This is a genomic window from Secundilactobacillus collinoides DSM 20515 = JCM 1123 (genome assembly GCF_001435975.1).
GTDB classification, from domain to species: Bacteria; Bacillota; Bacilli; order Lactobacillales; family Lactobacillaceae; genus Secundilactobacillus; species Secundilactobacillus collinoides.
Genome location: NZ_AYYR01000067.1, coordinates 57,672 through 103,704, shown reverse-complemented (window position 1 = coordinate 103,704; position 46,033 = coordinate 57,672). Strand labels below are relative to the sequence as shown.

The following is a 46,033-nucleotide window of genomic DNA, read 5'->3' as shown; positions in this document are numbered from 1 at the left end:
AAAATATGCCCTGTGATACCAAGGGATCAGTCTGTCTTCATACTTTCAAGTTTCAGTTATTATTCGGTGCCATAATCTGTTTCAACGACCGAAACATCATCCGGTCCAATGCCTTATAAGGCAGTTTTCGAGCGGCAAACACCAGCAATTTCGCCGTGAAATCAGGCAAATAACGTGTTCTTGGTTTTCTAGCAGTGATTGCTTTTAAAATGAGGTCAGCAATGGTGTCCGGCGTGGTCGAAAAGTTCGAAAAGCCGGAATTTTTGACATAACGGTCAACAATATCGCGGTATGCGGAGTCCGTTGGGGTCTGATCCAATAATTTCTGCGTGGCGATGCCGCCCCATTCTGTTTTTGTGCCACTTGGCTCAACGATGATGACATCAATACCAAAGCGTTTCACTTCCATGCGCAAGGTATCGCTCAAAGCTTCCAACGCGTGTTTGGAGGCGTAGTACCAACCGCCAAGCGGGGAGTAGATCTGACCGCCGATTGAGGAAATATTGATTACTTTGCCAGCGCGTTGGTGCCGCATTGTCGGCAGAACAAGCTGCGTTAAATTCATCAGCCCGAAGACATTCACGTCGAATTGTCGTTTTGCTTCCTCGGGTGACACGTCTTCAAGCGCCCCCTGTGCGCTGTAACCCGCAGAATTCACGATGACATCGATGGTGCTGCTCTGTGCTAAGACGTCAGTAACAAAGACTTGGTTAGAGTTCTGATCAGTGACGTCAAGGGCGTGCACGTGCACACCAATAGCGGCTAAATCCTGCATTTTTTCAACACGGCGAGCCCCGGCAAACACCTCGTAACCTTGTTGATGTAAGCGTTTGGCTGTTGCTTTACCAATTCCAGCGGATGCACCAGTAACAATAGCAGTTTTCATTTATTTTTTCTCCTTTAAATAGTGAACGTTCAGTTATAAAACGGTAAAAACGAAAAGCCTAACTCATTAGGCTTTCATGACTTTCCAACAGAGGGCAACTGCCGTGGTAATTTGGTCCTCGTCCGGTTCAACGTGGTGGCTGTAGGCCACTTTCATCCATGAATTGATTGAATCAAAGGTGAAGGCTACGAGCAGCGGAAATGGTACTTTGGCTAAGGTGCCGGCTTTTTGGCCGGCAGTAACCAACGCTTGAATATCATCGTTGCGGTGCATCATTTCCTGATAAACATTTCGCTCGATAAGTTCCGGGGTATTATTCACAGCATCCATGTATAATGCCTGTTCAGGGTGCGCGAGCAGGGTTTTAACATAGTTCGTAAACAGTTGTTTGAGTTTGGTTTCAATGTCAGTCGCAGGATCGAGATCGACCTTCGTTTGGCTATCAAGGATGTCCTTGGCTTCAACATATATCGAGGTCAGCATATCTTCCTTACTTTCATAAGTGAGATAAATGGTGGCTTGAGACACACCCGCTTTCTTGGCAATTTTAGACATGCTTAGATTCTGATACCCTTCGTTGATGGTGATATCGTACACGGCCTGTTTGACGGCTGCGACTTTGTCCATATCTTTTTTTCGCATGACGTTAATATAACTGAACGTTCAGTTATTGTCAATGAAATAGTCTTAAAATAGTTGTTGAGAAACTGAGTGGGACAAAAAAGGCCGTTTTGCGCCTGCACATAAACGCTCCTAGCTGAAAATCCGTTCGAGATTGTCAGCTAGGAGCGCTTATATGGCCGTGAAAAAGCCGTTTGTCGTATATTTATGTTAGGAATCAAGACGGGCAAAAATGCCAATGATAACGCAAGTCGGATTTTTGCTCCCAGCCTCGGGACGAATCTGAGTTACCGCTTTTCCCGCTTTCCCAAGAACGGTGACACATACATGACGATCAACGCAACAATACCAACCGACCCCAAAACAGTCAGGTCTGTACCAGTCGTTGTTGCGTTCGGCATGTACAGCGTATTAGTGATCATATCCAAAGCAAAGCGAATTGGTGTCCAGCTGTAGACCCAGTTTCTAAAGAAGCTGCTAAGCATTTCAGGCGCGTAGGACAGCACGCCGGTTGACAGTATCCAAACGAGGATGAGCAACGGCCACCCCGCAAAACCGAAGAGGTCGAGCACGCCCGTTTGAAGCAGGTAGAAAATATAGGTGCTAAAGAAGACAATCAGCATGAATTGGCCGGCATCGGGGACGGGAACGCCGTAGCAACCGTGGGCAAGCACGTAAATCGTGCCAGTGATAACGGCGCTGGCAATCAAACCAGTCAGTACTTCACTGTTAATGCTGGCAAGAGACAAACGATTCTTGCCCAGATTCTTGTTTTGGTCCGTTTTTTTGTGTTCCCGCCACAGCAGCAAACTGGAAATCAGGGCGCCAAGCCAAGCGAAGACGGTCATGAGAAATGGCGCCATCCCGCTGACACTCTTATTGGGAATTTTGTTCACAGTTGTAGTGGTGGTCTTTACCGGATTACTGAGGGATTTCCAATTTGCGCTGGAGAGGGCAATACCAGATTTTTGAACGGCACCGGTTAATTTCGCGCCGAGTTTGGTATTGAGTTGAGCCCCCATTTTTGTGAATGCGGTGGTCAGCAAGGTTGCTGCAGAAGTGTTCATCCCCTGGTTAATTTGAAACGATATCCCGGCCTGCTGTGCCGGTTGCTGAAGGGCGGCAGCGAAAGCCTTTTCCTGCGTCTTAACCTTGGTTGTTTTGGCCGCGGCTGGGGTTTTCTTGATAAGCGCTGCGAGTTTCTGCTGCCCAATGAGTGCCTGCAGACGTTTTGTATAGGCAGTGATATTGGCTGAGAAGTTCTTTTTGATGATGACGGCGCCGTAGTATTTCTTGTCGTTATAGCCTTGACGCAGCTGCTTTCGGCTATGAACGACGATCCATTTGATCTTGGTGTTTTTGTCTTTCGGCTGGTACGTTAGATTGTTCTTGATCTGCTGACTAGCTTTGCCGTTGGACTCATCTAGAACCGCAACCGGCAAATTATGGACCTTGATGGTGTTTCTAGCACCGAATTGCGCAACGGAAAATAGCGTCAATACTAAAATAACGGCGCATAAATACAACCAGAACGTTTTTTGCTTGATAATTGCGAACATGATTTCTCCTCCTACTGATACGATTTAATAGGTATTAGTTTAGGTGGAGGCAGCGGACAAAACAATGAACAAAATGCTGACAAACGGCACTTAAGATGACAATAATCGAACACTTGTCGTTTAACCACTCAGTTGTTATAATAATGGTGATTGGAGGGGTTCGATGACTGATTTAAGAGTAAGACGAACCGATCGAGCCATTCAGGATGCTTTTGTGAAACTGGTACTGGCACGAGGATTTGATAGCGTGACGGTCAGCAAGATTGCCAGTGAGGCGATGATCAACCGTCAGACGTTCTACAAACACTATACCGATAAGTATGATTTGGCTGAAAAAATGAGTCAGCAGGTGACTAACGCCTATGAGACTATGTTGAAAGAGCGCGTTGCGTTAGCCAAGAAAAACGTCTCGTTTATCTCGGCATTTAACACACTGTTACCAGATATTCGCCAATTGGTTGCGACCTATCGCAATCAAATTTTAGTATTGCGGGCCATTCATTTAGACCGTTTTGATTTTAACCAAAGTCTCCGCGACCACATGTCGTGGGCTGTGAGCCAAATATTGAATCAGCATCCTAGTGAATTTGAACAGGCAATTCTCGATTCACTATCAATTGGCATGATGAATTACGTCTTAAAAGTTGGAAAATTACCCTCAACAGATGAAATTGAGCGGAGTATTAGTCACGTCCTTAAATTATTTGCTTAAACAAATAACGGCTTCGATTTTCTAAAATCGAAGCCGTTTTTGTGTGACTATGATGCATACAAACAGGTATCGCGGACACAAGTCAATCACTTGTGCAGCAAGCGATGAACTAAGCTAATGCAAAGAATAATGAAGGCCGCAAAAATCAGCAGGTAACCCACGGGCAACAGGAAGAAAAACGGCTCGTGTAAGATGCCGTTGGCGCCGATCCAGGTTGGTGCGAGAAACGCTTCAAACAGGAAACTACCCACACCAAGTAAGAAGACGATGGCAGCCGCTAAATTTAAGCGGGCGCGGTGGGTCTGATTACCATCTTTAAACAATTTTGTTTGCATCGTTTGATCTCCTAAAATTAAAGCATCTAGCGTGACATGAAAAACCTGGGCTATCATCACAACGGTTTCCAGGTCGGGCAGGTTTCGGCCAGTTTCCCAGCTGGAAATCGTTTGCCGGGACACGTGTAGTTTGGCAGCCAGTTCTGCCTGGGTGAGCTGGTGTTGCGTGCGAATCGTTTTGATTTGACGTTTGAAATCCATGAGCGTCCCTCCTACGCTATTCAGTATACGCAAGGTCTGGTTAAAAAGCCCGCTTGCCTGACTGTCATTTGAGCGATTGCGACTGTCTTCGGTATTTCCTGGGAAATAAGGAGATTCTTCCCGGGTAATCATTCTAGTTGGTTTCAGTCATGAACGGTATAAGGATCAAGCTTGTTTTGAAGCAGATAGCTGGTAATGGTTACAATCACTAAAACGCGGTAGAATAGGGGCAACCTATCAGCAAAGGAGCGCTTCGAATGATCCAAACCCTCAGCAAAGTTACCGAACACCAACTAGACACGCTTATGGACATCTGGTTGACCAGCAATCTGCAAGCACATAGTTTTGTTCCCAGTCAGTATTGGCGCTCGCATGAAGCAGAAGTACGGGCAGCGTTGCCGCAAGCAGAACTGACCGTTGCCATGACTGACACTGGCCGCATTGTTGGTTTCGTAGGGGTGCAGAACGGTTACATCGCAGGGGTGTTTGTGGCTGACGAAATGCGCAATCAGCACATTGGCCATCGCCTGCTCATGCACCTGAAACAGCGATATGCCAAACTGACGCTGAGTGTCTTTGAAGCTAACGCTGGGGCAGTCAGGTTTTATGAACGTGAACGATTTGTGATCTCCGCAACCCGCATGGCAGAAGACGTCAAACAAGTTGCGTATGAAATGACTTGGAAGCGAGGCTGACGAAATGACCAAACGCAAACCAACGAAAATACCGATCGATGCGCGATTGCGGACGGCCTATTTGAAGCTATTAGCATCACAACGTTTTGACCAAATCAAGGTTAAGACGCTGATTGCTGAAGCCGGCGTCAGTCACGGCAGTTTTTACCTCTACTATGATTCGGTGTTGGATGTTTTAGAGGACATTGAAGACCAGTTTCTGGAATCGCTGGCGGTGACAAAATACGCTCCACAAACGGTGTATGATGCCAGTCATCCCACTGATGAATTGCTCAACAAACTGACATCGATCACGGCACAAATGCCGACTTTTAAGCGTCTTTTGGGTCCTAATGGCGATCCTTATTTTGAACGTAAAATGAACCAGTTCTTCGATGAAAAATTAACGGAATATTTCAAAAACGCCCCGCAACAACCGCCATTGGAGCAACAGCTGATTCAGCAAGCGGTAGACGGTGCGAGATGGTCACTGTTGAAGTGGTGGTCTCAGCACGACGATGAGTTGTCCACGGCTCAGCTGGCGCAATTTTTGAACCAGTATATGAAAATGATTGTGACATTGACGACCAAGTAGCGTGTTGCGCGGGCTGTCTCTCGGCGTCCGTTTCAGCGATCAAGACGCAGTGCACAAAATGCATGTGCGGTTTTAGTCGTCAAAAATTGGCGTCAGCCTTTTGTGCACCAGAATATAAACGACCCCTCTGAAAATCCAAACTGGCATTCAGAGGGGTCGCTTATATAGATTAAGAGCCGTTTGTCACAAGTTTATGCGCGACAAACGAGTCGTGTTAAGACAGTCATTTTAATGCTATTGATCGTTGATAATGGTTTCATCGGGTATGCTTAGGATTGTTGCTGTGCAGCGATTTGCAAGGCCCCGCCAAGTTCTAATGCAAAGTGGATAGTGTGGCCATCCGCAATGGCCTTAGGCGCATCTTTCGGGCAGAAATAGGATGAAACGATATCCAGTCCGTCTGGTAGCGGTTGAATTTGGTGGATAGCGCCGACATGAATGTTGAAATCATCGTGCTTCAAAAATGTTTCGCCTGCTAAAATACTGGGGTGGTCAGCTAACCGGTCAACATGGACATAGCTTGGAATTTCTTTGCCGCCGGTACCGTACGTCAATGTGGGTTCGCCCAGCATGCCAAAGGTTTCCATGATAGTTTGCGGCTCCTTGGTAATATCACCGGCAAAGTAGTAATGTTCGGGCATGATTTGAAACGGAATATCACCATTTTGAAGGCCACCCATGGCCATTCCAAAACTTGCTGGGTCAATGCCGTGGGCGGTGAGGTGTGTGGTGCCGATCCAGACGCCCTGTTCTTCAATTGGCCGTTGGTTGAACGCATGCCAACGATTGTCTGAATCTATCAAAATGTCCTTAAAAAGGTCTAGCGTTCCTGCTGAACCCATTGCGGTGTGGGTAGCGACTGCTAATGCCAGAACGTCGGCTGGTGTCATCCAATTAAGCTCGATTGGGGTTACCGATTGGCCATCAGATGTTTTTGGCGTGAAACCAAGGTCGATGACCTCATGCAGAAAGTGGAGCGCGCGCTCGTACTTGTAACGATTCAATTGTGTTTCAGTGTAAGTCTCATTGTTGATTTCGATATCTAGTTTGAAGTTTGTCATGTATAAAACCTCTTTTCTTTTTGATAAGTTCATCATAGCGAGTCTGAACCGGGCGTGCTGGAAAGAATTGGACGATGCGTCCATTTTTATGGATGTTTCGAAAAAAAGTGCTAAAAGATAGGGGCTTGCACCCGAGGCATGAAATGTTATAGTTAAATTGTGAATTTTTTTAAGAAGAGAGGGAAACCACATGGCTAAATACACTGTTGAATTAAGCGAAGAAGATTTAAACATGATCAAGGATTGCCACTCAAAGAACCCTTCAATCATGAAAGCAATGAACGAAGCAAAGAAGTCTGAGAAGTAATTTTTGGACGCAAAACACCCACCGAGGCTATCATCTTCGGTGGGTGTTTTTTCTTGTACTGGTAAATCAAGGTTTCACATGAAACATCAACGTTTAAGCCAGCGCAAATATTTGTTCTACGTCAATCACAACCACGGCAGCGTGGTCGAGTTTGCTGCCTTCTAGTGCCTTCTTCGCGAAGTCGTCATCTTCATGTAAGTGCGCGGTACCGTTCACCCGAAAAGCTAAGTGATTCTTCACATCCCAAGCTGCGGCGGCCACGTGGTCGTTCGCCTTTACGTTTGCGTAGGCGTGGTCAAATGTGTACTCAAAGTAGATCAGGTGATTGGCGTCCAGCACGTGAAGTGACCCCTTAGGACCCAGTTGGGGGTGGCCGGTTGTGTCAGATGTTGATAAAAAGACCATTGAATCATTGAAAAATTGTTGTTGTTCGTCAGTTAAGGTGGTGCCGTCTAGTAATTTAGCCATGTTTGGTTGGATCCTTTCTTAGTCAAAACGTGTTTATTTGCTCGTCTATAGTTGTCATTAGAATAACTATACATTCAATTTAGCAAGAAAAATGGCAACAATCAATTTAATGGTACACAATTTATTCGAAATATAAGTATTAATTGGCTAAAAGAGAAGCTCGCTTGCAATAACTTCTTGGTGTTGACGCAAAACAATGGCCAATATTTCGTCAACGGTTTGTTGTTTGCCACTATGCAGCCAGCCATTTAATATGCCTGTTAAAAAACCAACACGAGTTGATACAAAGTAGGTGTAGTCATCATTCGGATGGTACAACCCGATTTGCTCGTAACATTCAAGCACGATATGGGCATTTTGAATAAATACGTTATAGATGATGTCAAGTCGTTCAATTTCAAGTAGCGTTTCCCACGCCTTTACGTTTTTGGGGGATAAGATACTCGTCAATACATATCGCAGTAAACTGCTAGTTTCGTCGTTTGGTTTAAAAGCAGCGACATAATTGGTGAGTGCATCCCGCATGTGTTTAGTGCACTGCCAGGTTAAAATATCGATGGTGTCATCGAAATGTCGGTAGAAGATTGTCCGGCCAACAGTAGATTCCCGGGAAAGGTCAGATACTGTTATTTGATTGAAATGTTTCGTGTCTAAAAGCGTCATCAGACCATTATAAAGCAGCTGTGCTGACCGTTGTGCACGAATGTCGTCTTTAATGTGAAACATAAGTCCTCCTTTTGTCATACAAGTCTCAGAACTATTGTGCGGCAACCAAGCATATGGTAAAAATAGTTTATGGAACAAATGAACCATAAGTAACATGTGTATCATATCAGGTGACGACAACAACTGTCAATAATAGGAGGATATAACAATGTCAAACAAAGACACGCATTTAAAAGAGACTTACGTTCAAGACTGGGATCGGTTAAGGGCACAACATTTGATTGCTCGCAATGCATTAGAAAATGCTGGGAAATTAGAATTTAAGCGATACAGTTCAGCTAAATGGGCCGATTTTGTTGTAAGTGACCGAGGTGTTATGACAGCGAAGGTTCAACATGATGATGTGAAGGGCGTTACACCGGAAATGATTCAGTGGTTCTTCGAGCATTTAGGATGTGTGACCACGTGGAATGGGATTGATTTTTCTGGTCCAGCTGTGTCAATTTACCACCTTTGGCATCACCGAGATCATGTCGCTGTTACACCGCTAACAGACGTAAATGGGCAGCGTAACCTTGGCTTCCTCGAGGGTGGAAAATCAAAGATTCACGAGTTGACTAACGAAGTGAATGATGTGATTTACTATGAAATGGAAACGATAGAACTCAACACACATACCTTCACATTTAATGTAATGAAAAATGGTAAAGCAACCGGTCATGTGAAGCACGTTTATGCACCAGCAGATGATGGCTGTACGTTCTACGCAGAAACGGCTGTTGGAACTGAAACTGGGAATGAGATTTTCAATAAGACGATTGTGCCCAAACTATATTCAAAAGAGGCTGGTATGCAGTGGATTGCTCACAACATTCAAGAAACCGGACGGATGCAAGATATCTTACCGGTTCTATATGCTCATCAGGACAAAGTCTATTATGATGCAGACCTCATCAAGTTTGATTAGTAATTAAGAATACACATTGTCTGTGAAAACACTATGATCTTTGATATACTATGAGAAATCGTATCAGCAAATAAGGAGCGTGATCATGATGCAAAACGGACAAGCAAAATTTCTAGCTTTCATTGACGCCGCGGTGGATGATGCTAATCAGGGTAAGGCACATGCGTTACTTCAGGAGAGCTTCAAAGCCCAGCAAGCTGGGACCTTTGACTATCAGGCATATCTTGACATGAAAGATGACCTGCTGGCACTTGTTAAGCCAGACCAAAAAGATCAGGTCGAGGCAGCAATGAATCAGTTCGGTGACCAATTAAAAAAGGGGTAAACAAAAACGACTAGCCGAGACGGCTGGTCGTTTTTAGTTGCGGGAAATTAAGGTTTCACATGAAACATTTTGTTAAAACAACAGGTAATACAGACCGCTTAACCCAATGAATCCGTAAATCAGCGGTTTTATCGTGGTTAAATTCCACCGCATTGACAACCGATTTGCAATCATCGTTCCAAAGGTGGCTGCAACCATTCCAGCGAGGATATACGGGATATCGGTAACGCCCAGAATACCGTTTGCCACTCGAACGCCTGCGATGTAGAACGCATCGATGAGGAAAAAGCCCTGGATATTGGCGATATATTCCGGCATTGTTTTTGATAGTGACAGAAAGTAGAGTGCCATCAGCGGACCGCCAATGCCAAACAGGCCGTTGAAGAAACCGGAAATGATCATAAAACAGATACCAATCAGCAGCGGGTATTTGTGTTCACCAGCACTTTTCGACAGGGTGAAGTACAGGCAAAGCGCCACCAGCAAGCCACCCAGCATCAGCCGTAAAACGTGGGTATCAAGCACGCTGCCTAAATGGACTGACCAGGTTGCCACCGCGGCGTAGATGATAAACGGGCCGATTACTCGCTTAAGGTCGAAATAATGGCGGTAACGGATGGTTTGAACCAGAACACTTGCCAGCATAATAACGCCGCCGATTCCCGCAGCCTGTTGCATGGGCAGGACCGACGGGAAAAAGATCATCATGATAATGACCGCGCCAAATCCCGTCAATCCCTGCACTAGGCCAGCGAGCAACGCCGGCAAAATAATGAATAGCCAGATCATGGTGACTGGCCTCCTTTATGTAATAGTCGTTATCTATCTAGTTTGGCGGATTAACGGGAGCGTGTCAATGTAGAATTGCAAAATTACAGCCGCTGTTAGTGATAGTTATTTGTAATCATCAAAAAGCCGGTATTAGGCTAATTGGCCTAAACCGGTTTTTTTGTTGTCGTGAGTTGTTTACGGTAAATTTGCAACGTTGTTCCGGTCCATTTTTTAAACGCTCGTGAAAACGAGCTGGGTTCCACGTATCCGACCAAGTAAGCGATGTCGGTCGTGGTTAGCGTTGCATCGTGCAGATAATTAATGGCCAGTAATTTTTGTACGGTCTGTACCTGTTGCTTGAAGGTGGTATTTTCCGCGCTTAGATTACGTTGCAGTGTTCGCTGACTGACGCCGAGTGTCTGTGCCACATCCTGAGTGGTGAACTGGCCGCTGGGAATGGCTTTGAACAGTGTCTTTTTTACTTCGTTGGTGAACTGCTGCTGGCTGTTCATCTCGCCTAACTGTCGGTTGAATTCCGGTTCCAAATACTGCCACATCACGTTATTTTGCGTTTGAAATGGCGCACTTAAATCGGCGGCATTGAATGCGAGTTGATTGCCGTGTGTCACTTGATCGCCATGCAGACCGAACTGGTTCTCGACTAGCCGACCATAGGCATAGGGACCCGTGAGCAACGTTGGGGTTATCCGTTTGCCGCTGCCGGTTCGCAAGACGCTGAGAATGAGTAATTGTTCGTTAAGAATCGAGAACCGTGGTAGTTCCTGTTGCGGATAAACGAAGGAAATTTCGATCTGCACTTGGTTGCCCAATTCTTGAACATTGAACTTGATTGGCCCCGCCAGTTTTTTGTAGGTGGCCAGTCGTTTCAGGGCAGCCAGTCCGTCCGGTGCACACAGTGCCGCAAAGAACGGCGGCATGAAGGCGTTAATACGGTTCACGTCGCTAAGCGCAACGAGCTGCTCATCCGTCAGTGCATCCGACAAGGCTGACAAGAGCTGGTAATACTGCTGGTCGGACACGTCCAGTTCCTCACGCCAGAGTTGGTTGGCGATACCCGCTTGTTGGAGAATGGCAGGGAAGTCAATGCTGCTGGATTGCAGGAAGGATTGGAATTGTTTTGGAACGGCTACTTTCATGGATGGGGACTCCTTTCTTAGGTCGGTGTTGGTTTGGGTATATTTTAGTCTTTATTTTGGGATTGTTGGTGGCGAGTGCTTGGGCTTGGGGTTTTTATATTGCGGAGACATGTTTGTAAGGCAAGGTTGCAGTGGGCGATGCTTTTGGTGCTGATTTTGGAATTTAGATTTCTTTCTTTTGTTTTTGAGATGTTCTTGCGACCTGGGTCTCTTTTAGATAGTCGAAATGTGTTCCGTCCCTTAAACGCCTTACGCCACACTCACTAGGATGCCCGCATCATCATCCAATCAAACACTCTGGTTGGCAACACCGTGTGCAGGAAGACCAGTGGTTTTGCGCCCATTCCGATTAGGTACCGGGTTCTTGGGCGACGGGCGTTCACTGCCTTACTCATTGTGTTGGCGATGATCTTTGGGTTGGACATCAGATTTGAACCGTATTGCTTGCGCATGCCGGCAGCCGTTTTCTCAGCGTATTGTTCGTAGGCACCGCCCTTGGCTGATGCAGCGAGGTGGTCCGCTGCGATGAAGCCCCAGTCCGTTTTGATGCCACCAGGTTCGATGATGCTGACGTCGATACCGAAGTTGCTGACTTCCATCCGCAGGGCGTCACTGAAGGCTTCCAGCGCGTATTTTGTGGCGTGGTACCAAGCGCCGAAATAAGTGGTGATTCGACCGCCCATTGATGATGTGTTGATAATGCGGCCGCTGTGTTGTTTGCGCATGTAAGGCAGGACGGCCTGCGTTAACCGCGCCACGCCTAATAGATTGACGTCGAGCTGCTTTTGAGCTTCTTCAATGGTCACGTCTTCGACCGCGCCGTATGACCCGTAGCCGGCATTGTTGATTAAAACGTCGATGCGACCCTGTTCTGCAATGATTTGTGAAACGGCTGTCTGCACTGATGCTTCGTCGGTGACGTCAAGTTTCAATGGCTTAACGCCCTCATTTGCGAGTGCCTGGATCTTATCAACACGGCGGGCTGCACCGTAAACCGTGTGGCCTTGTTCTGCAAGTTGTGCTGCTGCTTGATACCCGATACCGCTGCTGGCGCCTGTAATTAAAATAACTGTCATGTGAATGGCCTCCTAATGGCTTGTTGTTTGATTGAATGACATTAGTATAGCCAGAATCCGGGTTTGGTTGAATGTTCAAACGCGCCAATCATTTGTCAGTTCGCGCCACATGAAACTAAACGATATCGCCGAGGTGGATCGCAATGCGTTCCGCAACATCGCCCATTTCTTCAGGCGTGGTGGCAGCATTATCCATCAGCCACTGGTTTAACAGGTTCCAGATGCCACCGGCTGCAAAGGCGAAAGTGTATGTGTCGTTTTTTGGTAACAGCACGGCTAGCAAACTCTTTTGGACGCCAGTTGTCAGCTGGGTGAGCAGGTGTGGCATTAAGTTGTTTGATTGTAAGTTGAGCAGAAACTCACGTTGCGGCACGCAGGCCGTAAAGAAAATAAGAACGACTTCGCGAAAACGGTGTGGACGTGCATTGCTAATCGTTGTGATCATCTCATTGACCTGCGCTTCAATGGCGTGGTCGAGAAGGGCATCGATCGTGTCGAAGTGTCGGTAAAATGTGCGTCGCGATAATCCAGACCGGTTGGCGATGGCACTAATGCTGATGTTCTTATATGGTCTTTGCTGCATAAGCTGTAACAGTGCTTCAGTCAACCAGGCCACGCTTTGGTCGACCTGCTGAACGCGCTTGATGGGTTTATCTGTCACAATTTGACCTCCTTTGTGGCACTTAGCTTGATATGACTGGTGTTTGATGACAGCCTCAGTATAATGAAATCTGTTAAGTGTTACAAGTGTGACAGAAAAGTTCAACGAAATGCAAGGGTGGGGTGACACATCAGCGAGTGGTGGTCTGGATTTCGTCGCCAATCAACGCACGATTTGACCCGCAATACCCGTTAAAAATCGGCGAATAAAGCAAGGGAGTGTGACACAAATGAAATTAGTGATTAATTACTGGTATCGTTTCGGCGCAGCGGCTCTGGTCTGTCTTGGGATCGTCCTCGCTGTTCGCCGGCCGGCTTTCTCGGAAATTCAGTGGCTGTTGGTTTTTAACTTAATGGCGCTATTGGCGCATCAGGTTGAAGAGTATCAGTTTCCCGGCGGCGCCCCGCTCATTATTAACCGGGTCGTTTATGATGAACGGGAACTAACGGATCGTTATCCGGGAAATAGTCTCTCGATTTGTTTGGTCAATACCAGCGCTTGGATCATCTATGGCACCAGTATCTTCTTACCGCATATTTACTGGTTTGGCTTAGGTGTAATGATGTTTAGTTTGTTTCAGATTTTAGGGCACTTAGTTGAAATGAATCTCAAGTTGAAAGTGTGGTATAACCCGGGACTGGTCACGACATTATTTCTGTTCCTGCCAATCGGATGGCGTTACATTGCACTCGTCAGCACGCGTCATCTACTTTCAGGGTGGGACTGGGTCTTTGGTGTTTTAACGCTTGTTGCCTGCATTGGCATTACGATCGTTGCACCCGTACAGAGCCTCAAAAACAAACATACACCCTACATCATCAGCTCTTGGCAAGTTCGCCGATTCCACCAAGTGACGGCATTTGCCAGCCTGAGTAAGAAGAAAAAAGGAGGGCACTAACATGATGAAGTCGATTATTCGTCACTGGTATGAACTCGCTGTTTTCGTTGCCGGTATTGTGGGTGTCGTTCTCGCTATTGGGCAGTGGAATTTACTGCAGACAACTATTTTGGCAAGCTTATTGATCATCCACCTGCACTTTTTTGAAGAAATGGGCTTCCCAGGCGGTTTTCCGTGGCTCGGCATCAACGTTGAACTGCATATAGATGAACGTGATGCAACAAAATGGGATTTGAACCAACTATCAACACTGTGGGGAAATGAATGGTTTGCCGTACTAGTTTGCCTAGTACCGCTCTTCTTGCCGCAGTGGCACTGGCTGTCGTTGGCAGCGGTGATTTTTGCCTTCGCAGAACTCGCGATGCATTTAATTTACTTTCCGCTGTCCTTAAAATTACTGTACAACCCCGGGTTCTTTACTGCGGTCTTTGGCCTGACACCGATCATCATCAACTACATCGTCCGTGCACCAATGACACGGCTGTATCACTGGTCGGATTTGGTGTTGGCAATCGTCTGGATCATCTTCAACTATTGGATGGCCTTTCGAGGACCAGTTTATAAAAAATTGGGGGCGATGAAGCAGTACTCATTCACGGCAGAGGAAGTCAACAAGGCCCAGCGATACATGGATCAAGTTAAGAAAAATGATGCACGCAAGGTATAAGTATTAGAATTCAGTGTTTCATATGAAACATCACAAAAACCACGGTGCGTACAACACGCACCGTGGTTTTTAATTACCCTAAATTAGCTTCCAACCGTTTCAAAAACACTTGTGCCACAGGCGACAACGGTTGTTCTTTCGACCAAACTACAGTAATTGGCTCAGCTAATTCTGGTTTCAGGGGGCGAAAAGTCAGTGGTGACTCCGTGTCGGTATTTACCAGATTAGCAAACCCTAGCACGTAACTGCCGCCATTGGTCACCATCAGGGTTGCGTTGAAAATGAGATTATAGGTACCGGTAATCGTGATTTGGTTGGCGACGTTACGCCACCAATCTTGAAAAAAATCGCGTTGCAACGCTTGTTCAGAGACCATCAGCGGCAGTCCCACTAGGTCGTTAGGCGCAATGAATTTTTGTTGTGCAAGTGGTGCTGCTTTCGGCATGATAATGCCCCACCTGTCAACTTCAGGCAGTTTTAACGCCCCATATTGTTTGAGTTGGCGACGCCCCATAATGACCCCAAAGTCCAAACGACCGTCCGCTAACTGGGCCTCAATGGCGGCAGCGTCTCCGCTATGCAGATGGACCGTCACGGCAGGATAATCCTGTTGTAACTGGGCAACTAGATCCATTATACGTTGCATACCGCGGCTTTCACCGGCACCGATGTCCAGTGAACCGGAAATGACAGTTTGATCAGTCTGAAGATTTTGCTCGGTTTTGTCGACCAGCGCAATAATCGCGTTAGCTCGTTTGAGCAGGTAGCGGCCCTTATCCGTTAACGTGATCTCACGTGACCCGCGGATGAAGAGCCGGCTTCCCGTTTCAGTTTCTAAGTCGCTGATTTGTCGCGACAAGGTGGGCTGGGACAGATGGAGTCGTTTAGCGGCCCCCGAAATCGTTTTGACTTCGGCAACTGCCACGAAATACCGTAAGACACGAATTTCCAAGTTAATCATCTCCATAGTTTTTAAGCATACTATACCATGTAACATAAGTATTTTACATAATAGAGACTCGCCCGTATACTTCTTACCAATGAGAAAGCAGGTGACAAACATGCAGGAAATGACACGAGTGGATATGCAGCAGCTACGTGACTTGCAGCCGGTGATCGATCAGAATCAACGATTGCTGCAGCACTTGAATACAATGCCGCATAAACCGTGCGAGAGCCGTCAGCTGATTAGTGAAATCATTGGTCAGCCGGTCAGTGCAGACACCGAGATCCGGTTACCGTTTTACAGTGATTTTGGCCATCATATTCAAATTGGGACCGGGGTATTTATCAATGCTAACGTGACTATGGTTGATCTCGGTGGCATTACGATTGAAGATTCGGCACTGATTGGTCCGGGGACATCACTGATTACCGTTAATCACCAAATAGATCCGAAACATCGGCGTGAATTAAACATTAGTCCGATTCATGTGAAACGTAATGCGTGGGTTGGCGCAAATGTGACAGTTCTGCCTGGTGTGACCATTGGCGAAAACGCCGTGGTTGGTGCTGGTGCTGTCGTGACGCGGGATGTTCCTGCTCACGCTGTTGTGGTGGGTGTGCCCGCCAAGGTTGTTGACCATATTTGAAAGGATGTTTTGAAATGAGTATTAAAATAAAGTTGTTGTTATTGCGGGTGCCTCAAGTGGCATCGGCGCCGCTACCGCTAAACTATTAGCAAGCAAGGGTGCCAAAGTTGTTTTAGGGGCGCGGCGTGAAGACCGTTTAAAGGCACTTGCTGAGGAAATTGGCACCAACGCCAGTTACCACGTGACGGACGTTACTGACCGAAATCAGGTGCACGATCTGATTCAGTTAGCCGTTGATCAATTTGGTCGGGTGGATGTTTTGTATAACAATGCCGGGACAATGCCCCAGGGCAATCTCAGCGACCGGGAATATGATAAGTGGCAGATGATGCTCAATGTGAATATCATGGGTGTTCTCAATGGCATCGGCGAAGTGTTGCCAGTGATGCAAAAACAACATGATGGGTTGATCATCAGCACTGATTCAGTTGCCGGCCACGTGGTCTACCCCGCTTCGGCTGTGTACAATGGCACGAAATACGCTGTTCGGGCCATCATGGAAGGGTTACGGCAAGAAGAAAAGGGCCACGGTATTCGGTCGACAATTGTATCGCCTGGGGCTGTCCGGACTGAACTGGTGAATACCATCGGCAATCCCGAGATCACTAAGGGAATCAGTGCCTTGATGAGCGCGGATGACAGCCAAGCGCTGGCGTTGAATCCTGAAGACATTGCTAACGCAGTGTTATACGCCATCGACCAACCCAAACACGTCGCAATTTCAGAGGTCATCGTTCGGCCTGCCGAACAGGAAGTCTAATCAGAACGCGATAAGGACGCCTTAGCACTTTCTTTCGCAGAAGCTTTTATCAGGCTGCGCTTCAAAATACGCGGCAACCAATCCTGGGAATTCGGTGTTTCATATGAAACATTTTCTTTAGCTGGTGGGCGCCGACTGTGCAAAAATTAACCACTGATTTTAAGGTTGGTTACAACAATAAGCGGTACAATCGGTACAAAGAGTAAAGTTGGTCACATGTGTCGATACTGGCCAACTTTTAACTAGGAGGGTTCACATGGCAAGAAAAGAGGTAGCGGTCGTTCTGGGTGGCGGCGGCGTCACGGGCATCGCGTGGGAAAGTGGTATTATTGCGAGTTTAAAGGCCATGGGAATCTATTTGTGGCAAGCGGACATGATTCTTGGCACCTCCGCTGGGTCGTTTGTCGGTGCCGCGCTTGCGAGTGGTTATGATATGCAGCGGTACTATGATCATCAGCGCGTGGTCAACACGGATGAGAAAACGGGTGTCGCGTCGAAGGAGATCATCCTGTCGTGGCGCGACGCGTTTATCGAAGGCGGGACGGATGCCGAAGCAATCGAACGGGCGATGGGTAATATTTAAAAAACCAGGCAGCCGCAAATTACATTGGCTGAACGCAAGGCCGTGGCTGAATCACGACTGGAAACGCTGGATTTTCCCGACCATTACGGCGCTGTCTCTGTCGATCGTGATACAGGTCAGACCCACGTCCTAACGAAGGACAGCGGGGTTTCTCTCGTTGAAGCAACCTGCGCCAGTGGTGCCGTCCCCGGTGTCTGGCCCAGCATCTCCTTTAACGGTATTGACTGGATCGATGGTGGGATGGTGTCCTCTGCCAATCCAATGCTGGCAAAGGACTATCGCAAGGTGCTGGTCATTGCACCGTTACCAAAGGGGTACGGGCAAATGCCAAGCACTCAAGAAGAAGTGGCTGAATTGTCGAAAACATCCAGGACCTTCCTTTTTGTTCCGGATGACCATACTAAAGCAGTTGTCGGTAAAGGCATCTATGACGCTGACCGAGCACCCGCAAGCGGTCAAACCGGCTGGGATCAGGCATTAACGGTTAAAAATGACGTTTTAGACTTTTGGAATGCTTAGACAATGTTTCATATGAAACACCTATTGGCCAGCGTTGTCCCTTAAAACAAGGATATAAATCAAATGAGGCTGGGTTTAACCGGTCCGATTACTGATAGACTGGCCTAAACTTATTGTTTTAGTGCTTCTGGGTTATATCTGACCCAAAACGTGCAACTCACGGCCATATAAAAAGACCCCAACGACACGCCCATTTGGGCTTTTAGTTGGGGTCTTTTTATGGTCTGATAATTAGCCGTCCTGCGACCCGTTTTACATAAATTAAACCGTTTTACGCATAAATGATACACTTTATACAATAAAAATTACTGAATATGCATATATACTCTTTACATATACATTATTTCTTGATAGGTTAGACTGTAAGGCCAATTCACTAGATGAATAAGAACTAATTCAGAGAAGTAATGGGAGCGAACAGGATGTCAGGATTATTGAAAGCAGAGAAGGGGCTGTTCTACGGTCTCGCAGTTATTTTATTGGTAGTTGGATTAGGGGCGGCAGTGATGCTGCACCTGCACGTTTGGGCCTACATTGTCATGTTAATTGTGTTTGCGGGCATTCTTTGGTTGGAACAACGCTTTGAACTCAGCGGGGTGATTCCGGTCTTCCTGCTCATGAGTTTCGTGGTGCTGAGCATGCTGAGTCTCAACCTTGGCCGCTCAGACCAGCAAATATCGTTTGCCAATGCTTTGAGTACCGAGGTCGTTCATGCCTCTAAGTAGGTACAAAAAAGGCGCACACCCTTACAGGCGGCGCCTTTTTTTGAATAGCACACTAAATCCAAGGTACAGCACTGTGCACCACAGCAGACTGACAAACATGGTGCGGTACGAACTGGCATCGACGATTAATCCCAATAGATAGGCTCCCAGACCCATCCCCAGGTCGTAGCAGTTCAGCAGCACGCCGGTGATCGACTCGCGTTTTTCATTACCGGCATCCTTCAGCGTCCACGCTTGCAGTGTTGGGAAAATGGTCCCGTCACCCGCACCGTAGAACACGCCGGCCAACACGAGTTGCCAAGTGCTGTGCATGGTGACCAGCAACCACAGGCTGATGATGAGCGCCACGATACTTGGAATGACCACGAAGAATGCGCCCCGCTGGTCAAACAGATTACCGATCATCGGCCGCATCAAGACACCAACAATAGCGGCTGCAAAGAAAAACCAAGCAACACCGCTGACGTGCAGCACCTTCGCAAACAGGGTGGTATAAGCACTGACGCCACCCATGACCAAACCGAGAAAGAAGATCATCGTAAATTGCGGGACAAATGTGCGGTCAAAGCCGGCAAACAACGGTTGTGATTTCCGAACCGGATGCGTCTGCTGGTGTGGCGTGAGAAACAGCAGGCTGACCATCGCGATGCTCAGCACGATGACGCAGGCTAAGAAAAACGCGTTAAACGACAGATACTCGGCTAGCGGAATCGCAATCAGCGGGGCTAAGGAAGCGGTCAGCATACTGCTGACGCCGAAATACCCCATGCCTTCGCCCATTCGGTTGAGCGGCAATTCGTCCGCGGCTGCCGTTGCAAAGTAGGTGGTAGCGAGCCCGTGCCCCAGCCCGTTGACAACACGCAATAGGATCAGAATGCCGAAAATAGTGAAAAATGGGTACGCGATGGCGGTTAATAGGTAGAGGCCAGCACCGACCAGCAACAGGGTTTTCTTTGAGAAGTAGGCCAACAGCTGTCCGGTAAAGAATCTGACCAGCAACCCTGCAAACATGAGCACGCCAACGAAAAGGCCAATCTGCCCGGCATCGAGACCGATCTTTTGCCCGTATAACGGCAGTACTGGAACCTGCATGTTGTACGCCATAAACACCATAGCGTTACCGATGAACAGCAGGATGAAGTTTTTTGTGAGGAAAGTGTGTTTTGATTCCAAAATAATATCGTTCCTTTCAAAGTAGGGTCCAAATAGGGCAAGTAGAACTAAATGGCACGACAGTAAAACGCCAGACGAGATCACAAGTCACGTAATCTTGTCTGGCGTTATTTTGCCGTCCGATTGAATTCTTATCCAGCCCATGTTGGACTGCTCCGATTTACACCTTTCAAATTAGCGAACTATGGCTGAATTGTCAAGCAGGTTCACATGAGATATTAGTGATAATTAACGCCCTTTTTAAAAATCAGCTGCTGCAACCCGTACACGAGCGGTACCAGATACAGATAGAGTGCAAACGGGATATAGCCTACGAAACTGGCACCAATAACCGCGGTAGGCACAAACGCAGCAATGTTCCACGGAATCAGCGGGGCGGTGAGAATACTGGAGTTTTCGAGATCCACGGCTAACTGACCATTGTGTTTGCCGTACGCCGGCCGCATCAGCGTATTAGTCATAATGATGGCAATCGATTGGTTGCAGCCAATCGCACTGGTGATAAAACTGATCAGGACGGTCATTCCAAAGGGCAGTTTTGTTTGGCGGTTGGCCAGCGACTGCTGCAGGTTGGTAAAACTTGCGAGGTGGTTGAGAATTCCCGCGATCGCGCAGGATATCGGCACCACGGTCAGCGGACTGATCATGGACACCACACCGCCACCCTGCACTAACGCGTGTGCCGTTGCCGGGTGATAGCCGACCACCAGCGTGGCCAGCAACGTGCTAATTTGCTGATGCTGTTCGGTAACGCCCAGAATCGCTGCCGCCAAGATACTGAGAGGAATCGATCGGCTGATCGGCTGGCGCAAAACGGACAGGACCAGCACAATAATGACCGGGATGAGCATCAGCCAATTAATGGTGAAATTGTGTTTCAATTGGGTCATAAAACTGGTATTGATGTGATTCAGCGGATTGAGCAGCGACAGGCCCCAGTAGCCGGCCAGTGTCAGCAACAGTGCAAGCCACGAGGACGCAAACATGTTGCGAATATTGCGGAACAACCTGGTAGCGGTGATGGTCGCCACCAGACTGGCACTTGATGACAGCGGCGAACACCGGTCACCGAAGTACACGCCTGCCATGATGGCACCGGCAACGATGTTGAGGTTGATGTCGCCACTCTTGGCAATCAGCATCAGCGGCAATCCCACAATGCTGATCGTACCAAACGAGGTACCAATGATAAACGACACCCCGGCACAGACCACGAAGGCAATCAGGATAAACGTTTGCGGGTTCGTGATCCTAAACGCGTCGTAAACGATGGTGGCAATTGTGCCGCTGGCCATCCAGATACCAATGACAGCACCGATGAGAATCAGCGTCTTGAGTACGCCGAACGAGGTTTTGGCGCCTTCCCACGAAAATCGCAATAACGTTTTGAGGCCATATTCACGTTTGCCAATGGCCATGAAGATCACCCAGCAGAGGGCGAGCGCGTAACCCAGCGCGATGTTATGTATGACACAGAAAATAAGAATAATGAATGATAGCAGCACACCTAAAATTAAAATTGGTAACCAACTCCCTTGTTTCACGGTTACTCCTAATTATAGGTGAGGGGGGACGAAAATGCTACCAGCGGTGGGCACTTGTTTTGACAGCCCAGACCACCGCTGGGGAATGTTTCACACGGCAATATTTCGTTTTGAAAGCGCTTGACAACACAATGTTTAGATGTATTCTGAATTTGAGTATGTGACGTTGTTTGCTGGTCGGCAGGCAACGCTTACTTATTAAGGATGCGAAACTGTAACGACCTCAATTAGTCAGGGTCGTTATTAAGTGTCTCACTGATAGTGAACAGCTATTCGTGAGGCAACCAAACTCTGAGAGGAGTGACAAGCATGACAGCAAAACAGGAAACACGAAAAAAAGACGCCCAGGAAGACGTTGAAACACTCTTTAGTGCACTTAAGACGACCAAAACCGGGCTGACGCAACAGGAAGCAAAAGCACGGTTGGACAAGAATGGTGCCAACACCATCACCCATGGCCAGCAACAGTCGCAACTCAAGGCATTTTTGAGCAACTTCATTAGCCTGATGGCGATTTTGCTCTGGGTCAGCGGCCTGATTGCCATGTTGTCCGGGACGGTTGAACTGGGCATTGCCATTTGGCTAGTCAACATCATTAACGGCTGCTTTAGTTTTTGGCAGGAACACCAAGCGCAGAAGGCGACCAATTCGCTAATGGCGATGTTGCCGACCTACACCCAAGTATACCGGGATGGCAAGGTCGTCCAAGTCAATGCGACTGACCTGGTTGTCGGTGATGTGTTCGAGCTGCAGGCCGGTAACGCGGTGCCCGTTGATGCCCGATTACTATCGGCAACATCGATGCAGGTTGACCAGTCCGCGTTGACTGGTGAGTCGGTGCCGGAGTCGAAAACGGCAACTTATAACCCTGACGAAGGCGAGTTTGCCGAGAGTAACTTGATCTACGCGGGAACGACGGTTGGCGCCGGTACTGGGACTGCCGTGACACTGGCGACTGGGATGCAGACGGAGTTTGGCCAGATTGCCGCACTGACGCAGCAACAGGCCAAACATTCGAGCCCGTTGGAACAAGAGCTTAACCGCCTGACGAAACAGATATCGATTATTGCAATCGGCATCGGGGTCGCGTTTTTTATCGCCGCCATTTTCTTCGTGCGTTATCCAGTGGCGAAATCGTTTATCTTCGCACTGGGGATGATCGTGGCGTTCATTCCAGAAGGCCTGCTGCCAACCGTGACACTGTCGTTGGCACAGGGCGTTCAGCGGATGGCGAAGAAACACGCGTTGGTCAAGGAGTTGGACAGTGTTGAAACACTGGGCGAAACGACGGTCATTTGCTCGGATAAGACTGGGACGCTGACGCAGAATCAAATGACGGTCAACCACGTGTGGCTGCGGCATCAGGTTTATACGGTATCTGGGCACGGCTATGTGAATAATGGGCATGTGTTGTTAAATGACCAGGCTGTCAACTATGAAGACGACCCCGATTTGAAACGATTGATGCTCGTTGCGGGCCTCAATAATGATACGAAAGTGCAGACGGACCCCGACACCCACCAGCCAAAGTTACTTGGGACGCCAACCGAGGCGGCCTTAGTCATCATGGCAGAAAAGGCGGGCTTTGACGTTGAGACCGTTGCCGCGAAAACACCGCGCCTCAAGGAACTGCCGTTTGACTCAGTCCGGAAACGGATGAGTACAATTCACCAGAACGATGCCAACACGCTGTCGATTTGTGTGAAGGGGTCGCTAAGCGATATGCTGCCGCAGTGTACGACCATTCAGGTGAACGGCGAAGCGCGGCCAATCACCCAGGCGGATTTGGATGCCATCAATAAAGCGAACGAAACATACGCCGCTCAAGGCTTGCGTTCCCTGGCTATTGCCTACCGTGAGATTCCCGCTGAAGCAGATGTTAACAAGCAGGTGGCCGGTTTGACGATCGATAACGCCGAAACGGACCTGAGCTTTATCGGCCTGACCGTCATGGCTGACCCGCCACGGCCTGAAATCTACGATGCCGTTCAAAAGTGTCACGATGCGCAGATCAAAATCATTATGGTCACTGGAGACAGCGCATTAACTGCTAAATCGATCGCTGTTAAGATCGGCCTGACCAGCGATAAGGCCCGGGTCGTGACCGGCATAGAACTGGAAGCCATGGGTGAGGATGAGCTGAAAACGGCTTTGGCCGGTGAAATCATCTTTGCACGAGTGGCGCCGGAACAGAAGTATAAAATCGTTTCAACCTGTCAAAAGATGGGGGAGATCGTGGCCTCAACTGGTGACGGTGTTAACGATGCGCCAGCTTTGAAAAAGGCGGACATTGGTGTTGCCATGGGTGTTACCGGGACAGATGTCGCTAAGGACGCTGCTGATATGATTTTGACGGATGACAACTTTGCCTCCATCGTGGCTGCAATCGAAGAGGGACGGACAGTCTACAGCAACTTGCAGAAGTTCCTGCTCTACATCTTCAACTCCAACGTGCCGGAAGCTATTCCATCGGTCCTGTTCCTATTCAGCCGCGGGTTGATTCCACTGCCGCTGACTGTCATGCAGATTCTGACGGTTGACCTTGGGACTGACATGTTGCCAGCGCTTGGACTAGGTGCTGAAAAGGCAGAACCGGGTATTATGCAGCAACCGCCACGTCCGCGAAACGCGCACTTATTGAATAAACGGGTCGTCTGGACGGCGTTTGCCTGGTATGGGCTGATTGCCTCGATCGTTTCGACCTTGGCGTACTTTTTCGTCAACATGGAAGCGGGCTGGCCGAATCAGGCACTGGCTGCCAGCGGCGGTTTGTACGCCCGAGCCACAACGATGACCCTTGCCGCCATCGTCTTCTGCCAGATTGCAGCTGCACTAAACTGCCGGACACAGGTCACTTCAGTGTTCAAATTTGGACTGTTCAGTAACCACCGGGTCTGGGCTGGGATCGTTTTTGAAGTCATTCTGTTAGCCTTTCTAGTCTACACGCCAGGTGTTCAAAGCTTGTTCAACACCGCACCGTTACAATTGCGGGATTGGGGGTTCCTGTGTGTGATCCCGATTCCGATATTCTTGATTGAAGAGCTGCGGAAATTTGGGGTGCGTCGGGTCAAAGGTATCAGGTAGAGAGTGTGGGACGCATTTCCAATCAGTTGTTTAGAGGGTTTCATTGCACCCAAATATTAGCCTAAATGAAAGAATGTAGGACAGAAGGGAGTTTGACCCAGAAAAAAATAAGCGTCCCAGCCAACAATCCGTTTGGAATTGTTAGCTGGGACGCTTATGTGGTCAGATGTGACCGCAGGCTGCGCGTTTATGCCAGATTACTAGGACGCGCTAGAGTGACAATGCTATTGATACCGTGATTGCAAACTAGTTTTTTAACACAGTGGAAATGGGTTTTCCGCTCGGTCCTGTAATGATTACTGGTGCGCTTTAATGCCTTTTATGGCGTAAAAATCGCACATAATGATAGACTCCCTGTGGCGCAGGGCGCTAATCAAGTTTTGTAATTGATTCACGCGTATGATGTTCCGGTAAATGCTTCTCTGGATCTGTATCACGAAGGTAATCAATCTCCTGTACCGCAATGCGGGCGAGGGAGCGCTTTACCGTTTCATCGTTAAACACAGCCGATAAAGCAATCGCAAATTGTTTCTTCAAATCAGGGTCAAAATCCTTAGTACTGGCAGCGTCGTTTAACGCCTTTAAAAGCGTGGTTGAAGCAATCGTTGCCGAATGATCGTCGAAAATATGGTCAGCCATAAAATCATCCTTTCTTGGTAGTTATAAGTTGCCTTACGGAAATTATACGCTAATAATCGGGTGCAGGTCGTGAAGACGCTTTGACTTTTTTATGAAATTTTATTGAGAGCACAAAAAATAACAGCGCTGTATCGATGGGCATAACCACACTGAAAATAGGTCATAAAGTGTGATTGTTCGATGTGACACTGGCGGCAGCATGCAGCCGCGAAAGGAAGTATTTGAATGACACCATACAAGATTGAGACTCGTGACACCTGTACCGTTTATGGTATCAACATCCAATTAAGTTTGGAGTAGCCGTGCTTTCAGTGCCATTTTGAGAGAGAAGCGAATCTTAGGAAAGCAAATGAACGATGACAGGACTCAAATTGAACGGATGCGGGGGCTGCTAGCAATCTGCAGTATGCAAGCAACGAATTCTATTACCATAAGATGATGTATTATCTGGGTGTTGATGCTGTCCATGTGCTGACTGATGATGAAAAGAGCCGGTTAATTGAATTTCCGCCCGGGACCTGACTTGGTAGTGCCACACGCAGTTGAGGATGCGGTTGCGCTCCGCAATGAGCACCTTTAGCGATATTATTGGTCGGTTGAGCGGCTACTGCCATGAGGGCTTACCAAGTGCTGTGGCAGAGACTGGTAAAAATGAAAAGGGTCATGTGACTGGTGAACTGTTTGTACCATTAGTTGGCGCAATAAACGGGTAGTCAGGGTTTCACATGAAACATGATTCGATTGAATGCGGTGTGTTGGAAACAAAATTTACCTTTGACACATCTTTTTAATTCGCAGTGAGTTTGATGCCAATGATGCCAATGAATAAGACACCAACGAAAAACCAAGTTAACGGACTAAGTTTGTCGCCGAACAAAACCACCCCAATAATGACTGTTCCCACCGCGCCGATCCCTGTCCAAACGGGATAAGCGATACTTAGTGGCAGTTGGTGGGTCGCTTTGGCCAGAAACGCAAAACTGGCAATCATACCCAGAACCGTTAATCCAGAATACACGGGGTGAGAAAAGCCCTCACTGAGTTTCATCAACGTTGCCCAAACCACTTCGAAAACGCCTGCAATTACTAAATAAAGCCATGCCATAATCATTTCCTCCTTGAACAAAAAAGCACCGGACACCATTCCTTCAATGACCTAACGGAATGGTGTTCGATGCGGCTGCCCGGTGGCAGTTTTTTGTTTTAATTTCCTAAAAGCATAGCATGAGAACCATCAGCGAGTCAACCAAGGGGTGTCGGCTGTATTAATGTGATTGTTCCACGTGAAACATAGCAAGGTAAAAACCCACCTGCCAGTTGCATCAAACGGCGAGTGGGTTTTAAGTATTTGGATAGTAAGATGACTTGATCAATCAGGATTCAGTTACTGTCCCGTGAAAATGAATCAGCCAGCGACGCGGCTGGTTCCTGTTTTGTAATTCAAATGATAGCCTGATTCGATGTTGAAAATATAAACGTTAAAGTGGACTGCGTTACTGCCGATGGATTGGCCTTCCATTTGAACGCCATTTGCTAACAAGTCATTACCCTTGAAAATGGGTTTGACCTCATAGCGGACGTAATGGCTGCTGTTCCCTTTGAGATAGGCGGCCACTTCATTTTCGTATTTTGTCATGCCGGGGTCATTCAGCGAACGTGTCCCAGTCATGAGGTTGCGGAAATTGTTGTTTTGGCCAGTCAATTGATACCCAATTAAATGGCATCGATTGTAGAGGTAACCGTGGCTGGTACGCTTGTTATGCCAACCGGTTGGCGTGACATAGAGGCCTTCACGGGCGGCGGTTGGCATCAGTTTTTTGTTCAAAACGGCGTTGGCAGCGGTGACCCGGTTTAGGCGGTCCAGATTACCGTATTTCTGCCATGCGCGTCTCGACAAAGTTGACGCCTTGAACTTTGGATTGTTATGGTTAATGATCACCACTTGATGGCCGTGATAGGTTAATTTGGTTAGGTTGCTAGTAGAAGCCTGGGCAACCTTAGCCGTTTTAACCTTGACCTTGCGCACAATCCTGCGTTTTGCTGGTTTCTTATAGGTGACCCGTTTTGGCTTGTGCATGGTCGTCTTGTAGTCTGTTGCTGCTAACGTTAACCCGCGATGCCGAGCCGTTGATAAGGTAACGCGATACACTTTCTTAGCCCGGTTAAGGCCACGATTATGACGGTGATAAAAATAGTGCTTACCAGTTCGGGTCACGTAAACGTAGGTAGCTGCCTGCGCTGTCGTTGGTTGAACCGGTTGCACACCGCCAACTGCCAGTGTCACTGTGGCAATCAGCAGAATGACCCATTTTGTAAATCGTTGCATTGCAATATCCTCCCCAGGATCTCATCTATAGAGAGTGACAGAAATTAGAGAATCACGATGAAGACAAAGTTGACTTCATTGCAGTGTTCATCTTCCTGACACTCGGTTTGGAACGATGACCAAAAAAGCGTGTCATGCGCACAAATGCTTGGTCAATCGTTGAATAAATCTGGGAACGGTAACTGAGTGATTGATAAGTCTAGTAACAGTGTATCATAATGTACATGTGTCAAAAAATGAATATAAAAAAGGAAATCGATTGTCGATTTCCTTTCCTTTTTGAACTAATGCGTAGAAACACTCGTTGCATCTGAATTTACTGTTTCAATATTGTTCTCAGTTTGCTTTTCTTCTTGAACAATTTTCTTTCTGTTAAAGAGCATAAGTGCAAGTACAACAATTACAATAACTGCAGGGCCAACGATGCTTGCATGAACAGTACCTTCGTAAACCAACCATGCTAATGGACTAGCAGCAAAGTCAATACTTGCGACTGAGCTGGTACCGGCGGGGATAAGTGATGCTTGAACGGTTTTGACAGCGGCAGTGAAAATTCCGGCTAATGTTGTTGCTGACAGTACACCAACAATCATTGTTACAAGACCGACAATGAAAGTCCGTAATACATTTCCGTTAGTGTAAGGTAATACGAGTGGGAAAATATAAATCAATCCAGAAAGACTAGCTAATGGCAGGAATGCGTTTCCTGGAATAATGACTGATAAGAATAAGATTGTAGGCACTAACAATAGGGAACAAACAAGGGTAACAGGGTGACCAATAACAAGTGCAGGTGTCATTCCAATATTGAAAGTCCGACCCTTGAATTTTTTGCTAATCAATTCCTGTGATCTGTTAGAGATTGGTTTTAATCCTTCGATAAACAGACTTGTTATTCGTGGAATTAAGACCATTACTGCACTGAGGATAATACTTAGTTGCAATGTCTTGGCAACTGGGTAATGCGCTAAAGCACCTAAAAGAATTCCAATGATGACACCGAGAAAAATCGGATCGCCTAAAATGCCAAATTTCTTTTGTAACTTTTCAGCATCTAAATCAACTTTATTCAGACCTGGAATGCGTTCGATGATCCAGTTAATTGCCCAAGCAAATGGAATGAAGGTTACACAGAATGCCTGAGGAATCGAAATACCCTCGAGATCTTTACCATAGAATTTTTCAACTTTCTTTTGTGATCGATCGGCACCCACAAGTGTTACGATGAAGGTCACAATCGCGGCGAAAGCACCCCACCAGAAGCTCTTGGTGGCAATGGATACAATTGATCCAACGAAGGCGAAGTGCCAGTAGTTCCAAAGGTCAATGTTTAATGTTTTGGTTGTTTTGGTAACGAGCATGATGATGTTAATCAGCAAACCGAGTGGGATGATGATTGCGCCGACTTCTGTACCGAAGGCGACGGTTGAGGCTGCGGGCCAGCCGATATCGAGTGTGTGCAGGTGTAAGTGATAGATTTTGACCATTGAATTAACGGCCGGACCCAAATTGTCGGCTAACAGTTGTGTCATCACACTCAGACCAACAAAACCAACACCAACAGATAAACCGGATTTAAGCGATTTTCCAATACCAAGGCCTAAAGCAATCCCGAATATCAAAAAGATAATCGGCATCATTACACTTGCGCCTAGAGACATAATGTAATTAATTACTGCCATGTTAAATTCCTCCGTAGTGAATTTATTTGACTACTTGGGTTGCTTGCCAATGTATGCCAAGATACCGCCATCAACGTACAAAACATGTCCGTTAACAAAGTCAGAAGCGTCTGAAGCTAAGAAAACAGCTGGACCTTGTAAATCACTTGTTTCTCCCCATCTTGCAGCAGGTGTTTTAGCGATAATAAATTGATCAAATGGGTGACGTGATCCGTCGGCTTGTTTTTCACGCAAAGGCGCTGTTTGTGGCGTAGCAATGTAGCCTGGTCCAATTGCATTACATTGAATGTTTGCTTCACCGTATTCTGAACAAATATTACGGGTTAACATTTTCAAACCGCCTTTAGCAGCAGCGTAAGCACTAACAGTTTCGCGACCAAGTTCACTCATCATTGAACAAATGTTGACGATTTTACCATGGCCTTTTTTAATCATGCCAGGAATAACGGCCTTTGAAACAATGAATGGTCCCGTTAAATCAATATCAATTACTTGGCGCCATTCTTCAGCAGACATTTCAATCATTGGAATTCGTTTAATAATTCCAGCGTTGTTAACGAGGATATCAATTGTTCCAAAATCTTTTTCAACTGTAGTGATAAGCTCAGCGACGTCTGATTCTTTTGTAACGTCTGCTACATATCCTGTTGCATCAATTCCGGCTTCTTTATATGCGACCATGCCTTTATCCACCAATTTTTGGTTGATATCGTTAAAGATGATTTTTGCACCGTATTTTGCGTAGGCACTTGCGATAGCGAAGCCAATTCCGTAACTTGCGCCTGTTACCAATGCAATTTTTCCGTCTAAGCGAAATGAGTTTTCATTAAATTCTGTCATTTTGTTATTCTCCTTTGGTAAAATAAAGATGTCTTATTGAGTGATAGTCTTCTTAATCGTTTCCCACTCAGCATGATATTGGACGGCTAATTTTGTAACTTCAGCAAAGTTTCCAGTTGCAGCCGGAGAGGTTAAGTTGCCGCCAGCACCGACTAAAACTGCACCGTGATTAAACCACTCCGCCATGTTGTCCAAATTGACACCACCAGTTGGCATCAAATTGGTATGAGGAAGCGGGCCTTTTTTAATTGCGTCAAAGAATCCCATTCCAACAATCTTTGCTGGAAAGACTTTGATGATATCCACACCAGCAGTTAATGCTGTTTGAATTTCTTTAGGTGTCTGGCAACCTGGCATATATGGAATTTGATAGAGGTTACAAATTTCCGCAACTTCGTTATTGAATGAGGAGCTTACGATAAATTCAGCACCTGATAAAATGGCGAGTCTTGCCGTTGGCGCGTCTAAAACTGTTCCAGCACCAATTACTACTGCGGTATTCTTGCTATACTTATCAGCCAGTTTGCTAATTGTTTGATCAGCATGCGGTGCCGTAAAAGCAAGTTCAATTGAAGTCACACCGCCTTCGATACATGCAATGGCGGTATTATAGGATTCTTCCGTTGAATTGCCACGGACAACTGCAACGACACCTGAATTTAAACATCTTTGTAAAATATTTAGCCGTTTCATGTTATAATCACCTTATAGATAATTTCCAAAAGAGAAACAGCAGTTCTTATTAAGAAACCATGATGAAATTATATAATTAACTATTTTTTAATGCAAGCCTTTTCAAGGAGGATTATGAATGAGTGAGCAAAGAAAGCTTTACGGGACAGTGTTAATTCACGCAAAAAAAATTTTGGATTTTATCATGTTATCGGCTCAAGCTCCGACGCTAACGGAAATCACTGAAGGTGTTGATATTTCAAAACCAACAGTATTGAAAATATTGACAACGTTAGAATTTTTAAATTTCGTTTATCGTGATGAAGTTAACAAAACGTACTATATTGGGACAGCGATGATTGGTTATTCAGAAAAAGCGTTAAGTGGACTTGATATCACTAAAATCGCAAAACCTTACTTAACTAAAATTCGAGATATTACAGGTGAAACTGTTCACCTTGGCATTGAGGAACATAATGAAATTGTTTTTCTTGAAAAAATTGAAGGTAATCGGTCAGTTGCACTGAAATCGCGAGTGGGTGGTGACTTACCGATGTATTGTTCATCAATGGGGAAAGCAACTTTAGCAACAAAGACCAAGGATGAAATTGAAAAATATGCGGACAGTGTGGATTTTTTACCGAGGGCTGAAAATACAATTACGAATAAGGCCAGATTGTTGAAGGAAATTAATGACGCGAGAAAATGCGGATATGCTATTGATGATCGTGAGAATGAAAACGAAGTTATGTGTATCGGTGCTGCAATTGAGAAAGATAAACATGTGTATGGCGCATTTAGTGTCAGTGTGCCTGCGTATCGCATGACACCAGACCAGCAGCAAAAAATAATTGATTTAGTTTTAGATGCTAAGGCGAAAATTAGTAAGCAAGTGTAAAAAAGCACTTGCTTTTTTTTATTTGGTATTTTATATTAAATATATCCAAAAGAGAAATATAGTTTCCAATTAAGAAACTTCCTTTAGAAAGGAGGTTTTCAAATGCCTGAATTTTTAACGTTTGGTGAACCTTTAGCAGTTTATTCGTCTGAAGAAATGGATAAGCCGCTAGAGGAGGTCACTAAATTTAGAAGATTTTCCGCAGGTGCAGAATTAAATGTCGCCATCGGTGTGGCTAGAATGGGATTCAATAGTTCTTATGTCTCATCAATTGGCAAAGATTTTACCGGAAACTTTATTAAACACGAATTAGCAACAAATCATGTGGATACATCCTATCTTTTTCAAAAAGAGCACTCATATACCGGCTTTTATTTTAAAACGCGTGTGAGTCATGGCGATCCGCAAATTGCGTACTTTAGAGCGGGAAGCTCAGTTAATCAAATCACTGAAAGTGACATTGATTCGATTGATCTGACTGGTTTAAAGGTACTGCATATTACTGGTATCTCATTGGCCCTTAGCGAAAATGCCTATCGCGCGGCATTATCGTTAATTAGTAAGGCACATCATATGGGGGCAATTGTTACTTTTGATCCAAATATTCGAAAACAGTTGTGGCAATCGGAGAAAACAATGATTGCCACAATAAATGAAGTGGCATCACTTGCTGATGTTGTTTTCCCAGGATTAAAAGAAGGTCAAAAACTAACCGGTTATTCTAATCCTCAAAGCATCGCCAATTATTATTTAGCAGGTTCATACACGAAGTTGGTCATTCTAAAGAATGGAACAATTGGTGCTGTTGCTTTTGACGATAAACAGCGGACGGTATCTGTGCCAGCACTGCAAGTAGACAAAGTTGTTGATACCGTGGGGGCTGGCGACGGTTTTGCAACAGGTATTATTTCTGGATTATTGGATCATTTATCACTTGAAGATTGTTTGAGACGTGCAACCACTATTGGGGCACTGGCAGTTCAAAGTGAGGGCGATAACACTGGTTATCCTGACCGTAACAATCTGTTAAGTTTGATGGAAAAGAAACCAGTTTAAAGTTACGGGTTATATACCTTAAAAAAGGACTAGAGTCAGTCCTTTTTTTGTTTGCCAAAATTAGTTATTGCAATTTTATCAAATAGTGTGTATATTAGAATGAACATTCAATTATAAAGTGAGGATTGATGCGCATGGCAAGGACTAAGGCTTTTGAAATTGATGCTGTTTTAGACAAGGCAATGCGGTTGTTTTGGACACAGGGGTACGAAAAAACGTCCATGCAGGACCTGGTAGACAATATGGGAATTAACCGAAAAAGTATTTACGATACGTTTGGCGACAAGCACACTTTATTTTTAAAGGCACTTGCGCGGTATGACCAGTTTGCAAATGATCTATTCCAGAAAGCCAGCGATTCAGAGACAACGCTTCTTGGCAAACTACGAGCAATTTTTCATTCGGCGGCGTTTCAAAATCGGACTTCACCCAAAGGTTGTTTGATGGTCAATTCTGCAACGGAGCTTGCTGTGATTGATCCTGAGGTGGGCGCCATCTTACAACGGATGTTCACACGTAACCAACGGAAGTTTTCGACACTACTCGGTCAGGCGCAGCTTCACGGTGAACTTTCGGCCAATTTGGATCCGGATGCTTTAGCGAGTTATTTAAACAACGCATTTACTGGGATTCGCGTGATGACCAAAGTTAGCACGAGTGACCAAGAGCTTGATCAGATTATTGCTATGACCTTGGCAGCTATTAGAAGTTAATCAGAATTGAGAAGATCCCGAATAATGGGATTTATTTTTTAACCATATTAGAATGATTGTTCAATAAAGGAGAAAAATCGATGAAAGCAGCTCAAATTACTGGCTATTCCAAACAACTCAATGTCGCTGTTGCCGAAACGGCAAAACCGCAAATTCAGCCTAATGAGGTGTTAGTTCGCGTGAAAGAGGCGGCGGTCAACCCGCTTGATTTAATGAATATTGATGGCAGCGTCAAGTTGATTCAGAACTATGCGATGCCGTTGACACTTGGCAATGAACTGGCAGGTATTATTGAAGCCATTGGCAGTAAAGTGACCAATTTTGTGGTGGGTGACGCGATTTATACACGGTTGCCGGTGATTAAAATTGGTGCCTTCGCAGAATATGTCGCGGTTTCTTCGGCTGCCATTTCACAACTCCCAACCAATTTAAATTTTAAGACCGCGGCGGCCTCTGCCTTAACTGGTTTAACTGCGTATCAGGCACTGCATGAAGAACTTCACGCAAAAGCGGGTGAGACGCTCTTTATTCCGGGCGGGTCTGGTAGCTTTGGTCAACTTGCTATTCCGTTGGCCAAAGCAATGGGGTTGACGGTCATTGTCTCTGGTAATGCCCGGGCGAAAGCGCACGCATTAGCCAGTGGTGCTGATCAATATTTAGATTACCAGACGGAGAATTATTGGGAAACGTTATCCCAAGTTGATTATGTAATTGATACACTTGGTGCAACTGAATTGGCACATGAATTTTCAATTATTAAACCTGGTGGGCAGTTGCTGAGTTTAAAGGCGGGACCAAATAAGCAGTTTGCTGTCGACTATGGGCTACCAAAATGGAAACAGCTTTTATTTGGATTGGCGGGGGCCAAGTTTGATTGGCAGGCACGCCAAGCTGGTGTAACATATGGGTTCATGTTTGTACGGGCCTCCGCTGAACAGCTGCGAGAAGTTAGTTCGGTTATTGAGAACAATAACATTGTGCCCGCGGTTGATTCAAAAACATTTACACTTGATGAGATTAATGATGCCTTACGCTATGTAAAAGAAGGCCATCCACAGGGCAAGGTTTTACTTTCGTTCTAATAAAAAACCAAGTCACTCCTAGAGGAGAGTGACTTGGTCTTTTATTAGAACGAAACTAACGCAATGCTTTGGTCATGTGTTTGTCAGCCGTGATGTATTGGCCATTGTTGAGTTGAAGGAGCACTTGGTTGTTTGTTTTGATGAGACGCTTGACGCGTAAAATTGCATAGCGGCGGATGTGTTTACCGTGGTGATGCATACTTGTGTCCCGATAACTTCTCACACCTTGTTTAGCGATGACTATGATGCGCCGTGGCGTGGTCGTGTAGTACGCAGTCGTTAAGGCGTGTGAATTGGCTTTAAGATACCCAATTTTGTTATGGGTTCGGCCACGGTTATTGTCACAAACTTGATACCAGACACCATGGCGCGTTTTCACTTGCTTTATAATGGTGAATTTTGGCCAATTCGTTTGTGATTTTCTTTCGTACCAACGATAGAGTTGAGGATGGCGACTTGCCGCTTGCTTATAAAAACCAATTGTTTTGGTCGCGTAAATTTCCAGACCACGAAGACTGTTGTTGATGTTATCTGGCGTTTCTGGTTGTTGTGGGTCGGTTGTTGATTGATCATTCAAAAGATCCACTAAGACCTCTTTACCAGCGGCGGTTCCGACCATGGCTTCTTTAATCTTAACGGCTGACGTTTGGTCAGCACCTGGGTTGAATTTAATTGTGGCAACGTCATCCTTGGCGGGTTGCTGATCAAACCCCAAAGTGAGCGAAAGAACGTTGTTTTCAATAGTTTGTCGAATGATTTTAGTGCCTGCAGGGGTTGTAATTTTATCCACTGTTCGGCCAGCTAGATCGATTCGCATGTCCGCTGTTTTTAATTCCTGGTCCTTAGCCGTTAGGTGAACGTTAGCGTAGTGTGGCGTACTCGTCACCTTGATGGTTTCCACATTACGGTTCTTTTTAACGAGGTCAGTTTGGTCTAAGAAAGCCGATGAATCAAACACTTTACCAGTCATTGAGCTCGGCTGGGCTACGTGAAGGGCGTTTAGAATTAATGAACTCACATCAGCGTTGCTGCCGCCCTCTAAATGCCGGCCATTGTCGACCGTTTCGCCACCGAAGGCCATGAAAATATTGGTGTTCGGTTCTGTTGCGTCCTGGCCGTGGGTGGTGCCTTTGCCACCGTGATCGGCATTTGCAATCACTAATGTGTCATGAATGTGACCGGTTTTTTCCAATTTTTCCATAACTGTTTTGAAGAGTTCGTCGTACTTAGCGTACTCATTCCAGTAGTTGTCGTTGTACCAGCCCTTTGAGTGCCCAGTATGATCCATGTAGTCACTTTGCATGTAGGTGAGAGCGGTATTTTTGAAGTCGTCTGTTCCGATGTAGTCGGCGACATCATCAAAAGATTTTAGACTGGCAGATGGTTGGGTGTTTACCACTGCATCAGGCTCGGTGATACCGTTCAGAATCGGTGTCCATTCAGCAAATGCCGCAGCACTTTGTGTTGGGTTTGCTTGTTGTAAGACTTTGAAAACCGATGGATATTTAGCGACAGTCTTATCAAAGTCGGCAAAGTAGTTTTCTCCCGCTGTGGTGTTTGTGGCCTGATAGTCTTTATCCATTGTGTTCCATGGCAGTCCATGGAGCATGGAGAGGTAGTTTTGGGCGGAAATCGCAGGCAGAACAGAGTGGGCGCTGGTGCTCATGGCGAACTGCTTATTGAACAATGTCATGGTGTAAGTGTTTTTTCGTTTAGCCAAGACGTTCGGATCTGTTGTCCATTTCGGATCCCTGCCAGTGGTATAGTACATGCCTTTAGGATCCCATGGATTACCACCGCCGTCAGTTGTTAAAACTATGACGTGTTTGTAAGGCCGAATGACCGCCTTGTGAGCGACTTCAGCTTTTTTATCAGCCGGGGCCAAGGCAATGTCACCGGCGCCGATGATACCATCACCGTTATAGTCTAGCGTGGCCATACCATGGATCTGAACAGCCTGCTGCCCATCTTGTTGCATCTTTAATCCGGTTACTGGTGCGCCTGCCATGGAAGCAGTGGCGTTGCCAAATTTAATGATGGCTTTTTCAGAAGTACCGGCTTTAACGGTCTTTGCCCGTAATTTGATGCGAGCAAGTCTGGTCTTGGCGAAATCACGAAAACCCGCTTCTGAAAATGACGCTGAAGAATCAATGTGCAAATGACCTGGTGCGGTTTCGGTCACAGTTGTTTGTTTGCCACCGAGGGTCTGGTCAGCACTCACAAAGGAGAATCGGCCAGGATCATAGGTGACATCATAACCCAATTGGTCGATGTCCCCCTTACCCATTTGGCGCGTATGCACATTGAGACTGTAAGTGTGGCCACCAACGATGTCGCCCGCGCCGACCAACCGCGATTCAAAAGCTTGGGCGACCTGCTTGTCATGATGAACGGCAGTTTGTGCGCTGGTGTTTAAATTTTTGACCTCATCTGCGGATAACACGTGATCATACAAGCGGGCAGACTTAACGAGACCGGTCATTAAGGATTCAACCCCGCCGTTTGTACTGTCGCCACCAAGGACAAAGTGGTTGATGTTGCTCCCCTGAGCTAATTTTAAATCGCCAGTTGCGGTTTTTTCATCAACTAGTTTGCCGTTTACATAGAGTTTTACCTTGCCAGCCTGCTTATCAATGACGCCAACGGCATGTAGCCACTTATCAGTCTTGAGTGGTGTATTGGGTTGCTTGTACCCACCGCCAACGTGCGCATAAAAGGTCAATTTGTTGCCTTCCAGGCCGAGACCCAGACCGCCGCTTTGTTGATTGGAGAAGATATCGTGCTCACCCGTGGTTGACCCCTTGCTATCGTATTTGAAAAAGGCCTCGATCGACATGCCGTTTTTAAGCTTATCATATTGGGCATTTGCAACCGGTAATTGATAGGCGGAGCGACCATCAAAGGAAACAACTTTTCCATCAATGGAATCATCACTCATGATTTTTGGCGCTCCGGATGGTGTCATCGTTTTGAATTGACCAGTTGTATCAATGGGCTTTCCGCTCTCAAATGAAATATTTGAAAACGGATTGGGCAATAGTTGCCGGTTTGGAATCTGGTTCGTAGGGGTCGGCGTTGCCGTTGTGACGGCAGCGACTGCTGGAACGGTTGTGGAGAGTAGGGTTGCGGAACATAATAGTAGGCTTGCTAGGACTCTAGACTTCATAGACGGCTTCAACTCCAATAAAATTTTTGGCGGCGTTTTTGCTACCTCAATCAGCATACTAAAGTGATGTAAAGATATTGTCTAGTTTATGTAAAGAAGCTGTGAGTTTTGTAAAGAATTGGTATAGATGTCCGGCATAAAGGCGGTTATTCCGGTGTTTGTGTGCGACAAAGTCTCATTTTGAACATTCTTTCGGGTGTGCAGAATTTATATATTTTGAAATTTTAATAAATGGGGCATCCAATATTACTATCAGCAGGAACAACAAAAGCCCCAACTACGAAATAATCGCAGTGGAGGCTTTTAATTCATTGCTTTAAATACCGTACTTATGATGCAGTAAATGCGCGTAGTAACCAATAATCAGCAGTAACGCCCCGGCAATGACCCAAATTGTGCGGATTCCCAGCCATTCTTGCAAAAACGCCGAAACGATTGCGCCCCCCGCAAAGCTGCCAACAATTGCAAAGTACATCAGTGCAACGCGGCCCTGATGACGATCGTGACTGTTAGCAAATTCGGTAAGCGCGATGGTCGCTTTTTTAAGATTTCCCGTAGAAAAAACGTTGTTGTACCCCTGCTTATCAATTTCACTATAAGCAGTCGTCTGCATGGCCATGACTAGTGACAGCGGCGGGACAACAAGCAGGTTGGACATGCTGTGCGGTAAGAAGCCGATGATCACACAGACGAACATTTCCAGAATAAGAATCAGGATTCGCCAGTAATGGGTGAAGTGGTGGTGTTTGAACAGGGTTACCAAAGCGACACCAAGTGCGAAAAAGAGTAACGCTGTGATTTTGACTAAGGCGCCTGGCAGATCGTGCTGAGTCAGGTCAACGCTAAGAAAAATAATGTTTCCAGTCTGCCCCGCGGCCAGCACGCCGCCGCGCTGCATGAAGGTGTAAGCGTCGATGAAACCGCCCACCGCAGTGACTGCTAACCCAATCTGGCGTAATTGATACAATTTTTGATCTTGAAATTCAAGCGTTGCCACCTGTGAGACCTCCTTAAAAATGGTTACTTGCGGTGTTTTTTGACAATTGAATCGGTACTATAATAGCTGCTTTTGGCGGGTTTTGAATCCTGGCTTGGGACATCGATACCCACTCGTTTATGTGCGAAAATCGGTTGTCCGTGTTCGATGAACAACGTGTTGAGACTGAATACTCTGGGAAATAACCAATAGTAACCCTTGGCCCCACAGTAACCGGCACTCAAAACCAGAATAAATTGGAATATCAGCCTAATCGTATTATCACCTCCGGGAATCCAGTTGGTGACCCAAATGACTGCTCCTGTCAGGAACGGAATAAGCAGAATGAAGCCAGTTTCAAAAATGAGTTGCATGATTCTAGCACGGGCCTGATATTTGCGTCGGTATGCTGTGGTACTCCGCACAATTGTCGGCAAAAATAGCGATCGCGTCGTTAAATCCTCACGATTGTAGACCTTTATTTCGTCAACCTTAGGCTCAGCATGGTAGCCCAATAGATGGCAGATGCCATAATTAATTGTGCGAAAGAAGAGGTAGTTGAGCAAAAAAACGACTGGCCAGCGCGGATCGATTGCCCCACCAGTCAGACTGCCGTTACCTGCAAAGGCCTCAGCCATCCCAAGCGACCAGAAGAAATTCAATACTTGTAACACTGACCATAGAAAGGAAACCGAGTGGGAATGGTCAGTTGGCATATTATTTTTAGTCAATTGAGAACCTCCGCTATTCTTTTTCATTCGGTGACTGAACAACGACCCGGCCAGTTTCATAGAACTTATTGCCGCCAGGCTGTGCGTTGCCGCGGTTTGGCGACTGCTGGGTAAGATTAATTAGCTGGTGAGCAAAAATCGGTTGTCCGTGCTCGATTAAAATTGTTTGAAGGTTAAAAACGCGTTGAAAAACCCGGTAGTATCCCTGTGTCAGAAAATAACCGACAACAGCAACAAGCACGAGTTGTACAACTAATTTAGACGTGTTGGCCAATCCTGGCAGAAATAAACTCAATCGAAATCCCCAGTAAGTATACGTCGGTAATAGGATAATGAGGCTCAATTGAAACAGAAATTGCAGCCCGCCAGCCCGAGTTTGATATAGCCGGTTGTAATCTGCTGCTGTCCGGATGAATTGTGGCCAGCGTAAACTAGATGATTGGGCGTTGCCCCGCTGGTGACCTAAAACTGTTAGTAAGCTGGCACTTGAAGCGTGGTAGCCGAGCAGCCTGCAGAGCCAGTAGTTGATCGTCCGAAAGAAGAGGTAATTCAGCAGAAATTGGAAAGGCCACCAAGGACTGATCAGACCATAACGCCAGTCTAGGTTACCGGCCGAAGCGTTCGCATAGACCACTGCCCAAAACAAATTGATAAGTTGAAGAATGAACCACAGACACCAGATTGCCCCCGAATGGTCTGCGGATTGTTGCCGCTTTGTTTGCATCAATGACTCCCCCAAATATGAAATGTCGTTAGGTTTATTATGCCATAAATTTCGGCATTTCTAGTGTCAAAAGTCGTGCTGTGTTTGGCTATTATTGAAAAAGGGACGGGGGATGATGCCCTAGACGTAATTGTAGGCAAAAAATGATGTTGAAATACTTGTGAAGAAATTACGACTGAAATTGTACGTTTTCTCACGTGTTTTCACAATTTTGAACACGTTTTCAATATAAAAATAATGGTCGGAAATGTAATCGTTTGTATATTAGCATTATTGAATATATATAACAATAATATTCGTTTTTAACGATTGGAAAAATTGTCTTAAAATGCCTTTAAAAAGATTTTTATCACTACAAAATGAAAATTCATCTGACAACAATATGTTGCATGAAAACTCATGATTCCCGTTAGAAACTCAGTCATCAGCCCTTCCTGAAAGCGCTTAACCTTGCTACCATGAAATCGTGATAGCGAACAGTTTCACTAACTTGGTTCGCGAGTTACAGCATGGAAGTCAGCACGACCCACAACGGCCGTGGTTGCGTAGGCAACCTGCGTTACTACGGAGTAGCCAACCGTTTAGGACGTGGTGGCTTCTCGCTAAATTGAGGGTGAAACGCAACTTGGTTCGCAATTGTATCAACGTACCGCCAATATTAATTTATTTACTGAAGGAGAGTTTACACAATGAAGGGATTAGTACTTACAGGCACCGAAAAATTAGAGATTCAAGACCTGCCAACACCAGAAATCAAACCAAATGAGGTCTTGATCAACACCAAATACGCTGGCATCTGCGGCACCGACCACGCACTTTACAAAGGTCTGCCAGGTTCTGCCGACGCCGTTCCACCCATTGTTTTGGGTCACGAAAACTCAGGCGTTGTGGCGGCTATCGGCGCTGAGGTCAAGAACGTTAAACCAGGTGACCGGGTCACCGTTGACCCTAACATCTACTGTGGTCAATGTGATTACTGCCGGACTGGTCGCCCAGAGCTCTGTGACAACCTCTCCGCAGTAGGCGTTACCCGGAACGGCGGTTTCGAAGACCAATTTACCGCGCCAGCCTCAGTCGTTTATCAGATTCCTGATAATGTGTCATTTAAGGCAGCAGCAACAACAGAACCCATTTCGTGTGCCATTCACGGGATCAAATTACTTAAATTGACGCCGTACCAAAAAGCACTCGTTATTGGCGATGGTTTTATGGGACAGCTGTTCGTTCAAATCTTACAGGCTTACGGCGTGCACCAGGTCGATTTAGCCGGGTTAAGTGACAAGCGGATGGCGCTTAATAAAGATAAATTCGGCGTTGTGAACACGTACAAGTCCGGTGTGGACAAGATTCCCGCCGACTACGATGTCGTGATCGAAGCCGTTGGTGCGCCCGTTACCCAAGAGCTTGCGGTTGAATCTACGCGCAAGGGTGCCCAGGTACTGATGTATGGAGTTGGCGCACCTGACCAGACCTTCTCCATGAACACGTACGAAGTTTTCCAGAAACAATTAACCATCCAAGGGTCCTTCATCAACCCGCACGCGTTTGAGGATGCCATCGCATTGCTCACCAGCGGTAAATTAGATGTTGAAACATTGATCGACCACGAGCTCACTTTTGAGACCGTTGAAGACTTCGTGGATGGGCGGATTAAGGATGTCAGCAAGGCAGTCGTTAAAGTAGGTGACTAATTATGAAGACAGTTGAAGTACAGGAAGGTGAGACAACCGTGACCCAACCAAACACCGGCCGGACCATTTCCATGGGCAAAGCCATTACCTTCTTCGTTTTGTCGCTGGTGATCAATTCCGCTGGTAACGTGCTGACACTCGTGACCAGTTCGAAAATTCACCCGTCGTTTTTAGGTTCCGCGTACTGGACCGCAGCCGAAGCCAACTTCGGGACGGCCGTTCATTGGAATCTGTTTTGGACCTTCTTGATTATTGGGATGCTGACCACGGTTCTCAACGCCATTTTAATTGGTAAGTGGGAGTGGCGCCGAGCACTGGGTAACTTAATTTTTATGGTGCCATTTTCAGCCCTGATTCAGATTTTTGAAAACTTCTTCATGGGTGATTACCCGTCACTTTTTGCGGGCTTTCCAGCGGCCAATTCTATGGGCATGGTCGTTTTCTACATCGTCCTGAACTTCTTCGGGGTGGCACTGATTGCCACCGCTATTTCTATCTATCAGCGAGTCAACCTGGTCTTGCACCCGGCGGATGATTTGATGCAGGTCTTGCGATTTAAGTATTGCAAGGGTAACGCCAACATCGCCATGTGGTTGTCTTATATTCCACCGACACTGCTCGCCATCGTGGCCTTTCTGATCACGAGACAGTTTACAAACTTTGGTCTCGGAACGATTTTTGCGCTGCTGTTCCAAGGCGGCATTACGGGAATCGCTGATAAAACGATCTTCCCACATTTAAAACACCAGGCTGTTGACCTTGGTGACCACAAGTAAGCATTGGAGGAAAAACGATTATGGCAGTGAGCGACTATATTACGGGTATCCAACACGTTGGTATTCCAACGGACGATTTAGATGGCACAATTAAGTTTTATAAAGACCTCGGTTTCGAATTAGCGGGTCTTTTTCCAAACGGTGACAACCGGTGTGCCTTTATGAGATTCGGTAATTTAACGATTGAAACCTGGGAGGGTGATCCGGTGACAAAAAAAGCCGGCGCTATCAATCATATTTCGCTTAACACAACGGATGTGGACAAGGCTTTTGCAGCCGCAAAGCAACAGGGCCTGACTTTGGTGGGCAAAGAGATTCAATCGATCCCGACCTTCTGGGAGCACGGGATTCGGTACTTTAATACGTTAGGCCCAAATCGGGAAACGATTGAGTTTTGTGAGATTCTGTAGATTGCGGAACAAGCCGGTTAGGAGGAGCGTTAGCAACTCTGAAGCAAAAGTACCAAAATCAAACTAAACCTAAATTGTCGCAACAAAAACCAGCAACTATAACCACAAGTTGCCGGTTTTTGTTTGGTATCATTTTTATAAACATTCGACGGCAATTCAATTTCCAAATTGTGCTATAGTGAAAACGGATACACAAACTAGTTGTTGTTTTCATAGGCGATAACGCTAGTCATCATTAAGTCGTTGGAGGTAAGCATAATGGACGCAATCAGATATTTTTCAAGAACAGGTAACACGAAGGTCTTAGCAGAAGCAATCGGAGCCGATCTGAATTTGGAAGCAAAGGACATCACAGAACCGTTGCCGGACGAAGTTGATACGCTGTATTTAGGCGCTGCCATTTATATGACCAGCATCGATAAGCATATGAAAGCATACGCCGCAAAAGTGGACCCTAAGCAGGTCAAACGCGTGGTGCTGTTTGGTACCTCAGGCGGTGTGATGAGCTCGGAGAAGGCCGTTTCTAAACTGTTAACAGAACAGGGCGTGACCATTGCTTCAGAGTCACTGCATTTGCATGGGTTGGTGCCGAAGCACGATAAGCTTTCTGATGAACAGTTAGAAAAAGTCCATGAGTTTACAAAAGCGTTTAAATAGTGATTGAGAAAGCGGAACAAAAACAGTTCTGCTCCCCAAAACAGTAATGAACCCCTTATTGAGATCCCGAATGGATTGAATAAGGGGTTCGTTTATTTGACCCGGAACAACCGATTATTGGACAGTTAGTATGGGGTAAAAAATCCTCGGAGTTACCATTTTAATTTCAGGTATTGATTATTGCTAATTTTGGCTTGAATTGGTTCCTATGATGACTGATGGCGCAGTGGGATACATCTCCTAGCGCGTTCCCAAGATAACTAAGCGGAAATAAGCTAGTCAAATAAGGGCATTGCGGCAGAACGGACCTTGAGTCAAAAACAGGTCTGAACTGTTCAGGTGGATTTACCTAAGTGTTGTTTAAGAACCATAATAAACGCGTTAAATCGACTTATAATAGCTGTAAACTATCATTATTCTAAATTGAAATTATATGAAAGGGGATTTCATGACTGTATTTAAACGTTGGTGGCACCAGCGCTGGTTTCCCATTTCAATTATTGTCTTAATGGCGTTTCTAGCGCTTGTGCCACAGCTCATTACTGGCAGTACGATTGTCGGAACTGATGGTATTTTCCACTTTAACCGCTTTTACGAAACCGCAAAGCAAATTAGTAATCTGAACTTTAGCTATTTTCAAATGAATTACGGTTTTCAGCAGAGCGGTCGGGTGATCAACGCCGTTTATGGGCCATACTTCGCTTACATTGCGGGGTTATTGTTGGTTATTTGTCGAAGTTGGTATCGGTTTCAGTTAGTTTCGACGTTTGCGGTGTATGTGATCGGCGGCTGGGGCATGTTTCGTTTGGCTCAAACGGCTGGTGCGCGACGGAATCCTAGCCTGATTGCTGCGCTGATCTTCGTCAACGTCGGCTGGTTGCCGCGCTGGGGTCTGGATCAGAACATGAGCGGAATGGGCGCAGCTATTCTGCCTTACGTGATTGCGTGCGGTGTGGTTATGGTGAAACGACACGACCGGCCGATGCAACCGATAAAGCTTGCCCTTCTGATGGCGGTGCTCTGTCAGATCCATGTGCTGAGCACGCTGATGGCCTTCTTCATTCTGATACCATTCTGGGCGGTTGGCCTTTACTACGCCGACTCGCGGGCGAAAATGATTCGGAATACGGCCATTGCGGTGGGCATTACTTTGCTGTTGTCCGCGAATGTCTGGGGAGCAATGTTATCCCTGTATAGCCACAATTCGCTAGCGTTGCCCCACGCCTCATCGTTGGCGCACAACACCCTCAAAATGACTTGGCTCAAGGATAAGCGGCGCACCGTGAGCCGGCTGCTGATCCTACTGTTTGCCGGTCAGTTAGGTCTTCTGGTGGTGAAACGCAAACACCTGTCCAAACTAAATTGGTTTATCAGCGGTTTGGGCTTCATCGTGCTCTGGACGACCACGTCGCTGTTCCCGTGGCGGCTGGTGCACCGGTTGGTACCGGTGCTCTCATCGATGCTCCAATTTCCAGTTCGGCTGACTGTCTTGGCTTACCCGTTGCTGCTCTGCGGGTTGGCGCTGACGTTTTCACAGCCGATCCGACCGGTACGGCTGAAACAGTTGGTTATGATCGGTGCGGTATTGGTGACCGGGTTACTCATCGGGACCAATGTGCGCCAAATTGCGCGAACCAGTGAACAGGTTCAGCACCATCGCGTGCTCCGGCATTTGGGTGGGACATTACTGATCAAACGCTCGCCGGAACAGCTGCGCGAGGCATTGAGCAGTCAACATCCGGGAATTTTATTACAGTTGGCGGAAAAGCATAGCGGTGATTATTTACCGGTAAAACACACGTCTAAAAAGGGGACGAACAGTCCTGGCAACCTCTATGAACAACAGATTCTCTGGGGCCACCAATTTTACAAGTTCACAGTGCTCAGCGGTGGCCGTCTCGAGGTTCAGTGGCGCGCGACAACACAGTTGCAGTACGTGATTCCCGTGGTGACGTACTATGATTCATCGTTGACGCTGAACGGCAAGACGCTGAAACGGTCGCAATATGGCCGGACACATATCAGCGCACCCGTTGTTTGGAGCCACAAGGGAATCAATACGCTGATCCTGAAGTATCAGACCCCAATCTGGGTCAGCGGCTTGCTCTGACTGGCGGCACTTAGCTGGCTAGTGTTCGGTGTGTACGGCGGCCGTTGGGTTTGGCGGCGGTACCGGTTGCGTCAAGGTCTGAAGGTAAAAGTAAAACAATAGCCGAAATAGCAGGTGCTCACAATCTAAGTTGATTGTGGGCGCCTGTTTCTTTAAACTGAAGCTAATACTAAAACGAAAAGAAGGAACCAATTATGAAGCATATCGTAGCGGGCATTATCGCCCACGTCGATGCCGGTAAGACCACGCTGTCAGAGGCGCTGCTTTACCGTTCAGGTGAATTACGAAAGCTCGGCC

The 46,033-nt window shown here is 46.5% G+C and carries 46 protein-coding genes and 1 pseudogene (1 of these 47 running past the window's edge); 23 read left to right on the top strand and 24 right to left on the bottom strand.

Going from position 1 to position 46,033, the window contains the following annotated elements; genetic code table 11:
• Positions 1 to 52: 52 nt before the first annotated feature.
• From FC82_RS11570 to FC82_RS11560, 3 genes are all read right to left on the bottom strand, one after another.
• Positions 53 to 886 (bottom strand): oxidoreductase, encoded by an 834-nt coding sequence (locus tag FC82_RS11570; protein WP_056997075.1) that lies wholly within the window; start codon positions 884 to 886, stop codon positions 53 to 55.
• A gap of 66 nt (positions 887 to 952) precedes the next feature.
• Positions 953 to 1,528 carry a TetR/AcrR family transcriptional regulator gene (locus FC82_RS11565; RefSeq protein ID WP_082620347.1) on the bottom strand — a complete coding sequence of 192 codons (576 nt, stop codon included), beginning with the start codon at positions 1,526 to 1,528 and terminating at the stop codon, positions 953 to 955.
• A gap of 266 nt (positions 1,529 to 1,794) precedes the next feature.
• On the bottom strand, positions 1,795 to 3,066 hold the full coding sequence (locus FC82_RS11560; RefSeq protein WP_056997073.1) for a YhgE/Pip domain-containing protein: 1,272 nt from the start codon (positions 3,064 to 3,066) through the stop codon (positions 1,795 to 1,797).
• Positions 3,067 to 3,229: 163 nt separating this feature from the next.
• Here FC82_RS11560 and FC82_RS11555 point away from each other — a divergent pair, with 163 nt between their 5' ends.
• Positions 3,230 to 3,778, top strand: coding sequence for a TetR/AcrR family transcriptional regulator (locus FC82_RS11555; protein ID WP_056997072.1), 549 nt, complete (start codon positions 3,230 to 3,232; stop codon positions 3,776 to 3,778).
• Between the two features lie 86 nt (positions 3,779 to 3,864).
• Here FC82_RS11555 and FC82_RS11550 read toward each other — a convergent pair whose 3' ends face one another.
• Positions 3,865 to 4,314, bottom strand: coding sequence for a helix-turn-helix domain-containing protein (locus FC82_RS11550; RefSeq protein ID WP_054760370.1), 450 nt, complete (start codon positions 4,312 to 4,314; stop codon positions 3,865 to 3,867).
• A gap of 257 nt (positions 4,315 to 4,571) precedes the next feature.
• Here FC82_RS11550 and FC82_RS11545 point away from each other — a divergent pair, with 257 nt between their 5' ends.
• Together FC82_RS11545 and FC82_RS11540 are read left to right on the top strand one after the other, a co-directional pair.
• A complete protein-coding gene (locus tag FC82_RS11545; protein WP_054760372.1) occupies positions 4,572 to 5,009 on the top strand; it encodes a GNAT family N-acetyltransferase in 438 nt (145 codons plus the stop codon).
• Between the two features lie 4 nt (positions 5,010 to 5,013).
• On the top strand, positions 5,014 to 5,583 hold the full coding sequence (locus tag FC82_RS11540) for a TetR/AcrR family transcriptional regulator (protein ID WP_054760374.1): 570 nt from the start codon (positions 5,014 to 5,016) through the stop codon (positions 5,581 to 5,583).
• Positions 5,584 to 5,852: 269 nt separating this feature from the next.
• Here the strand turns inward: FC82_RS11540 and FC82_RS11535 are convergent, their stop codons facing one another.
• The 3 genes from FC82_RS11535 to FC82_RS11525 form a co-directional block, all read right to left on the bottom strand.
• Entirely contained in the window at positions 5,853 to 6,644 is a 792-nt protein-coding gene (locus FC82_RS11535) for a hypothetical protein (RefSeq protein ID WP_054760375.1), read from the bottom strand.
• 400 nt (positions 6,645 to 7,044) lie between these two features.
• The gene (locus FC82_RS11530) at positions 7,045 to 7,419 is read right to left on the bottom strand and encodes a pyridoxamine 5'-phosphate oxidase family protein (RefSeq protein WP_054760377.1); all 375 of its coding nucleotides are present in this window, start codon (positions 7,417 to 7,419) and stop codon (positions 7,045 to 7,047) included.
• Between the two features lie 147 nt (positions 7,420 to 7,566).
• Complete coding sequence (locus FC82_RS11525; protein ID WP_056997071.1) at positions 7,567 to 8,145, bottom strand: TetR/AcrR family transcriptional regulator; 579 nt, start codon at positions 8,143 to 8,145, stop codon at positions 7,567 to 7,569.
• 148 nt (positions 8,146 to 8,293) lie between these two features.
• Between FC82_RS11525 and FC82_RS11520 the strand changes: the two genes are divergently transcribed.
• The gene (locus FC82_RS11520) at positions 8,294 to 9,052 is read left to right on the top strand and encodes a hypothetical protein (RefSeq protein WP_054760381.1); all 759 of its coding nucleotides are present in this window, start codon (positions 8,294 to 8,296) and stop codon (positions 9,050 to 9,052) included.
• An 85-nt stretch (positions 9,053 to 9,137) separates the two neighbouring features.
• Positions 9,138 to 9,377, top strand: coding sequence for a hypothetical protein (locus FC82_RS11515; protein ID WP_056997070.1), 240 nt, complete (start codon positions 9,138 to 9,140; stop codon positions 9,375 to 9,377).
• Between the two features lie 72 nt (positions 9,378 to 9,449).
• On the opposite strand, the gene FC82_RS11510 is transcribed toward FC82_RS11515, so the two are convergent.
• From FC82_RS11510 to FC82_RS11495, 4 genes are all read right to left on the bottom strand, one after another.
• Positions 9,450 to 10,166: a sulfite exporter TauE/SafE family protein gene (locus tag FC82_RS11510; protein WP_054760385.1), complete on the bottom strand. Its 717-nt coding sequence runs from the start codon at positions 10,164 to 10,166 to the stop codon at positions 9,450 to 9,452.
• Positions 10,167 to 10,312: 146 nt separating this feature from the next.
• Complete coding sequence (locus FC82_RS11505) at positions 10,313 to 11,305, bottom strand: AraC family transcriptional regulator (RefSeq protein WP_056997069.1); 993 nt, start codon at positions 11,303 to 11,305, stop codon at positions 10,313 to 10,315.
• A 263-nt stretch (positions 11,306 to 11,568) separates the two neighbouring features.
• A complete protein-coding gene (locus FC82_RS11500; RefSeq protein WP_056997068.1) occupies positions 11,569 to 12,381 on the bottom strand; it encodes an oxidoreductase in 813 nt (270 codons plus the stop codon).
• Positions 12,382 to 12,496: 115 nt separating this feature from the next.
• Complete coding sequence (locus FC82_RS11495; protein ID WP_054760386.1) at positions 12,497 to 13,042, bottom strand: TetR/AcrR family transcriptional regulator; 546 nt, start codon at positions 13,040 to 13,042, stop codon at positions 12,497 to 12,499.
• Positions 13,043 to 13,271: 229 nt separating this feature from the next.
• Here FC82_RS11495 and FC82_RS11490 point away from each other — a divergent pair, with 229 nt between their 5' ends.
• Complete coding sequence (locus tag FC82_RS11490) at positions 13,272 to 13,940, top strand: HXXEE domain-containing protein (RefSeq protein ID WP_056997067.1); 669 nt, start codon at positions 13,272 to 13,274, stop codon at positions 13,938 to 13,940.
• A 1-nt stretch (position 13,941) separates the two neighbouring features.
• The gene (locus FC82_RS11485) at positions 13,942 to 14,607 is read left to right on the top strand and encodes an HXXEE domain-containing protein (protein ID WP_235809230.1); all 666 of its coding nucleotides are present in this window, start codon (positions 13,942 to 13,944) and stop codon (positions 14,605 to 14,607) included.
• 73 nt (positions 14,608 to 14,680) lie between these two features.
• Here the strand turns inward: FC82_RS11485 and FC82_RS11480 are convergent, their stop codons facing one another.
• Positions 14,681 to 15,568: a LysR family transcriptional regulator gene (locus tag FC82_RS11480; RefSeq protein ID WP_235809229.1), complete on the bottom strand. Its 888-nt coding sequence runs from the start codon at positions 15,566 to 15,568 to the stop codon at positions 14,681 to 14,683.
• 100 nt (positions 15,569 to 15,668) lie between these two features.
• Between FC82_RS11480 and FC82_RS11475 the strand changes: the two genes are divergently transcribed.
• From FC82_RS11475 to FC82_RS11455, 4 genes and pseudogenes are all read left to right on the top strand, one after another.
• Positions 15,669 to 16,199: a DapH/DapD/GlmU-related protein gene (locus tag FC82_RS11475; RefSeq protein ID WP_235809228.1), complete on the top strand. Its 531-nt coding sequence runs from the start codon at positions 15,669 to 15,671 to the stop codon at positions 16,197 to 16,199.
• A gap of 40 nt (positions 16,200 to 16,239) precedes the next feature.
• Positions 16,240 to 16,959, top strand: a complete 720-nt coding sequence (locus tag FC82_RS11470) for an SDR family oxidoreductase (RefSeq protein ID WP_056997066.1) — start codon at positions 16,240 to 16,242, stop codon at positions 16,957 to 16,959.
• Between the two features lie 256 nt (positions 16,960 to 17,215).
• Positions 17,216 to 18,061: pseudogene (locus FC82_RS17405) on the top strand (patatin-like phospholipase family protein).
• 422 nt (positions 18,062 to 18,483) lie between these two features.
• Positions 18,484 to 18,786, top strand: a complete 303-nt coding sequence (locus FC82_RS11455; protein WP_054760396.1) for a hypothetical protein — start codon at positions 18,484 to 18,486, stop codon at positions 18,784 to 18,786.
• Positions 18,787 to 18,807: 21 nt separating this feature from the next.
• Here FC82_RS11455 and FC82_RS11450 read toward each other — a convergent pair whose 3' ends face one another.
• Positions 18,808 to 19,959, bottom strand: coding sequence for an MFS transporter (locus tag FC82_RS11450; protein ID WP_054760398.1), 1,152 nt, complete (start codon positions 19,957 to 19,959; stop codon positions 18,808 to 18,810).
• 218 nt (positions 19,960 to 20,177) lie between these two features.
• Positions 20,178 to 21,503, bottom strand: a complete 1,326-nt coding sequence (locus FC82_RS11445; protein ID WP_056997065.1) for a Na+/H+ antiporter NhaC family protein — start codon at positions 21,501 to 21,503, stop codon at positions 20,178 to 20,180.
• Between the two features lie 309 nt (positions 21,504 to 21,812).
• Between FC82_RS11445 and FC82_RS11440 the strand changes: the two genes are divergently transcribed.
• Positions 21,813 to 24,587 (top strand): cation-translocating P-type ATPase, encoded by a 2,775-nt coding sequence (locus FC82_RS11440; RefSeq protein WP_056997064.1) that lies wholly within the window; start codon positions 21,813 to 21,815, stop codon positions 24,585 to 24,587.
• A gap of 369 nt (positions 24,588 to 24,956) precedes the next feature.
• Here the strand turns inward: FC82_RS11440 and FC82_RS11435 are convergent, their stop codons facing one another.
• A complete protein-coding gene (locus tag FC82_RS11435) occupies positions 24,957 to 25,226 on the bottom strand; it encodes a hypothetical protein (RefSeq protein ID WP_054760403.1) in 270 nt (89 codons plus the stop codon).
• A gap of 566 nt (positions 25,227 to 25,792) precedes the next feature.
• Between FC82_RS11435 and FC82_RS16745 the strand changes: the two genes are divergently transcribed.
• The gene (locus FC82_RS16745; RefSeq protein ID WP_156405148.1) at positions 25,793 to 25,939 is read left to right on the top strand and encodes a hypothetical protein; all 147 of its coding nucleotides are present in this window, start codon (positions 25,793 to 25,795) and stop codon (positions 25,937 to 25,939) included.
• Positions 25,940 to 26,013: 74 nt separating this feature from the next.
• Here FC82_RS16745 and FC82_RS11430 read toward each other — a convergent pair whose 3' ends face one another.
• The 5 genes from FC82_RS11430 to FC82_RS11410 all read right to left on the bottom strand — a co-directional run bounded on the left by FC82_RS11430 (position 26,014) and on the right by FC82_RS11410 (position 30,767).
• Positions 26,014 to 26,331, bottom strand: coding sequence for a DMT family transporter (locus FC82_RS11430; RefSeq protein ID WP_054760406.1), 318 nt, complete (start codon positions 26,329 to 26,331; stop codon positions 26,014 to 26,016).
• 300 nt (positions 26,332 to 26,631) lie between these two features.
• The gene (locus tag FC82_RS11425; protein WP_056997063.1) at positions 26,632 to 27,552 is read right to left on the bottom strand and encodes a DNA/RNA non-specific endonuclease; all 921 of its coding nucleotides are present in this window, start codon (positions 27,550 to 27,552) and stop codon (positions 26,632 to 26,634) included.
• A 284-nt stretch (positions 27,553 to 27,836) separates the two neighbouring features.
• Complete coding sequence (locus tag FC82_RS11420; RefSeq protein WP_054760408.1) at positions 27,837 to 29,234, bottom strand: PTS galactitol transporter subunit IIC; 1,398 nt, start codon at positions 29,232 to 29,234, stop codon at positions 27,837 to 27,839.
• 30 nt (positions 29,235 to 29,264) lie between these two features.
• Positions 29,265 to 30,074 (bottom strand): gluconate 5-dehydrogenase, encoded by an 810-nt coding sequence (locus FC82_RS11415; protein ID WP_054760410.1) that lies wholly within the window; start codon positions 30,072 to 30,074, stop codon positions 29,265 to 29,267.
• A gap of 33 nt (positions 30,075 to 30,107) precedes the next feature.
• A complete protein-coding gene (locus FC82_RS11410) occupies positions 30,108 to 30,767 on the bottom strand; it encodes a bifunctional 2-keto-4-hydroxyglutarate aldolase/2-keto-3-deoxy-6-phosphogluconate aldolase (protein WP_056997062.1) in 660 nt (219 codons plus the stop codon).
• A gap of 118 nt (positions 30,768 to 30,885) precedes the next feature.
• Between FC82_RS11410 and FC82_RS11405 the strand changes: the two genes are divergently transcribed.
• The 4 genes from FC82_RS11405 (at position 30,886) to FC82_RS11390 (ending at position 34,495) form a co-directional block, all read left to right on the top strand.
• Entirely contained in the window at positions 30,886 to 31,644 is a 759-nt protein-coding gene (locus FC82_RS11405; RefSeq protein ID WP_056997061.1) for an IclR family transcriptional regulator, read from the top strand.
• A 102-nt stretch (positions 31,645 to 31,746) separates the two neighbouring features.
• Positions 31,747 to 32,700, top strand: coding sequence for a sugar kinase (locus tag FC82_RS11400; protein ID WP_054760413.1), 954 nt, complete (start codon positions 31,747 to 31,749; stop codon positions 32,698 to 32,700).
• A 134-nt stretch (positions 32,701 to 32,834) separates the two neighbouring features.
• The gene (locus FC82_RS11395; protein WP_056997060.1) at positions 32,835 to 33,413 is read left to right on the top strand and encodes a TetR/AcrR family transcriptional regulator; all 579 of its coding nucleotides are present in this window, start codon (positions 32,835 to 32,837) and stop codon (positions 33,411 to 33,413) included.
• An 80-nt stretch (positions 33,414 to 33,493) separates the two neighbouring features.
• The gene (locus FC82_RS11390) at positions 33,494 to 34,495 is read left to right on the top strand and encodes an NADP-dependent oxidoreductase (RefSeq protein WP_054760419.1); all 1,002 of its coding nucleotides are present in this window, start codon (positions 33,494 to 33,496) and stop codon (positions 34,493 to 34,495) included.
• Positions 34,496 to 34,550: 55 nt separating this feature from the next.
• Here FC82_RS11390 and FC82_RS11385 read toward each other — a convergent pair whose 3' ends face one another.
• The 4 genes from FC82_RS11385 to FC82_RS11370 all read right to left on the bottom strand — a co-directional run bounded on the left by FC82_RS11385 (position 34,551) and on the right by FC82_RS11370 (position 40,092).
• Complete coding sequence (locus FC82_RS11385) at positions 34,551 to 37,661, bottom strand: LamG-like jellyroll fold domain-containing protein (RefSeq protein ID WP_056997059.1); 3,111 nt, start codon at positions 37,659 to 37,661, stop codon at positions 34,551 to 34,553.
• A gap of 316 nt (positions 37,662 to 37,977) precedes the next feature.
• Positions 37,978 to 38,658, bottom strand: a complete 681-nt coding sequence (locus tag FC82_RS11380; RefSeq protein WP_056997058.1) for a YoaK family protein — start codon at positions 38,656 to 38,658, stop codon at positions 37,978 to 37,980.
• Positions 38,659 to 38,681: 23 nt separating this feature from the next.
• Positions 38,682 to 39,368, bottom strand: coding sequence for a hypothetical protein (locus tag FC82_RS11375; RefSeq protein ID WP_056997057.1), 687 nt, complete (start codon positions 39,366 to 39,368; stop codon positions 38,682 to 38,684).
• Positions 39,369 to 39,381: 13 nt separating this feature from the next.
• Entirely contained in the window at positions 39,382 to 40,092 is a 711-nt protein-coding gene (locus tag FC82_RS11370; RefSeq protein ID WP_054760427.1) for a hypothetical protein, read from the bottom strand.
• 689 nt (positions 40,093 to 40,781) lie between these two features.
• On the opposite strand from FC82_RS11370, the gene FC82_RS11365 reads away from it, so the two are divergent.
• The 6 genes from FC82_RS11365 to FC82_RS11340 form a co-directional block, all read left to right on the top strand.
• Positions 40,782 to 41,783, top strand: coding sequence for a zinc-dependent alcohol dehydrogenase family protein (locus FC82_RS11365; protein WP_054760429.1), 1,002 nt, complete (start codon positions 40,782 to 40,784; stop codon positions 41,781 to 41,783).
• Between the two features lie 2 nt (positions 41,784 to 41,785).
• Complete coding sequence (locus FC82_RS11360) at positions 41,786 to 42,559, top strand: DUF6198 family protein (protein ID WP_056997056.1); 774 nt, start codon at positions 41,786 to 41,788, stop codon at positions 42,557 to 42,559.
• 20 nt (positions 42,560 to 42,579) lie between these two features.
• Positions 42,580 to 42,969, top strand: coding sequence for a VOC family protein (locus FC82_RS11355; RefSeq protein ID WP_056997055.1), 390 nt, complete (start codon positions 42,580 to 42,582; stop codon positions 42,967 to 42,969).
• 258 nt (positions 42,970 to 43,227) lie between these two features.
• Positions 43,228 to 43,626 (top strand): flavodoxin family protein, encoded by a 399-nt coding sequence (locus FC82_RS11350; protein WP_054760430.1) that lies wholly within the window; start codon positions 43,228 to 43,230, stop codon positions 43,624 to 43,626.
• Positions 43,627 to 44,074: 448 nt separating this feature from the next.
• Positions 44,075 to 45,736, top strand: coding sequence for a hypothetical protein (locus FC82_RS11345; RefSeq protein ID WP_054760431.1), 1,662 nt, complete (start codon positions 44,075 to 44,077; stop codon positions 45,734 to 45,736).
• Positions 45,737 to 45,930: 194 nt separating this feature from the next.
• A protein-coding gene (locus FC82_RS11340) for an elongation factor G (protein WP_054760433.1) crosses the window boundary here: on the top strand, positions 45,931 to 46,033 show its 5' end (the start). It continues 1,883 nt past the right edge of the window; the window shows 103 of its 1,986 coding nt (coding positions 1-103); the start codon lies at positions 45,931 to 45,933; its stop codon lies off the right edge, out of view.

Coding starts and splice junctions, on each gene's coding strand:
- FC82_RS11570 (WP_056997075.1), bottom strand. CDS start 886: ATGAAAACTGCTATTGTTACTGGTGCATCCGCTGGAATTGGTAAAGCA.
- FC82_RS11565 (WP_082620347.1), bottom strand. CDS start 1,528: ATGCGAAAAAAAGATATGGACAAAGTCGCAGCCGTCAAACAGGCCGTG.
- FC82_RS11560 (WP_056997073.1), bottom strand. CDS start 3,066: ATGTTCGCAATTATCAAGCAAAAAACGTTCTGGTTGTATTTATGCGCC.
- FC82_RS11555 (WP_056997072.1), top strand. CDS start 3,230: ATGACTGATTTAAGAGTAAGACGAACCGATCGAGCCATTCAGGATGCT.
- FC82_RS11550 (WP_054760370.1), bottom strand. CDS start 4,314: ATGGATTTCAAACGTCAAATCAAAACGATTCGCACGCAACACCAGCTC.
- FC82_RS11545 (WP_054760372.1), top strand. CDS start 4,572: ATGATCCAAACCCTCAGCAAAGTTACCGAACACCAACTAGACACGCTT.
- FC82_RS11540 (WP_054760374.1), top strand. CDS start 5,014: ATGACCAAACGCAAACCAACGAAAATACCGATCGATGCGCGATTGCGG.
- FC82_RS11535 (WP_054760375.1), bottom strand. CDS start 6,644: ATGACAAACTTCAAACTAGATATCGAAATCAACAATGAGACTTACACT.
- FC82_RS11530 (WP_054760377.1), bottom strand. CDS start 7,419: ATGGCTAAATTACTAGACGGCACCACCTTAACTGACGAACAACAACAA.
- FC82_RS11525 (WP_056997071.1), bottom strand. CDS start 8,145: ATGTTTCACATTAAAGACGACATTCGTGCACAACGGTCAGCACAGCTG.
- FC82_RS11520 (WP_054760381.1), top strand. CDS start 8,294: ATGTCAAACAAAGACACGCATTTAAAAGAGACTTACGTTCAAGACTGG.
- FC82_RS11515 (WP_056997070.1), top strand. CDS start 9,138: ATGATGCAAAACGGACAAGCAAAATTTCTAGCTTTCATTGACGCCGCG.
- FC82_RS11510 (WP_054760385.1), bottom strand. CDS start 10,166: ATGATCTGGCTATTCATTATTTTGCCGGCGTTGCTCGCTGGCCTAGTG.
- FC82_RS11505 (WP_056997069.1), bottom strand. CDS start 11,305: ATGAAAGTAGCCGTTCCAAAACAATTCCAATCCTTCCTGCAATCCAGC.
- FC82_RS11500 (WP_056997068.1), bottom strand. CDS start 12,381: ATGACAGTTATTTTAATTACAGGCGCCAGCAGCGGTATCGGGTATCAA.
- FC82_RS11490 (WP_056997067.1), top strand. CDS start 13,272: ATGAAATTAGTGATTAATTACTGGTATCGTTTCGGCGCAGCGGCTCTG.
- FC82_RS11485 (WP_235809230.1), top strand. CDS start 13,942: ATGATGAAGTCGATTATTCGTCACTGGTATGAACTCGCTGTTTTCGTT.
- FC82_RS11480 (WP_235809229.1), bottom strand. CDS start 15,568: ATGATTAACTTGGAAATTCGTGTCTTACGGTATTTCGTGGCAGTTGCC.
- FC82_RS11475 (WP_235809228.1), top strand. CDS start 15,669: ATGCAGGAAATGACACGAGTGGATATGCAGCAGCTACGTGACTTGCAG.
- FC82_RS11455 (WP_054760396.1), top strand. CDS start 18,484: ATGTCAGGATTATTGAAAGCAGAGAAGGGGCTGTTCTACGGTCTCGCA.
- FC82_RS11440 (WP_056997064.1), top strand. CDS start 21,813: ATGACAGCAAAACAGGAAACACGAAAAAAAGACGCCCAGGAAGACGTT.
- FC82_RS11435 (WP_054760403.1), bottom strand. CDS start 25,226: ATGGCTGACCATATTTTCGACGATCATTCGGCAACGATTGCTTCAACC.
- FC82_RS16745 (WP_156405148.1), top strand. CDS start 25,793: ATGAGCACCTTTAGCGATATTATTGGTCGGTTGAGCGGCTACTGCCAT.
- FC82_RS11430 (WP_054760406.1), bottom strand. CDS start 26,331: ATGGCATGGCTTTATTTAGTAATTGCAGGCGTTTTCGAAGTGGTTTGG.
- FC82_RS11425 (WP_056997063.1), bottom strand. CDS start 27,552: ATGCAACGATTTACAAAATGGGTCATTCTGCTGATTGCCACAGTGACA.
- FC82_RS11420 (WP_054760408.1), bottom strand. CDS start 29,234: ATGGCAGTAATTAATTACATTATGTCTCTAGGCGCAAGTGTAATGATG.
- FC82_RS11415 (WP_054760410.1), bottom strand. CDS start 30,074: ATGACAGAATTTAATGAAAACTCATTTCGCTTAGACGGAAAAATTGCA.
- FC82_RS11410 (WP_056997062.1), bottom strand. CDS start 30,767: ATGAAACGGCTAAATATTTTACAAAGATGTTTAAATTCAGGTGTCGTT.
- FC82_RS11405 (WP_056997061.1), top strand. CDS start 30,886: ATGAGTGAGCAAAGAAAGCTTTACGGGACAGTGTTAATTCACGCAAAA.
- FC82_RS11400 (WP_054760413.1), top strand. CDS start 31,747: ATGCCTGAATTTTTAACGTTTGGTGAACCTTTAGCAGTTTATTCGTCT.
- FC82_RS11395 (WP_056997060.1), top strand. CDS start 32,835: ATGGCAAGGACTAAGGCTTTTGAAATTGATGCTGTTTTAGACAAGGCA.
- FC82_RS11390 (WP_054760419.1), top strand. CDS start 33,494: ATGAAAGCAGCTCAAATTACTGGCTATTCCAAACAACTCAATGTCGCT.
- FC82_RS11385 (WP_056997059.1), bottom strand. CDS start 37,661: ATGAAGTCTAGAGTCCTAGCAAGCCTACTATTATGTTCCGCAACCCTA.
- FC82_RS11370 (WP_054760427.1), bottom strand. CDS start 40,092: ATGCAAACAAAGCGGCAACAATCCGCAGACCATTCGGGGGCAATCTGG.
- FC82_RS11365 (WP_054760429.1), top strand. CDS start 40,782: ATGAAGGGATTAGTACTTACAGGCACCGAAAAATTAGAGATTCAAGAC.
- FC82_RS11360 (WP_056997056.1), top strand. CDS start 41,786: ATGAAGACAGTTGAAGTACAGGAAGGTGAGACAACCGTGACCCAACCA.
- FC82_RS11355 (WP_056997055.1), top strand. CDS start 42,580: ATGGCAGTGAGCGACTATATTACGGGTATCCAACACGTTGGTATTCCA.
- FC82_RS11350 (WP_054760430.1), top strand. CDS start 43,228: ATGGACGCAATCAGATATTTTTCAAGAACAGGTAACACGAAGGTCTTA.
- FC82_RS11345 (WP_054760431.1), top strand. CDS start 44,075: ATGACTGTATTTAAACGTTGGTGGCACCAGCGCTGGTTTCCCATTTCA.